Origin of the sequence: Nocardioides faecalis, assembly GCF_018388425.1 — a bacterium.
GTDB classification, from domain to species: domain Bacteria; phylum Actinomycetota; class Actinomycetes; order Propionibacteriales; family Nocardioidaceae; genus Nocardioides; species Nocardioides faecalis.
In genome coordinates this window covers 3,351,621-3,407,823 of sequence record NZ_CP074406.1, presented here as the reverse complement: position 1 = coordinate 3,407,823, position 56,203 = coordinate 3,351,621, and the positions used below count along the sequence as shown (strand labels likewise).

Annotated in this window: 56 protein-coding genes and 5 tRNA genes (2 of these 61 only partly in view); 39 read left to right on the top strand and 22 right to left on the bottom strand. The window is 70.6% G+C overall.

From position 1 onward, the window contains the following. Positions 1-23, top strand: partial view of a sterol carrier family protein gene (locus tag KG111_RS16075; RefSeq protein WP_205289770.1) — the final stretch only. The gene continues 352 nt to the left of window position 1, outside the view; 23 of the gene's 375 nt are visible here — the last part of the coding sequence; its start codon lies off the left edge, out of view; it ends in the stop codon at positions 21-23. 52 nt (positions 24-75) lie between these two features. Here KG111_RS16075 and KG111_RS16070 read toward each other — a convergent pair whose 3' ends face one another. Beyond that, a complete protein-coding gene (locus tag KG111_RS16070) occupies positions 76-726 on the bottom strand; it encodes a SecDF P1 head subdomain-containing protein (RefSeq protein ID WP_205289769.1) in 651 nt (216 codons plus the stop codon). 89 nt (positions 727-815) lie between these two features. Between KG111_RS16070 and KG111_RS16065 the strand changes: the two genes are divergently transcribed. From KG111_RS16065 to KG111_RS16045, 5 genes are all read left to right on the top strand, one after another. Further along, positions 816-2,171: a dipeptidase gene (locus KG111_RS16065; protein ID WP_205289768.1), complete on the top strand. Its 1,356-nt coding sequence runs from the start codon at positions 816-818 to the stop codon at positions 2,169-2,171. 143 nt (positions 2,172-2,314) lie between these two features. After that, a complete protein-coding gene (locus KG111_RS16060; RefSeq protein WP_205289767.1) occupies positions 2,315-3,703 on the top strand; it encodes an FAD/NAD(P)-binding protein in 1,389 nt (462 codons plus the stop codon). Between the two features lie 33 nt (positions 3,704-3,736). After that, complete coding sequence (gene purF, locus KG111_RS16055; RefSeq protein ID WP_249666176.1) at positions 3,737-5,197, top strand: amidophosphoribosyltransferase; 1,461 nt, start codon at positions 3,737-3,739, stop codon at positions 5,195-5,197. Between the two features lie 83 nt (positions 5,198-5,280). Beyond that, positions 5,281-6,345, top strand: a complete 1,065-nt coding sequence (gene purM, locus KG111_RS16050; protein WP_205289766.1) for a phosphoribosylformylglycinamidine cyclo-ligase — start codon at positions 5,281-5,283, stop codon at positions 6,343-6,345. A 168-nt stretch (positions 6,346-6,513) separates the two neighbouring features. Further along, positions 6,514-6,693, top strand: a complete 180-nt coding sequence (locus KG111_RS16045; protein ID WP_205289765.1) for a DUF3073 domain-containing protein — start codon at positions 6,514-6,516, stop codon at positions 6,691-6,693. A 37-nt stretch (positions 6,694-6,730) separates the two neighbouring features. On the opposite strand, the gene KG111_RS16040 is transcribed toward KG111_RS16045, so the two are convergent. After that, the gene (locus tag KG111_RS16040; RefSeq protein ID WP_205289764.1) at positions 6,731-8,272 is read right to left on the bottom strand and encodes a hypothetical protein; all 1,542 of its coding nucleotides are present in this window, start codon (positions 8,270-8,272) and stop codon (positions 6,731-6,733) included. A gap of 63 nt (positions 8,273-8,335) precedes the next feature. On the opposite strand from KG111_RS16040, the gene KG111_RS16035 reads away from it, so the two are divergent. Continuing rightward, positions 8,336-9,652 carry an alpha/beta hydrolase domain-containing protein gene (locus KG111_RS16035; protein ID WP_205289763.1) on the top strand — a complete coding sequence of 439 codons (1,317 nt, stop codon included), beginning with the start codon at positions 8,336-8,338 and terminating at the stop codon, positions 9,650-9,652. Positions 9,653-9,712: 60 nt separating this feature from the next. Here the strand turns inward: KG111_RS16035 and KG111_RS16030 are convergent, their stop codons facing one another. Further along, complete coding sequence (locus KG111_RS16030) at positions 9,713-10,789, bottom strand: NADH:flavin oxidoreductase (RefSeq protein WP_205289762.1); 1,077 nt, start codon at positions 10,787-10,789, stop codon at positions 9,713-9,715. Positions 10,790-10,906: 117 nt separating this feature from the next. Continuing rightward, positions 10,907-10,983, bottom strand: a tRNA-Phe gene (locus KG111_RS16025). Positions 10,984-11,136: 153 nt separating this feature from the next. Between KG111_RS16025 and KG111_RS16020 the strand changes: the two genes are divergently transcribed. The 3 genes from KG111_RS16020 to KG111_RS16010 all read left to right on the top strand — a co-directional run bounded on the left by KG111_RS16020 (position 11,137) and on the right by KG111_RS16010 (position 11,805). After that, a tRNA-Glu gene (locus tag KG111_RS16020) sits at positions 11,137-11,209 on the top strand. Between the two features lie 84 nt (positions 11,210-11,293). Next, a tRNA-Asp gene (locus KG111_RS16015) sits at positions 11,294-11,370 on the top strand. Between the two features lie 78 nt (positions 11,371-11,448). After that, positions 11,449-11,805 carry a metallopeptidase family protein gene (locus KG111_RS16010; protein ID WP_205289761.1) on the top strand — a complete coding sequence of 119 codons (357 nt, stop codon included), beginning with the start codon at positions 11,449-11,451 and terminating at the stop codon, positions 11,803-11,805. 69 nt (positions 11,806-11,874) lie between these two features. Here KG111_RS16010 and KG111_RS16005 read toward each other — a convergent pair whose 3' ends face one another. Further along, entirely contained in the window at positions 11,875-12,855 is a 981-nt protein-coding gene (locus tag KG111_RS16005) for an ATP-binding protein (protein WP_249666175.1), read from the bottom strand. A gap of 261 nt (positions 12,856-13,116) precedes the next feature. Between KG111_RS16005 and KG111_RS16000 the strand changes: the two genes are divergently transcribed. Next, on the top strand, positions 13,117-14,613 hold the full coding sequence (locus KG111_RS16000; RefSeq protein ID WP_205289759.1) for an NAD(P)/FAD-dependent oxidoreductase: 1,497 nt from the start codon (positions 13,117-13,119) through the stop codon (positions 14,611-14,613). Between the two features lie 66 nt (positions 14,614-14,679). Here KG111_RS16000 and KG111_RS15995 read toward each other — a convergent pair whose 3' ends face one another. Together KG111_RS15995 and KG111_RS15990 are read right to left on the bottom strand one after the other, a co-directional pair. Then, positions 14,680-15,354 (bottom strand): PaaI family thioesterase, encoded by a 675-nt coding sequence (locus tag KG111_RS15995; RefSeq protein WP_205289758.1) that lies wholly within the window; start codon positions 15,352-15,354, stop codon positions 14,680-14,682. A gap of 75 nt (positions 15,355-15,429) precedes the next feature. Then, a complete protein-coding gene (locus KG111_RS15990; RefSeq protein ID WP_205289757.1) occupies positions 15,430-16,485 on the bottom strand; it encodes a hypothetical protein in 1,056 nt (351 codons plus the stop codon). 135 nt (positions 16,486-16,620) lie between these two features. On the opposite strand from KG111_RS15990, the gene KG111_RS15985 reads away from it, so the two are divergent. Then, the gene (locus KG111_RS15985) at positions 16,621-17,034 is read left to right on the top strand and encodes a Fur family transcriptional regulator (RefSeq protein WP_249666174.1); all 414 of its coding nucleotides are present in this window, start codon (positions 16,621-16,623) and stop codon (positions 17,032-17,034) included. A gap of 17 nt (positions 17,035-17,051) precedes the next feature. Here KG111_RS15985 and KG111_RS15980 read toward each other — a convergent pair. Beyond that, positions 17,052-17,124: transfer RNA gene (locus KG111_RS15980), tRNA-Lys, on the bottom strand. A 639-nt stretch (positions 17,125-17,763) separates the two neighbouring features. Here KG111_RS15980 and KG111_RS15975 point away from each other — a divergent pair. The 5 genes from KG111_RS15975 (at position 17,764) to KG111_RS15955 (ending at position 22,974) form a co-directional block, all read left to right on the top strand. Further along, positions 17,764-18,540, top strand: a complete 777-nt coding sequence (locus tag KG111_RS15975; RefSeq protein WP_205289756.1) for a hypothetical protein — start codon at positions 17,764-17,766, stop codon at positions 18,538-18,540. Positions 18,541-18,657: 117 nt separating this feature from the next. Next, a protein-coding gene (locus tag KG111_RS15970) for an IS3 family transposase (protein ID WP_249666173.1) occupies positions 18,658-19,847 on the top strand; the annotation gives its coding sequence in 2 pieces (ribosomal slippage) (positions 18,658-18,936 and positions 18,939-19,847; 1,188 coding nt in all). Positions 19,848-19,901: 54 nt separating this feature from the next. Beyond that, positions 19,902-20,996, top strand: a complete 1,095-nt coding sequence (locus KG111_RS15965; RefSeq protein WP_205289755.1) for a hypothetical protein — start codon at positions 19,902-19,904, stop codon at positions 20,994-20,996. 312 nt (positions 20,997-21,308) lie between these two features. Beyond that, complete coding sequence (locus KG111_RS15960; protein ID WP_205289754.1) at positions 21,309-22,343, top strand: alpha/beta fold hydrolase; 1,035 nt, start codon at positions 21,309-21,311, stop codon at positions 22,341-22,343. Positions 22,344-22,446: 103 nt separating this feature from the next. After that, positions 22,447-22,974 (top strand): hypothetical protein, encoded by a 528-nt coding sequence (locus KG111_RS15955; RefSeq protein WP_205289753.1) that lies wholly within the window; start codon positions 22,447-22,449, stop codon positions 22,972-22,974. Between the two features lie 220 nt (positions 22,975-23,194). Here KG111_RS15955 and KG111_RS15950 read toward each other — a convergent pair whose 3' ends face one another. Further along, on the bottom strand, positions 23,195-23,386 hold the full coding sequence (locus KG111_RS15950) for a hypothetical protein (RefSeq protein WP_205289752.1): 192 nt from the start codon (positions 23,384-23,386) through the stop codon (positions 23,195-23,197). Between the two features lie 157 nt (positions 23,387-23,543). Beyond that, positions 23,544-24,347 carry a hypothetical protein gene (locus KG111_RS15945; protein WP_205289751.1) on the bottom strand — a complete coding sequence of 268 codons (804 nt, stop codon included), beginning with the start codon at positions 24,345-24,347 and terminating at the stop codon, positions 23,544-23,546. Between the two features lie 456 nt (positions 24,348-24,803). On the opposite strand from KG111_RS15945, the gene KG111_RS15940 reads away from it, so the two are divergent. Then, entirely contained in the window at positions 24,804-25,619 is an 816-nt protein-coding gene (locus KG111_RS15940) for a hypothetical protein (RefSeq protein WP_205289750.1), read from the top strand. 953 nt (positions 25,620-26,572) lie between these two features. Here the strand turns inward: KG111_RS15940 and KG111_RS15935 are convergent. Together KG111_RS15935 and KG111_RS18360 are read right to left on the bottom strand one after the other, a co-directional pair. Then, entirely contained in the window at positions 26,573-26,860 is a 288-nt protein-coding gene (locus tag KG111_RS15935; protein ID WP_205289749.1) for a hypothetical protein, read from the bottom strand. Between the two features lie 203 nt (positions 26,861-27,063). Then, entirely contained in the window at positions 27,064-27,444 is a 381-nt protein-coding gene (locus KG111_RS18360; RefSeq protein ID WP_240195252.1) for an amidase domain-containing protein, read from the bottom strand. 219 nt (positions 27,445-27,663) lie between these two features. Here KG111_RS18360 and istA point away from each other — a divergent pair, with 219 nt between their 5' ends. The 3 genes from istA to KG111_RS15915 all read left to right on the top strand — a co-directional run bounded on the left by istA (position 27,664) and on the right by KG111_RS15915 (position 29,910). Further along, positions 27,664-28,929 carry an IS21 family transposase gene (gene istA, locus KG111_RS15925; RefSeq protein WP_205290072.1) on the top strand — a complete coding sequence of 422 codons (1,266 nt, stop codon included), beginning with the start codon at positions 27,664-27,666 and terminating at the stop codon, positions 28,927-28,929. After that, positions 28,929-29,735: an IS21-like element helper ATPase IstB gene (gene istB, locus KG111_RS15920; RefSeq protein WP_205290071.1), complete on the top strand. Its 807-nt coding sequence runs from the start codon at positions 28,929-28,931 to the stop codon at positions 29,733-29,735. Before istA ends, istB begins: the two co-directional genes overlap by 1 nt. Positions 29,736-29,837: 102 nt before the next feature. After that, positions 29,838-29,910 (top strand) — tRNA-Gly (locus KG111_RS15915). A 205-nt stretch (positions 29,911-30,115) separates the two neighbouring features. Here the strand turns inward: KG111_RS15915 and KG111_RS15910 are convergent. Together KG111_RS15910 and KG111_RS15905 are read right to left on the bottom strand one after the other, a co-directional pair. Beyond that, positions 30,116-31,633: a serine hydrolase domain-containing protein gene (locus KG111_RS15910; RefSeq protein WP_205289748.1), complete on the bottom strand. Its 1,518-nt coding sequence runs from the start codon at positions 31,631-31,633 to the stop codon at positions 30,116-30,118. 179 nt (positions 31,634-31,812) lie between these two features. Further along, complete coding sequence (locus tag KG111_RS15905) at positions 31,813-32,703, bottom strand: class II glutamine amidotransferase (protein ID WP_205289747.1); 891 nt, start codon at positions 32,701-32,703, stop codon at positions 31,813-31,815. Positions 32,704-32,888: 185 nt separating this feature from the next. Here KG111_RS15905 and KG111_RS15900 point away from each other — a divergent pair, with 185 nt between their 5' ends. Then, positions 32,889-33,542, top strand: a complete 654-nt coding sequence (locus KG111_RS15900; RefSeq protein ID WP_213450003.1) for a PASTA domain-containing protein — start codon at positions 32,889-32,891, stop codon at positions 33,540-33,542. Here the strand turns inward: KG111_RS15900 and KG111_RS15895 are convergent. Next, positions 33,525-33,833: a hypothetical protein gene (locus KG111_RS15895; protein ID WP_205289745.1), complete on the bottom strand. Its 309-nt coding sequence runs from the start codon at positions 33,831-33,833 to the stop codon at positions 33,525-33,527. The two genes, KG111_RS15900 and KG111_RS15895, sit on opposite strands and share 18 nt — an antisense overlap. Positions 33,834-34,373: 540 nt before the next feature. Here KG111_RS15895 and KG111_RS15890 point away from each other — a divergent pair. From KG111_RS15890 to KG111_RS15880, 3 genes are all read left to right on the top strand, one after another. Next, entirely contained in the window at positions 34,374-34,844 is a 471-nt protein-coding gene (locus tag KG111_RS15890; RefSeq protein ID WP_205289744.1) for a hypothetical protein, read from the top strand. Between the two features lie 361 nt (positions 34,845-35,205). Continuing rightward, positions 35,206-36,783, top strand: coding sequence for an MDR family MFS transporter (locus KG111_RS15885; protein WP_205289743.1), 1,578 nt, complete (start codon positions 35,206-35,208; stop codon positions 36,781-36,783). Between the two features lie 86 nt (positions 36,784-36,869). Then, a complete protein-coding gene (locus KG111_RS15880) occupies positions 36,870-37,337 on the top strand; it encodes a hypothetical protein (protein ID WP_205289742.1) in 468 nt (155 codons plus the stop codon). A 17-nt stretch (positions 37,338-37,354) separates the two neighbouring features. Here the strand turns inward: KG111_RS15880 and KG111_RS15875 are convergent, their stop codons facing one another. Next, positions 37,355-38,980, bottom strand: a complete 1,626-nt coding sequence (locus KG111_RS15875; RefSeq protein ID WP_205289741.1) for an APC family permease — start codon at positions 38,978-38,980, stop codon at positions 37,355-37,357. A gap of 123 nt (positions 38,981-39,103) precedes the next feature. Between KG111_RS15875 and KG111_RS15870 the strand changes: the two genes are divergently transcribed. Beyond that, positions 39,104-40,027, top strand: a complete 924-nt coding sequence (locus KG111_RS15870; RefSeq protein WP_249666172.1) for an HNH endonuclease family protein — start codon at positions 39,104-39,106, stop codon at positions 40,025-40,027. Here KG111_RS15870 and KG111_RS15865 read toward each other — a convergent pair. The 3 genes from KG111_RS15865 to KG111_RS15855 are packed head-to-tail and all read right to left on the bottom strand — an operon-like array spanning position 39,984 to position 42,523. Next, a complete protein-coding gene (locus tag KG111_RS15865; protein ID WP_205289740.1) occupies positions 39,984-40,694 on the bottom strand; it encodes a response regulator in 711 nt (236 codons plus the stop codon). The genes KG111_RS15870 and KG111_RS15865 overlap by 44 nt on opposite strands. Continuing rightward, on the bottom strand, positions 40,691-41,812 hold the full coding sequence (locus KG111_RS15860) for a sensor histidine kinase (protein ID WP_205289739.1): 1,122 nt from the start codon (positions 41,810-41,812) through the stop codon (positions 40,691-40,693). Before KG111_RS15860 ends, KG111_RS15865 begins: the two co-directional genes overlap by 4 nt. A 9-nt stretch (positions 41,813-41,821) precedes the next feature. Next, entirely contained in the window at positions 41,822-42,523 is a 702-nt protein-coding gene (locus KG111_RS15855) for a class F sortase (RefSeq protein WP_205289738.1), read from the bottom strand. A gap of 216 nt (positions 42,524-42,739) precedes the next feature. Between KG111_RS15855 and KG111_RS15850 the strand changes: the two genes are divergently transcribed. Next, entirely contained in the window at positions 42,740-43,828 is a 1,089-nt protein-coding gene (locus KG111_RS15850) for a glycosyltransferase family 2 protein (RefSeq protein WP_205289737.1), read from the top strand. Positions 43,829-43,830: 2 nt separating this feature from the next. Then, entirely contained in the window at positions 43,831-44,001 is a 171-nt protein-coding gene (locus tag KG111_RS15845) for a hypothetical protein (protein WP_205289736.1), read from the top strand. A gap of 63 nt (positions 44,002-44,064) precedes the next feature. Here the strand turns inward: KG111_RS15845 and KG111_RS15840 are convergent, their stop codons facing one another. After that, complete coding sequence (locus KG111_RS15840) at positions 44,065-44,559, bottom strand: TspO/MBR family protein (RefSeq protein ID WP_205289735.1); 495 nt, start codon at positions 44,557-44,559, stop codon at positions 44,065-44,067. A gap of 332 nt (positions 44,560-44,891) precedes the next feature. Between KG111_RS15840 and KG111_RS15835 the strand changes: the two genes are divergently transcribed. The 6 genes from KG111_RS15835 (at position 44,892) to KG111_RS15810 (ending at position 49,290) form a co-directional block, all read left to right on the top strand. Then, positions 44,892-45,095 carry a cold-shock protein gene (locus KG111_RS15835; protein ID WP_056749414.1) on the top strand — a complete coding sequence of 68 codons (204 nt, stop codon included), beginning with the start codon at positions 44,892-44,894 and terminating at the stop codon, positions 45,093-45,095. A gap of 170 nt (positions 45,096-45,265) precedes the next feature. Beyond that, a complete protein-coding gene (locus tag KG111_RS15830) occupies positions 45,266-45,418 on the top strand; it encodes a hypothetical protein (RefSeq protein ID WP_205289734.1) in 153 nt (50 codons plus the stop codon). Between the two features lie 107 nt (positions 45,419-45,525). Further along, positions 45,526-45,834, top strand: coding sequence for a metal-sensitive transcriptional regulator (locus KG111_RS15825; RefSeq protein WP_205289733.1), 309 nt, complete (start codon positions 45,526-45,528; stop codon positions 45,832-45,834). Positions 45,835-45,900: 66 nt separating this feature from the next. Continuing rightward, positions 45,901-46,140: a heavy-metal-associated domain-containing protein gene (locus tag KG111_RS15820; protein ID WP_205289732.1), complete on the top strand. Its 240-nt coding sequence runs from the start codon at positions 45,901-45,903 to the stop codon at positions 46,138-46,140. Then, complete coding sequence (locus tag KG111_RS15815) at positions 46,137-47,024, top strand: DUF8832 domain-containing protein (RefSeq protein ID WP_205289731.1); 888 nt, start codon at positions 46,137-46,139, stop codon at positions 47,022-47,024. Before KG111_RS15820 ends, KG111_RS15815 begins: the two co-directional genes overlap by 4 nt. Then, the gene (locus KG111_RS15810; protein ID WP_205289730.1) at positions 47,008-49,290 is read left to right on the top strand and encodes a heavy metal translocating P-type ATPase; all 2,283 of its coding nucleotides are present in this window, start codon (positions 47,008-47,010) and stop codon (positions 49,288-49,290) included. The genes KG111_RS15815 and KG111_RS15810 overlap by 17 nt, the downstream gene beginning before the upstream one ends. A 27-nt stretch (positions 49,291-49,317) precedes the next feature. Here the strand turns inward: KG111_RS15810 and KG111_RS15805 are convergent, their stop codons facing one another. Beyond that, positions 49,318-50,397, bottom strand: a complete 1,080-nt coding sequence (locus KG111_RS15805) for a hypothetical protein (protein WP_205289729.1) — start codon at positions 50,395-50,397, stop codon at positions 49,318-49,320. A 47-nt stretch (positions 50,398-50,444) separates the two neighbouring features. Between KG111_RS15805 and KG111_RS15800 the strand changes: the two genes are divergently transcribed. From KG111_RS15800 to pstB, 5 genes are all read left to right on the top strand, one after another. Continuing rightward, on the top strand, positions 50,445-51,317 hold the full coding sequence (locus tag KG111_RS15800; RefSeq protein ID WP_205289728.1) for an NUDIX hydrolase: 873 nt from the start codon (positions 50,445-50,447) through the stop codon (positions 51,315-51,317). 155 nt (positions 51,318-51,472) lie between these two features. Further along, positions 51,473-52,561: a phosphate ABC transporter substrate-binding protein PstS gene (locus KG111_RS15795; protein ID WP_205289727.1), complete on the top strand. Its 1,089-nt coding sequence runs from the start codon at positions 51,473-51,475 to the stop codon at positions 52,559-52,561. 108 nt (positions 52,562-52,669) lie between these two features. Next, entirely contained in the window at positions 52,670-53,650 is a 981-nt protein-coding gene (pstC, locus tag KG111_RS15790; RefSeq protein ID WP_205289726.1) for a phosphate ABC transporter permease subunit PstC, read from the top strand. Then, positions 53,647-54,705 carry a phosphate ABC transporter permease PstA gene (gene pstA, locus KG111_RS15785; RefSeq protein WP_205289725.1) on the top strand — a complete coding sequence of 353 codons (1,059 nt, stop codon included), beginning with the start codon at positions 53,647-53,649 and terminating at the stop codon, positions 54,703-54,705. The genes pstC and pstA overlap by 4 nt, the downstream gene beginning before the upstream one ends. A 28-nt stretch (positions 54,706-54,733) precedes the next feature. Continuing rightward, complete coding sequence (gene pstB, locus KG111_RS15780) at positions 54,734-55,513, top strand: phosphate ABC transporter ATP-binding protein PstB (protein ID WP_205289724.1); 780 nt, start codon at positions 54,734-54,736, stop codon at positions 55,511-55,513. A gap of 101 nt (positions 55,514-55,614) precedes the next feature. Here pstB and KG111_RS15775 read toward each other — a convergent pair whose 3' ends face one another. Beyond that, positions 55,615-56,203, bottom strand: the 3' portion of a protein-coding gene (locus KG111_RS15775; protein ID WP_240195246.1) for an inorganic phosphate transporter. Its footprint extends 425 nt past the window's final position; the window shows 589 of its 1,014 coding nt (coding positions 426-1,014); its start codon lies beyond the right edge, outside the window — the gene reads right to left on this strand; the stop codon is at positions 55,615-55,617.

Sequence of the window (56,203 nt, the reverse complement as noted above, 5' to 3'; positions counted from 1 at the left end):
CGCCGTACCTGCCGTTGGACTGAGGCCGGCCCAGCCGGTCCAGCCCGCTCAGGCGGCTCAGTCGCCCCGGGCAGCTCAGTCGGACAGTGCCTCGGCCAGCTCGTGTGCCCGGGCGCGGTCGAAGCCGCCGGCCACCTGCAGCCGGCCGTCGGGGATGACGGTGGCGACGGTCGTGGCACTGAGCACCGCCCCGTCCGCCAGGATCGCCAGCAGCTCGTCGGTGCCGACGAGCTCCTCGCTCAGCGCGGCCAGTGTCGTGGCCTGTTCCTCGGCCAGCTCCAGCTGCACCACCCAGCCGGGTACGCCGGGTTCCTGCACCGCCTCCGCGGACCGTACGCCGCCGACGACGTCGGCGGGCGCGAGCCGGTAGACCGCGGCAGCGGCGTCGCAGGCGATCGCCTCCTCCTCGGCCGCGGGCTGGCCCGGGGGCACGTCCGCGCAGTCGGGCGGCAGGGTGGAGGTGGACGACATCGTCGGGCCGGCGGTGCTGGACTCCAGCACCCGGCGCACCTGCACCGCGCCGTCGAGGATCCGGGCGGTGCCGTCACCCACGGCGATCCCGCCGCCACCGCCGCTGCCGTCGCCGCCGCCACCGGTGCTTCCGGCGTCGGAGCAGCCGGACAGGCCACCGGCCAGTGCGGCTGCCAGCGCCACGACGAGCACGGCGGACGCCGTACGACGACCGGGGGAGCGGTCCCGGAGGCGGGTGCGGGACGGGAGGCTCATGGGCGCATTGTGACCCACGACCCGCGAGCGGTCGGGGCTCGGCTGTGACGCCTGCGGCGCCGGTGGGAGCGGGGTCTAGGTTGGCTCCCATGACCGGACCCGTGCCCACCGAAGACCTGCGTACCCGCATCACCGAACTCCTGCCCGGAGTCCGTGCCGACCTCGAGGCGCTGGTCCGCATCCCGTCCGTCTCCGCCGACCCCGCCCGCCGCGACCAGGTCGAGGCCAGCGCCCGCGCCACGGCCGAGCTGTTCGCCGCCGAGGGTGTCGACGTGGAGATCGTCCGCGCCTACGACGGCGCCCCGCCGGCGGTCATCGGCCACCGCGCCGGGCCCGAGGGCGCGCCGACGGTGCTGCTGTACGCCCACCACGACGTGCAGCCCGAGAACGACCACGCCGAGTGGGACAGCCCGCCGTGGGAGCCCACCGAGCGCGACGGCCGGCTCTACGCCCGCGGCGCCGCCGACGACAAGGCCGGCGTCCTGGCCCACGTCGCCGCGCTGCGCGCCTTCGGTGAGGACCTGCCGGTGTCGGTGAAGCTGTTCATCGAGGGTGAGGAGGAGGTCGGCTCCGACACGCTGCCGGAGCTGCTGGCGACGTACCGCGACCGGCTCGCCGCCGACGTCATCGTCATCGCCGACTCCGGCAACTGGGACATCGGCGTACCCGCGCTGACCACCTCGCTGCGCGGCCTGGTGCGTGTCGACGTCGAGGTCCGCACCCTGACCCACGCTGTGCACTCGGGCATGTGGGGCGGCCTGGTGCCGGACGCGCTGATCACCCTGTCCCGGCTGATCGCGACCCTGCACGACGACCGCGGAGACGTCGCGGTCGAGGGCCTGGTCTCCAGCCCGGCCGCCGACGTGGACTACCCCGAGGAGCGGCTGCGGGCCGAGTCCGGCGCGGTGCCCGGCATCGAGTGGATCGGCACCGGCTCGGCCGTCGAGCGGCTGTGGACCAAGCCGGCGCTGAGCATCACCGGCCTGGACGCCCCCAAGGTCGAGGGCGCCTCTAACACCCTGGTGCCCGCGGCCCGCGCCAAGATCTCCCTGCGCGTCGCCCCCGGCGACACCACCGCCAACGCCCTGGCCTGCCTGCAGCGCCACCTCGAGGCCCACGTGCCGTGGGGTGCGGAGCTGACCGTGACGGTCGTCGACACCGGCGAGGCCACCCGGATCGAGGCCTCCGGTCCGGCGTACGACGCCGCCCGCTCCGCGTTCGCCGAGGCCTGGGACGGCACGGCGCCGGTCGACATGGGGGTCGGCGGGTCGATCCCGTTCATCGCCGAGTTCCTCGAGACCTTCCCCGAGGCCTCCGTGCTGGTCACCGGCGTCGAGGACCCCGACACCCGCGCCCACGGCGCCAACGAGGGCCTGCACCTGGCCGAGTTCGAGCGCGTCCTGCTCGCCGAGGCGCTGCTGCTGCGCAACCTCGGCGCCTCCTGACGCGGCCGGTCGCGGGCTTGTAACTACGAGTTATGGCTACTACCCGGGTGCTCTACCACCCTGGTAGTAGCCATAACTCGTAGTTACAAGCGGATCGGCACCCACGATCCCCCGAAAGTCTAGTGATCCACTAGACTCACCCCATGACAGTGATCGAGGAGGCCGCGCCGGTGGCTGAGCGCACCCGGGTCGCAGTGATCGGTGGGGGCGCCAGCGGCGTGCTGACGGCGATCAACCTGCTCGCCCGCTCCGACGACCCCCGCCTCGAGGTGGTCATCCACGAGGCCAGCGGCATCGTCGGTCGCGGCATCGCGTACGGCACGAACGACCAGCGGCACCTGCTCAACGTCCGGGCGCGGCACATGAGCGCGTTCCCGGACTCGCCGTCGGACCTGTTGGACTGGGCGCTGCGCACGGGCCGCAGCAGCGACCCGCAGGGGTTCCTGCCCCGCGCGGACTACGCGATCTACCTGCAGGACCGCCTCGCCGACGTCGCCGACGACCGGCTCCGGGTCCAGGCCGGCGCGGTGCTCGACGTGGTCCCGGTCGCCGAGGGCTTCGAGGTGGTCACCGAGCACACCCGCTCGCACGCCGCGGCCGTGGTGCTGGCCCACGGCAACCAGCCTCCCCGACCGCTCGTGGCCGGCGGCGAACCGCTGCCCGAGGCCGACTGGCACATCGACAACCCGTGGCAGCTGGCCCGGCTGCGTGGCCTGCCGGCGGACGCACAGGTGCTGGTCGTCGGCACCGGGCTGACCGCGGTCGACACCGTGATCACGCTGCTGGAGGACGGACCCGAGCGCAGCGTGACGATGCTCAGCCGCTCCGGGCTGCTGCCCAAGCCGCACCGCGGCCAGCAGCACACCGCCTGGGTGACCAAGGTGCCCGCGGGCCCGCTCACCGCCGACCAGCTCGCCGAGGCCGTCGCCGAGGAGTGCCGCGCCGCCGCCGAGCGGGGCGTGGACTGGCGTGCGGTGATCGACGGCCTGCGCCCGGCCTCCCAGGACGTGTGGAACCGGCTGCCGCACGACGAACGGGTCCGGTTCCTCGCCGTGCACGCCCGCGCGTGGGAGATCCGTCGGCACCGGATGGCCCCCGAGGTCGCGCTGCGCCTGCAGCGCTACCGCTACGAGGGTCGCCTGAACGTGCGCGCCGGCACGCTGGCGGAGGTCGCCGACCACGGCGAGCGGTGCACCGTGCGCACCGCCGACGCCACGTCGTACGACGTCGACGCGGTGGTGAACTGCACCGGGCCCCTCGGCGACGTGCGCCGCAGCACCTCGCCGCTGCTGCAGGCGCTGCTCGCCCGGGGCACCGCCGCCCCGGACCCGCTCGCGCTCGGCCTGGATGCCACCGACGACGGCCGGGTGGTCGGGGCCGACGGCCGCGTGGTGGAGAACCTGTTCCTGGTCGGCCCGCCGCGCAAGGGCCGGCTGTGGGAGACGACCGCGATCCCGGAGATCCGGGCGCAGGCGGCGCAGGTGGCCGCGGCAGTGGCGCAGCGCACGTCTCGCAGCAGCCACGCGAACTGAGACGGGGAGTCCCCGGCCGCTAGTCTGGGAGTCGTGTGCGGAGTCTTCGGCGTGTGGGCCCCAGGTGAGGACGTCGCGAAGCTGACCTACTTCGGTCTCTATGCGCTGCAACACCGCGGCCAGGAGTCGGCCGGTATCTCGGTGAGCAACGGCCGGCAGATCCTCGTCTACAAGGACATGGGCCTCGTCTCCCAGGTCTTCGACGAGAACACCCTGGAGTCGTTCCGCGGCCACCTCGCGGTCGGCCACTGCCGCTACTCCACCACCGGTGCGAGCACCTGGCAGAACGCGCAGCCGACCTTCCGGCCCACCGTCCACGGCTCGATCGCGCTGGGCCACAACGGCAACCTGATCAACACCGCCGAGCTGGCGAAGCTGGTCGCGGACCTGCCCAGCGACGAGGGCGAGCTGGACATCAACGTCCGCGACCTCGAGGCCGCCACCAACGACACCAGCCTGGTCACCGCGCTGCTCGCGCACCACCCCGACGTCTCGCTGGAGGCCCGGGCGCTGGAGCTGCTGCCGAAGGTGCGGGGCGCCTTCTCGTTCGTGTTCATGAACGAGAACACCCTGTACGCCGCCCGCGACCCCGAGGGCATCCGGCCGCTCGTGCTCGGTCGCCTCGAGCGTGGCTGGGTCGTGGCCAGCGAGGACTCCGCGCTGGCCACCATCGGCGCGAGCATGGTCCGCGAGGTGGAGCCCGGCGAGCTGCTCGTCATCGACGAGAACGGGCTGCGCTCGCACAAGTTCGCCGAGCCGCAGCGCAAGGGCTGCGTCTTCGAGTACGTCTACCTCGCCCGCCCCGACGCCACCATCGCCAACCGCAGCGTGCACGAGGCGCGCGTGGAGATGGGCCGGCAGCTGGCCCGGGAGTTCCCGGTCGAGGCGGACCTGGTGATCCCGGTCCCCGAGTCCGGCACCCCCGCCGCGTCCGGCTACGCGCTGGAGTCCGGCATCCCGTTCGGCCAGGGCTTCGTCAAGAACGCCTACGTCGGGCGCACCTTCATCCAGCCCAGCCAGACGCTGCGCCAGCTGGGCATCCGGCTCAAGCTGAACGCGCTGGAGCACATGATCCGCGGCAAGCGGATCGTCGTGGTCGACGACTCGATCGTGCGCGGCAACACCCAGCGCGCCCAGGTCCGGATGCTGCGCGAGGCCGGTGCGGCCGAGGTGCACGTGCGGATCTCCTCCCCGCCGGTGAAGTGGCCCTGCTTCTACGGCATCGACTTCGCCACCCGCGCCGAGCTCATCGCCAACGGCCTGAGCCCGGACGAGATCGCGCACAGCGTCGGCGCCGACAGCCTCGGCTACATCTCCCTGGAGGGGATGATCGAGGCGACCGGGCAGCCGCAGACGGCGCTGTGCACCGCCTGCTTCACCGGCGACTACCCGATCGAGCTGCCCGACGAGAGCCTGCTCGGCAAGCACCTGCTCGAGGCCACCCTCGAGTCGACCACGCACGGCGAGGCGCTCCCCGTGTTCAACAACCCGTGACCGGCCGCCAGCGCCCCTGACGGCCATCCCGTGCCGGCCACCCCGGTGGCCGCGCCTGTCGAGACCCAGCTGACCGGAGAACCATGAGCAACGACAACGCCTACGCCCGCGCCGGTGTCGACATCGAGGCCGCGGACCGCGCCGTCGACCTGATGAAGGAGTGGGTGGAGAAGGCCCGCCGCCCCGAGATGCTCGGTGGCCTCGGCGGCTTCGCCGGCCTCTTCGACGCCTCCGCGCTGCTGGCGTACAAGCGCCCGCTGCTGGCGACCTCCACCGACGGCGTCGGTACCAAGGTCGCGGTGGCGCAGATGATGGACAAGCACGACACCATCGGCTTCGACCTCGTCGGCATGGTTGTCGACGACCTCGTCGTGTGCGGCGCCGAGCCGCTGTTCATGACCGACTACATCGCCACCGGCAAGGTCGTGCCGGAGCGGATCGCCGCGATCGTCAAGGGCATCGCGGAGGCCTGCACCGAGGCCGGCTGCGCCCTGGTCGGCGGCGAGACCGCCGAGCACCCCGGCCTGCTTGCGCCCGACGAGTACGACGTCGCCGGCGCCACCACCGGCGTGGTGGAGGCCGACGACCTGCTCGGCCCCGGCCGGGTCCGCCCCGGCGACGTGGTGGTGGCGATGGCCGCCAGCGGCCTGCACTCCAACGGCTACTCCCTGGCCCGCCACGTGTTCTTCACGCAGGCAGGCTGGACCGTGGACCGGCACGTCGAGGAGTTCGGCCGCACCCTCGGCGAGGAGCTGCTGGTGCCGACCCGGCTCTACACCAAGCCCTGCCTGGCGATCGCCCGCGAGCACGAGGTGCACGCGATGGCCCACGTCACCGGCGGCGGCCTGGCCAACAACCTGGCACGCGTGATGCCGCCGGAGCTCAAGGCCACCCTGGACCGCGGCACCTGGACGCCCGGCGCCGTCTTCGACGTCGTACGACGCCTGGGGGAGGTCTCCCAGCCGGACCTGGAGGCCACGCTGAACTGCGGCGTGGGCATGGTCGCGATCGTGGCGCCCGAGGCCGTGGACGGCGTCGTGACGCGCCTGGCGGACTTCGGTGTGGACGCCTGGGTCGCCGGCGAGGTCGCCGTCGACCCGGAGCAGCAGGGCACCGTCGAGCTGGTGGGTCAGCACCCCGGCTGGTGACCCGGCTGGTGACCCGGCTGGTGACATCGGACTCACCACGGCCCCGGTGTTCGCCCTGGCGTGCGGGAACACCGGGGCGGCATGTACCGTTGACCCCACGAAGACTACGTATTCAGCAGTCCGGAGCCCGGAGGGCTTCCGGCCAAGTGTGCGAGGGGGCTGGACCCTATGGGCCGCGGCCGTGCGAAAGCCAAGCAGACCAAGGTCGCCCGCGACCTGAAGTACCGCACTCACGAGACCGACCTGTCGGCCCTGGCTGCCGAGCTCCATGGTGAGCCCGCGCGCAAGCCGGTGGTCGAAGAGGTCGACGAGAGCGACGAGTGGTCGGACTACCGCCCGCGCGATTGACCACGCGGGCGCGAGGCTCCGTCAAGGCCTCCTGACCTCACCTCGTCGTCACCGTCGTCGTCACCGTCGTCGTCACCTCTGTCGACGCCTGTGCCGGCCCTGAGCCGCTCGCGGCTTCCCGCATGACCACCAGGTCGCCGTGGGTGCCGTAGCCGGCGAGCCGGCCGCCGCTGGGCGTGCCGTCGAACGTCAGCAGTGACCACGGCCGCCCCGCGTGACCCGGATCGGGCGCGACGACGCTCGGCCAGGGGATGTTCGTCGGGTACGGCGCATCCAGCACGCCGACGTCCGCCAGCGCGAGGTCGAGCACCGGCATCCGGGCTCGTCGTCCTCGGGGGTTGTCCCGGCCGTCGCTGGCCAGCACCCGCCACTCGCCGTCGATGCGGGTGATCGTCGTGCCCTCGGTGGCCCGGCGGTCCCCGGCGGCGCCGCGCAGCATGAGGTCGTCGAGCGAGGGACCGCTCGCCAGCACGGGGTGGAAGTCGAAGAACCGGCGGGCGCTGACGTAGCCGACGAGCCACTCGCCCGTCTCGGTGCGCACCAGGTGCGGGTCCCACATGCCGACGCTCGGCCCCGAGCCGGTCAGCGGCGCCGGGTCCGGCAGCGCCAGCTCCTGGGCGGGCAGCACGTGACGTCCTCGGGTGAGGTCCGCGCCGGTACGGGCCAGCGCGACCGCCACCCGCGCCGTGCGCCGCGCCGCCCGGTCGTCGGGGAAGTCCGACCAGGTGCTGGTCGCGACCAGCCACTCGTCGCCGTCGCGGAGCAGGTGCGTGGCGTGGTCGCCGTACACCTGCGGCTGCTGGTTGCGGGTGAAGAACAGGTCGGCACAGTGCACCGGGGGCTGCTCGCCCACCGGCTCCGGCATCCGCCACACCGACGTGTGCGCGGTGCCGAAGAAGCCCGGCCCGGCGCTGGTGGCGGTGAACAGCAGGTCCTCGCCCACCCGGTACGGCGTGCCGTCCGCGTGCGTGACCAGCCGGACGTCGCGCAGCCCCAGCTGGCCGAACCCGCCGGCGGACCAGCCGGCCACCGTGCCGCGGCGGCTGGTCTCCCACCCGCCCCGCAGGCCCGCGAGCCAGCCGGGGTCGCGCACGTCCACCCGGCCGGTCAGGTCGACGCGGGCGCGCACCACCCAGGCGCCGTCCTCGCAGGTCAGGGCAGCCAGCTGGGTGCCGGTGAGGGTCAGTGCGAGGCCGGTCGGCACCTGCCGCACCCGTCCGCGGCGTCGACTGCGGTGCCGCGTGGCGGTGCCGTCGGAGTCCACGGTGAGCGCGACGTCACCGTCCACCAGCCGGACCTCGAACAGGCTGCCGTCGGGTCCGGAGAGCCGCAGGACTGCGGTCGGCCCGCCCGGCTCGCCGACAGCCGGCACGCTGACGGCCGGCACGCCGACAGCCGGCGGGGCGTCGGCGCCGGTCGGCGGCAGCATCACCTCGATCGCGACGCTGGGTGCCGGCTGCGGCAGCGGCGCGGAGGCACCGTCCGGGGCGTCGCCGTCCGCCCACGCCGCCCCGGCCTGCGGCGTGCCGACGATGGTGACGGGCCGGTGGCGGGCGACGATCTCGAACCGGGGCAGCACACAGGTGACTCTGGCGGCTGCCGCGCCGCGACTCAACTCGGCACGGCACGGCATGATCCCCCCATGTCGACGACACCTGTGTCCTTCCTCACCCTGTCCGGCGGCGCCGGGGTGGCGCTCACCGCCGTCCACCCGGGTCCGGATCTCGCGGCCGCCGGGTGGGCGGAGACCGAGCACGCCGCCTCCGGCACGGTGCAGGCACTGCCGGGGGAGGCGGAGGCGCCGTTCGCCACCCGCGTCGTCGTACGGCGCCCGGTGGACGCGTCGTTCAGCGGCACGCTGGTGGTGGAGTGGCTCAACGTCTCCTCCGGCTCCGACGCCGCCCCGGACTGGACCTACCTGGGCGAGGAGCTGGTGCGCCGCGGCCACGCCTGGGCGGGCGTCTCGGCGCAGCACGTCGGGGTGGAGGGTGGCGGCGCCCTGGTCGCCGTCGCGGGCGCCGGGGTCCAGGGGCTCAAGGGCAGCGACCCGGAGCGCTACGGCGACCTGCACCACCCCGGCGACGCCTGGGCGCACGGCATCTTCACCGCGGTCGCCCGAGCGTTGGCCGACGCCCGCCCCGGCGACCCGCTCGAGGGCCTGGAGGTCGACAAGGTGCTGGCGATCGGGGAGTCGCAGTCGGCGTACCTGCTCACCACCTACGTCAACCAGGTGCAGCCGCGGACCCGGGCCTTCGACGGGTTCCTGATCCACAGCCGCGGCGACATCGCCGCGCCGCTGGGCCCGGTGGGTGCCGGCATCGACCTCACCGCCGCCCGCGCGGCAGGCGGGGCGAGCGGGGGAGCGGAGCCGATCACCGACGACCTGGAGGTGCCGGTGCTGGTGGTGCAGGCGGAGGGCGACCTGCTCGGCCGCCTCAACTACCTGCCCGCCCGCCAGCCCGACGGCCCGCTGCTGCGGGTCTGGGAGGTCGCCGGCTCCGCGCACGCCGACCTCGTCCAGATCGGGGAGTTCGAGTCCTTCCTCGGCTGCCCGGATCCGGTCAACCGCGGACAGCAGACGTACGTCGTCCGCGCCGCCCTGCGCCACCTGGAGGCCTGGGCGCGTGGCGGCGCGGCCGCGCCGTCGGCGGAGCCGATCGAGGTCGCTGAGGGCGCCTTCGTGCTCGACGAGGTCGGCAACGCCCGCGGCGGGGTCCGCACGCCGGTCGTCGACGCCCCGGTCGAGGTGCTCTCCGGGGTGGCCTCCCCGGGGGCGTCGGTCATCTGCGAGCTGTTCGGCCGCACGGTGGCGCTGCCGCCCGAGGTCCGCGACCGGCTCTGGCCCACCCACGAGGACTACCTGGCCGCCTACACCGCCGCCACGGACGCCGCCATCGCCGCCGGCTTCGTCCTGCCGGAGGACCGGGACGCCGTCCTCGCCGAGGCCCGCACCTTCTGACCCGCCGAATCCCCTCTTGGTGCTCCGCCGAGTCACCCGTTGTGGTCGGTCGAGTCGCCCTCAGGCGACGAGGTCGTCCCAGCCCGCAGCGAGGTAGTCCACGAACGCCGGGCCCACGAACTCGGCACGCAGCACGTCGCGCGGCACCGGCCGCGCCCGTACGACGAAGTCGGGGTCGGCCAGCGCGCGGGCAGCGAAGTCGTGGTGCAGGATCGCGCCGGTGCCGACCGTGACGAGGTCGGCGCCGCGCTCAAGGCACCACCGGGCGTCGGCCGCGGACTGCACCGAGCCGGCGACGCCGAGGGCGGCACCCTGCCGGGGCAGGTCGACGAAGTGGTCGATGAGCAGCCCCTCGTGGCCCTCGCCGCGCGGGCGCATGAAGACGTCCCACAGTGACATGTCCAGGTAGTCCAGCAGCTCCGAGGCCAGCGCCCGGCGGGCGATCTCGCGGCCCTCGGGCAGCGTGATGCCGTTGCCCTCGGGGGTCAGCCGCAGCCCGAGCTGGAAGTTGGGGCCGGTGGCCTCCCGGATGCCGCGCAGCACCTCGTCCAGGACCCGGTAGCGCCCGTCGAGCGAGCCGCCGTACCCGTCGTCGCGGTGGTTGTGCCGGGCGTCGAGGAACTGGCCGAGCAGGTAGCCGTGGGCGCCGTGCACCTCCACGCCGTCGAACCCGGCCCGCTCGGCGCGGACCGCGGCGGCCACGAAGTCCTCGACCACGCCGGTGACCTCGGCGGTGCTCAGGGCGGCGGTGTCCCGCTCGGCCTCCGCCCACGGTGCGACGTTGGGCCGGCCGGTGACGGCCGGGTCGGCGCGGCGGCCGGCGTGATGCAGCTGCACCGAGGAGCGGGTGCCGGTGGCGCGGAGGCTGTCGGCGAGCCGGGTGAGCCCGGGCAGGTGACGGTCGTCGCTGATGCCGAGCTGGCCGGCCCACGCCTGGCCGCCGGGGGAGACGTACGCCGCACACGTCATCGTCAGCCCGAACCCGCCGCGCCCGCGGGCGACCAGCCAGTCGTGCTCGTCGTCGGACAGGGTGCCGTCGGGGTTGCTCTGGGTGTTGGTCAACGGGGCCAGGGCGAACCGGTTCGCGAGGGCGGGGCCGTGGGGGAGCGGGACGGGATCGGCGAGGTGCTTCGTCACGCCCCCATCCTGCCGGGGCGCCGAAGCCCGGCCGGCGAAGACGGCGAAGACGGCGATGCCGGGGAGCGCCGAGAAACAGCGAAGCCCCCGCCGTCTCCGGAGGGGGCTTCACCGTGCTGGTGGGCAGGGGCGGGGTCGAACCGCCGACCTATCACTTTTCAGGCGATCGCTCGTACCAACTGAGCTACCTGCCCAAGCAGTGCCGAAGTTTACCCGAGACCGTGCCGTCGTACGAAAGCGGCGCCCCCATCTCGCTCCGCGGGCGCACGGCGCGCCGTCGATGGGCGCCGTCGATGTGCGCCGCACTATGCTGTCCCGGCCTCCTCCGACCTGGTCGGTGGCGGCGGGCCCCCATCGTCTAGCGGCCTAGGACACCGCCCTTTCACGGCGGGTACGCCGGTTCGAATCCGGTTGGGGGTGCGGATCCGGTCCGAGAAGCCGACGATTTGGGGATCGTGGGTGGTCATGGGTTAGAGTTCCACCGCTTCACCAGTGAAGCAGCAAGGCCCTGTAGCGCAGTTGGTTAGCGCGCCGCCCTGTCACGGCGGAGGTCGCGAGTTCGAGTCTCGTCAGGGTCGCCAGTCAGGCGGCAGGATCCACCGGATCCCGCCGCCTGTGGTGTTTTTCGTCCACCTCGCACCGCCCGTCACAATGGGCGCATGCCGGTCGAGGTGAGCCCCGAGGAGTTCGACGCCCTGGTCGACGCCGCCCTCGACGAGATCCCCGACGAGCTGGCTCGGCTGGTGCGCAACGTGGTGGTGCTGGTGGAGGACGAGCCGCCGCCGGGCGAGCCGGACGACCTGCTCGGCCTGTACGACGGCGTCGCGCTCACCGAGCGCGGCGGCGACCTGTTGCCGCAGCTGCCGGACCGGATCTTCTTGTTCCGTGGCCCGCTGCAGGACATGTGCGACGACGTGGACGACCTGACGGCCGAGATCCGGATCACCGTGGTGCACGAGGTGGCGCACCACTTCGGCATCGACGACGCGCGGCTGCACGACCTCGGCTACGCCTGAGCTGGCCTGGGCCGGCTCCCGGGGCCTCCGTGAGCCTCTAGGGGGGCGTGCGGGGGCGTGCGGGGAGCCTCAGAGCGCCCGGGAGGGCGCGCCGCTGCCCGAGCCGTCCTGCCAGGCCACCGGCGGCGCGCCGGCGGACTGGCGGCGGAACTCGCCGAGGAACCAGATCTGGAAGGCGCGCTGCTCCGGGGTCCGCGGTGCGGTGAGCAGCCGCTGGGCGCGGCTGAAGTCGTCGGCGGCGTCGAGCAGGTCGACGAGGCCGCCGATCTGTCGGGCGACCTCGCGGGTCATCCGCAGCCGCAGGTTGGTCGAGGAGCGACCAGCGGCGGCTGCGTCGTCGACCTGCTCGCGGCCCATGTTGGCGCGCAGGGGGCGCTCGAGGGCGTCGAAGTGCTCCGAGAGCACCTTGGCCAACGGGTAGTCGTCCTCGTGGGCCAGGGCCAGCAGCCGGATCTCGCGGCGCAGGTCGCGGTAGTGCCGCTGGAACGCTCGGAACTCCCGCGTCGGCACGCCGTTGATCTGCACGGCCACCTCACCCACCCGGGTGTGGTCCTCGGTGAGCGGCGGGAAGCTGTGGGTGAGCTGGTACGGCGCCCCGCCCTCCGAGGCCAGCTCGGCGGCCGGCTCGAACCACACCGCCTTGCCGTCCTCCTCGATCTCCGCGCCCCAGGCCGCGGAGGCGCGGGCGACGATCTCGAGGCCGCGGCCGACCGTGGCCAGCGCGGCGAGGTGCTCCTCGTCCAACGCGTCGAAGGAGTCCAGGTCGAAGGCGTCGAGGTCGAACCCGCGGCCCCGGTTCGGCGGCTGCGGGGGGATGGTCGAGGAGTCGTGCACCTCGAAGCGCGGGTGCTCGGCGGTCCCGCGCAGCTGGGTGCGCAGCGGGCCCTCTCCGTGCAGCACGGCGTTGGTGACCAGCTCGGAGATGGCGAGCTCGGCGCACTCGCAGAGGTCCTCGCGACCGATGTCACGGCAGGTCTGGACCGCCCAGCGGCGTGCGTCGTGCACGCTGCGGGGCCCGGGGGCCAGTTCCAGGGTCTGCCGGTGGTGCACGGGTGAACCTTCCAGTGCGGTGCTCACTGCCCGAGTCATGTCTTCTGATCGGTCCCGTGGGTACTGATCCCGAGTGGGATACCCCCGGTATCGCCAAGCCAAACCAACGAGGTCGGGCGACCGCGAACGATGCTCGACCAAGTGTGACTGCCCCGGTCGCGGCACCCGACGGGCACCCGGCTGGGAACCGCGGCGGCAGAGCGGGACAATGCAATGCAAGGTTCGGATATAAGCGGCGACTCGAGCGCCCAGGAGGAAACCATGGCAGCAGGCGACAACACGCCCGAGACGGCTGAGCGCAGCGTGGCCCGTCGGTCCGACCGACACCAGGTCGTGGTGATCGGCTCCGGGTTCGGCGGCCTGTTCGGGACGAAGGCGCTGCGCCGCTCCGACGTCGACGTGACGATGATCGCGAAGACGACGCACCACCTCTTCCAGCCGCTGCTGTACCAGGTGGCCACCGGCATCCTGTCCGAGGGCGAGATCGCTCCGCCGACCCGCGAGGTGCTCGCCGGACAGGACAACGCGCACGTGCTGCTGGGCGAGGTCACCGGCATCGACCTCGACAAGCGGGTGGTCACCTCCCAGGTGCTCGGCCGCGAGCTCGTCACGTCGTACGACTCGCTGATCGTCGCTGCCGGGGCCGGCCAGTCCTACTTCGGCAACGACCACTTCGCCGAGTTCGCGCCCGGCATGAAGAGCATCGACGACGCCCTCGAGCTGCGGGGCCGGATCTTCGGCGCGTTCGAGCTCGCCGAGCTCGCCGCCGCCCGCGGTGAGCCGACCGACCACCTGCTCACGTTCGTCGTGGTGGGCGCCGGCCCGACCGGCGTGGAGATGGCCGGCCAGATCGCCGAGCTCGCGCACCGCACGCTCAAGGACGACTTCCGGCTGATCAGCACCCGCCACGCGCGGGTGATCCTGGTCGACGCGGCGCCGCAGGTGCTGCCCCCCTTCGGCGCCAAGCTCGGTGCGTGGACCAAGGAGAAGCTGGAGGGCCTGGGCGTCGAGGTGCTCCTGGGTGCCCTGGTCTCCGAGGTGGACGAGCGCGGCCTGGTGGTGAAGTACAAGGACGGCAGCTCGCAGCGCATCGACGCCATCGCCAAGGTGTGGGCCGCCGGTGTGCAGGCCAGCCCGCTCGGCAGGATCCTCTCCGAGCAGACCGGCGCCCCGCTGGACCGGGCCGGACGGATCGCGGTGAACCCCGACCTGACGCTGCCGGGCTATCCCGAGGTGTTCGTGGTCGGCGACATGATCTCGCTGGACAACCTCCCCGGCGTCGCGCAGGTGGCGATCCAGGGCGCGAAGTACGCCGCCAACGAGATCGACGGCCGGCTCAAGGGCAAGCCGTCCCAGGGCCCGTTCAAGTACTTCGACAAGGGCTCCATGGCGATCATCAGCCGCTTCCGGGCGGTGGCGATGGTCGGCAAGATGCGCCTCACCGGCGTCCTCGCCTGGCTGATGTGGCTGGTGGTGCACCTCTTCTACCTCACCGGCTTCAAGAACCGGGTCACCGCCGTCCTGCGGTGGGCGGTCTCCTTCCTCGGTCGCGGGCGCTCCGAGCGCACCTCAACCGAGCAGCAGATCTTCGCCCGACAGGCGCTGTCCAGGCTCAGTCGCGGGGCTACGGACCTGGTCTCCGAGCCCGGCGAGTACGACGACGCGGCCGAACGCCGTCGCGCCGAGCTGGAGCAGCAGGCCGCCGAGGAGGCCCGGCTCAGCGACGAGAACAAGCGCGGCGTGAAGATCGAGTCCTAGCCCGCCCGCTTCACGAGCCTCACCCGAGAGCCGGACGCCCCGACGGGGCGTCCGGCTCTCGTGCGCTCAGCCCTGCGTGGAGCCTTGGTCGGCGGCGCCGATGCCGTCCGAGAGCTGGTCGCGGAAGCGCCGGGGCACGATGAACACGGCCTCGGCGACGGCCGTGGGGCCGTCGGGGCCGAGGACGTGGGCGCCGGCGTGGATCTTCACGCCCTCGCGGCGCTCGACCCAGGCCTCGACCCGCAGGTCGCCCAGCGGGGTGCCGCGCTCGTAGCGAATGGTGAGGGTGCCGGTCATCGCCGGCTGCCGGCCCGCGCCGACGGCGTGCCCGAGCACCTGGTCGATGATCAGCGACACGACGCCGCCGTGCACCAGGCCCGGGGGACCTTCGTACGCCGGTCCCAGGTGGAAGTCCGACCACGCCCGCCCCGCCGGATCGCTGTCGACGTGCAGCGGGGGCGCGATGGGGTTGCGTACGCCGATCACCGGGTTGCCCCACGCCCGCCGTCGGCTGCCGACGGTGCCGCTCTGCCCGAGCGTGGTGCTCAGCCGCGCCTTGCCGAGCCGGGCGAGCGCGGCCTCGACGTCCGCCTGCGCAGCGCGGACGTCGTCGGCGTCGACGTCGCTCTGCACACAGGCGTCGACCAGCTCGCGCACCGCGTCGGTGAAGGGCTGCCAGACCTCGGCGTCGGCGGCGAGCAGCGGGTCGGAGGTGTCGTCGGCGACGTAGGGCCAGGCCATGGCGCCAGACTAGAACACGTTCTCCCTGTGGCTCGCGGCCCGACGAGGGTGCCGGCCCGCGCGCGGCCGAGGGGGTCAGCCGCGCTCGGCGGGGTGGGGTTGTGCGTCCGGTCGCAGCTCTGGGCGGATCCGGTAGAGCAGGCCGGTGAACCAGTAGGGGTCGACCATCGCGGAGCTGATCACGATCAGCGGCTGGCCGGCCCGTTCGATGAGCACGGTCCAGCGCCGGTGGCCGGGCTCGCCGACGATGGCGACGGCGTGGTACGGGTTGGCGATGTCCACGACCTCGGTGTGCCCGCCGCGCTCGATGGAGAGCTGGCCGCGGCGCAGCGTGAGCTTGGTCGTCGTGCACCCGGTGCGCACCGCCCACACCACCAGGGACAGGAACCCCAGGGTGCCGGCCAGGCCGATCGCGGCGACCGTGCGGTCCTGGTAGGCGACGTAGCCCGCCACGGCGGTGCCCGCCAGGGCGGCCAGCAGGATCAGCGACAGCACCAGCCGGGCCCGGCCGCGGGCAGGGAAGTCCGCGTCGGTGCCGGCGTCCTCGGAGTAGCGGTGCTCGTCGGGCTCGGTCCATCGGCTGCCGCTGCCTACGGGTGCCTGCGGCGGCGCTCCGCGGCCACCGGGTGCGGCGGGGGACGTGGAGGCGGTGGAGGCGGTGTATCGCGACGGCGGCGGTGTGCTGGTCCGTGCCTGAGGTGCGCGTGAGGAGCGCTCCCGGCGCGCACGCTCACGCGGTGCCGGTGCCGGTGCCGGTGCTGGAGCCGGGGGCGCCGGGGCAGGTGGGTCGGGGGTGGGGGAGGTGTCGCGCAGCGCGTCGACGACGGACCGGCCGGCCGTCGTACTGTCGACCTGGCCGGGCTGGACCGGGCCGGGGTCGGCCTGCTCGTCGTGGCCGAGGGCGGCCAGGACCGAGCGCCCGACGTCGGTGCCGTCGACGGCACCGGCGGGCAGCGTCGGCGGGGTGACGGTCTCCGCGGAGCTGCGCTCGGGGCGGTCGGACGAGGTCGGTCTCGGGGCCGAGCGGTGGCCGCCACCGATGACCCGGGCGTCCTTGGCATAGCTGGCGCGCTTGTTCAGCCAGGCACGGATGGCCTCCGTGTCCGGTCCGAACTCGTCATCGCTCCCCATGACCCGTCCTCTTCCCTCTCCCCGGCCAGAGGGTACCGGTGCCCTCCGGAGGCGGATGCCCTCGTACGAGGCGCGCGCGGCGGCGCTGGGTAGATTGGCGTCGTCAGTCGTCTCGCAGGTGCAGGAGGTCAATCGGTGGCGGAGACCGACGAGCGTCCGCTCGCCTTGCGGCCGACTCGCCAGCGGATCGCGATCACCGAGGCACTGCGTGAGGCGGCCGACTTCCAGAGTGCTCAGGAGATCCACGACAGCCTGCGCCAGAGCGGGGAGAAGGTCGGTCTCGCGACCGTCTACCGCACGCTCCAGGCGATGGCCGACGCCGGCGACGTCGACGTACGGCACAACCCGGCCGGCGAGGCGACGTACCGCCGGTGCAGTGCCTCGCACCACCACCACCTGGTCTGCCGGTCCTGCGGCCGCACGGTAGAGGTCACCAGCACCGCGGTGGAGCGGTGGGCGAACGCGGTGGCCGAGGAGCACGGCTTCAGCGACGTCGACCACACCGTCGAGCTGGTCGGGCTCTGCGCGGAGTGCGCCCGCCGCAGCTGAGCGGCTCCGGCGCGCGGTAGGCCCCGTGGGACTCGAACCCACAACCAAGAGATTAAAAGTCTCCTGCTCTGCCAATTGAGCTAGGGGCCCGGGGGATCAGGACTTTAGTCGGGAGAACCCTCAGGAGAACATCGCTGTAGTTCAGGTGACCGCAGCGTGGTCTGGAGGCAGACTACGGCCTGCCCTACGGCGAGCCCTATGCGGGCATGTACGCGGCTACAGCGATGCCGCGTCACGCAGCGGACGCTGCGATCTCCACCGTGGGCTCGCGTCTTGCTTGCTTCGGATGCAGGATCGGCCACCAGGAGGATCGCAGCGCGTTGCGTGCCGTATGGCGCACCACGTGACCTGGCACTTTGACCGCTGTTGCCCTCGCCTCTTCGCGCACGATGCACTCGGCGTCGGTCTGAGTGAGTCTGCGGCGGTCGCGGCGGATGCGCCGTCAAGCATTCAGCATGGCCTCGGCGTAAGCCCTTGGGGCGAAGGGAGGGTCAGGTCGGTGACCGCCTGTCCCTACGCCTGCTCTGGCCATGCCCGCCACTCCTACGACGTCTGCTCGGCGTCAGCATGCCAGTGGGGAGGCATGCTCATCGGAAGATCGTGTGTCTGGGCGTCGAGAGCCATATAAAGCGCAACACCCAGCACCAGAGGTGGTCCCGGGGAGCGGAGGACCGACAAACTCCGGTCGCGCATAGAGTGAGCCGTGCATTAGCCGTGCATTATGGGCGGGTGGAGGCGCTTGAGCTCATCGTGGACGAGGGGCGGCCCGCTAGCGCGGGACGTTTCTTCAGCCTAGGCGTCGATCTGCTCGATCTCCTGGACGAGTTGTCCGACGACGTAACTGTTTCCTGGCAGGTCCGGGACCTACGGGTCGGCTCAGCTCTAGCCACGATCGCCCCACCAGAGGACAAGCCACATACAGGTGGCGTTCTGCGGCTGCTGGTTAGTTCGCTGGGCGTTGTTGGCGATAGCGGCCCGCTGCCCGACGGCTGGACCCCTGACGCGGTCAAGGTCGCGCACCGGTTCGTGGACCACGGGCAGGCTGCCGAGAACGAGGCCGACTGGGTTCCGCCCCGGCTGCGACTTCTGACCGACGGTGCCCAGGCAGGCGATGACGTCAGTCTCACGCCTGCGCTGGTCGAGCGTCTTGCCACGCTGCAGCCGTTCGAGCGCAAGATGCCAGGTTCAGTGCGTGGCATTCTGGTCGGGCTGAACGTGTCGCGCGGCAATAGGGCGTCGCTGAAGGTACCTAGCGGACGAGTCGTGCGAGTCGGCTTCGACATCGGCATGCGCGAGGCGCTGAAGGAAGCCCTTTACAGCGCTGTCGAGTTGCGCGGCGAGGTTCGGCAGGACGGGGACGGCCAGATCTTTCATATCAGGGCCGACGACATCGAGCCGTTGGCTGAGCCGCGCATCGGGTGGGCAGAGATGTTTGGCACGGCCCCCAACTACACCGGCGGAGTGCCAGTCGACGAGTGGTTGGAGGCGAATCGTGGCGAGGCCTGAGAAGATCGGCAGTGCGCTGCTTGATGCTTCTGCGATCCTGGGACTGATCAGGGTCTGCCCCCAGTTGAGTTGACACCTGACCTCTGAGGTTTCGGCCTCAGGCGGAAGGATGTCCCCGTGGCAAAGCCCTACCCCAAGGAGTTCCGCGACGACGTCGTGGCCGTGGCCCGCCAGGGCCAGGCTCCGCTGTCGCAGATCGCGAAGGACTTCGGCATCTCCGAAGGCTCGCTGGCGAACTGGATGAAGCAGGCCGATATCGAGGACGGCAAGCGTCCGGGCCTGACTGAGGACGAGCGCAAGCAACTGCGTGAGGCGAACAAGCGCATCCGGCTCCTGGAGCAGGAGAACGAGGTCCTCCGCCGGGCTGCTGCCTACCTGTCACAGGCCAACCTGCCGGGAAAATAGTCTTCCCGCTCGTCCGAGAGATGGCCGCGGCCGGCGCCCCGATCAGGGTGCCGGTCGCGGTGGCGTTGCGGGTCCTGGGCCTGTCCAGACAGGGGTACTACCAATGGCTCAACGACCCGGTATGCCAGCGCGACTGGGACGACGCCCACCTCCTCAACGTCATCTACGAGATCCATGCCGATGACGCGACCCTGGGCTACAGGTTCATCACCGACGAGCTCGACGTCGAGCACGGCATCCAGGTGGGTGAGAACCGCGTCCATCGCCTGTGCAGGATCGCTGGGATCACCGCCAGCCACCACAAGAAGCGCAGCAAGCCAGGATCGACCGGACCGGCACCGCACGACGACCTCCTCGCGGTCGTCGACGAGCACGGCGTGGTGCGACACGAGTTCGTCGCCGACGGCCCGAACAAGGTCTGGCTATGGGACATCTCCGAACACCCCACGCGGACCGGGAAGCTGTACATCTGCGCGATCAAGGACGTGTGGTCGAACAAGATCGTCGGTTACTCCATCGATTCGCGGATGAAGTCGTCGCTAGCGCGGGCGGCGATGCGCAACGCCATCGCGTTGCGCTCGCCGGTCGGCACGATCTGCCATTCCGACAGGGGCGGTCAATTTCGTGCCAAACGGACACAGCGGCTGCTGGCGAACAACGGGCTGATCGGCTCGATGGGCCGCTCCTACGGCGCCGGCGACAACGCCAGCATGGAGAGCTTCTTCTCCCTGTTGCAGAAGAACGTGCTCGACACACAGCGCTGGGACTCCCGCGAGGAGCTCCGTCTCGCGATCGTCACCTGGATCGAAACCAAGTACAACCGCCGCCGACGCCAACGCGCCCTCGGCAAGCTCACGCCGGTCGAGTTTGAGATGATCTACGCGGCCGCAGAAGCGGCCTGATCACTGCAAACCCCGAGTGTCAACCAGACCGGGGGCAGCCCCACCATCATGGGAATGCGTCACAAGTTTGTCACCGCGCTTGCCGTCTTGCTGGTCCAAGCGCTCGGGGTCAGTGCTGCTGAAGCTGACAGTTCGACAGATGGCAGCGACCTGGTCGAAGACTCCGCCGTCGTCACGATCGACCAGGAAGACTTCGCTGCTGCCGCCACAGAGGGCGACGCCGCTTCCAACACAGCGACTGAGGACCGAGCGGTTGAGGAGTACCTCGAGCAGTTGCCTGACGACGCAGGGGCTTACATGGCACCTGACGACGTCTTGGTTGGGACGGTGGAGGCGACGGACGACATCAGCGCTGTGGTTGTAGCGCCGCAGGACGGCGCCGACGTCGAGCAGGTCGACGTTTTGGCTGACGCTTCTGCTGAGGAGGTCACCGCCGGCGCCGCCATCTCTGACGCTGACTCGGGCGACACCACGACTGGTCCGGGCATGGCCGGCTCGTGGCCGACGTGGTCCTCGACCACGAGCTACGTCGTCGAGATCAAGGTTTACTGGAAGAAGTTCCTGAACAAGCCGGCGAACCTGATCGGCACGGCACGCTTCCAGACGCAGCGTCGCCAGTACGCCAACGACGGCACTGCAGCTTGGGACCGGTGGCACGTCTTCCGTAAGGCGGTAGCGACTCCTGACGAGTACGAGATTCAGGCCGCTCCCGACCACCAGGCGTACGTCAAGAAGCTCTGGATCTCCTCCCAGTTGACCGCAGCGGCGCAGAAGAACGCGCAGCAGTGGCTGGATTCGCAGAATGAGCCGAGCGGCGGGTTCTCTGAGTGCCGAAGCAACGGAGAATTCAACGCGGGGCCGTTCACGATGCCCCTTGGGGACTGCGCGGACTACGACGTGTGGACGGGCGCGGTCGGGCACTACCGGTTCGACTACGACCAGGGCACCATCGCCAGCGGCACGTCGAAGGCCATCGCCTACCGCAGCGCCTTCCAGATGGACAACGCCAAGTACCCGCACATGACCTTCTATCAGTTCGCGACGTTCCGCATGGGTCGCACTGCGCTCGACGGCCCTTCCATCAAGTGCGCTGAAGACGGCATGGGTTCCTCTGGCACGGCGCCGTTGACCAAGTGCACGCTTCAGTAGCGCCCAACGTGTTCCGGCGACGCCCTTCCCTGCGACGGGAGGGGCGCCGCCGGCGCGTGCGTGGGGCGAGTGTTGTGGCTTTGGCTCTGCCGGTCGTGCTGGTCGGCTGTTCCGCTGCCGATAAGGGCACGCAGCAGGATTCCTCCGCGGGCACGTCTGAGCTGGCTTCTGCGTCCGCGCAGGAGGCTGTTGGGGTCGGCTGGTGCGAGAACCGTGCTGAGCACCTCGCGTGCACGGTCCTGGAGGGCAGGTTGCGAGCAGTGACCATATGGGGCTCCGATCGCTCAGAGGACTTGGTTATCTGGGATCCGGGTGGCCCGGGCCTCGAGCCTGCCGGACAACACTGTGCGGCTGAGGGATCTGGTGCCTCGCTCTCTGCGGGAGCGGAACGTCACGTTGATTGTGGAGCCTTTCGCAACCGTCGCGCCGACGCCGGCTTGTCTGCGGGCCTCCTTCGACGCCGGCGTTTCGCAAGCTTGTGCCGACGTGGACGTCCTCACTCGGCCCGGTGCGTTGCGTGCGGTTGCTGCGCAGGTGGAGAAGGACACGGGACTTCAGGTCTCGGGCGCGTATCTCCAGTCCTTCGGCGCCACCCGGACGCTGTCGGCCCTCGCCGGTGTTCTCCGGGATCGGTGGGTTGTTCTGGAGTCCCCGGCGCCTGTGCCGGGGGCGAGCGCGGTCGAGTTGATGCGGGATCGCCGGGAGGCGATCCTTCGTCGGGTCGTGAGCGGATGCGAGGGTGCTTCGTGCGCGTCGACGGTGTCAGGGAACCTCCTGGACATCCTAGAGGACGGTTCAGGGCGGGTTTCCGGTCGCGAGTTGGCTGTGGGTCTTATCGCCGCCACGACTATCCCGGGCGTGAACGAGGAGCTTGTTGCTGAGGTTCGCGAGGATGTCCTCGACTCCACGTTGACGAAGGAGCACGCTCGTCGGTTGCGCGCGTTGGGACGTTCCTATGAAGGGAAGCGGCCGTCGAAGCAGGTCTCGGCGTCCATGGTCGCCTTGTGGGCTGACACGTGTCCGCGCCTCCGAGGGTGGGACGAGCTGGCGAAGGAGCAGGATCCCATCCTCGCTGCCTTCGCCTGGGTCTTCCGTGGCTGCAGTCTGTTCGCGTCTGTGGATGACGTCGAGGTTTCTGAGCCACTCGGCGAACGGGTCGACGCTCTGATTCTGACCGGGACGGAAGATCCGATCGTTCCAGCGTCCCTGCAGGAACGTTGGGGGCAGGCAGTCAAGGCGCAGGGCGGGACTACCCGAACCCTGGTAGGGGCGGGTCACTTCTGGGAGGATGACGCAGTGACGGCAACCGTTCAACGGTTCGTTTCAGACAGGCTCAACAGACCATGAGTGCATGCGTCCAACGCAGAGCACGGAGTTCCAAGTGCCATGCCAGTGCATTGGAAGATCACTTCGCGATACCCGAAGGTGAGCAAACATGGGGACGTCCAATATGAACCAGCGCGTCCGGACTGCGTTAGCCGTTGCCGCCGCCGGCGCTGCTTCAGTCGCTTGCACAGCAGCTGTCACCGCAGCAGTTGACGGCGACGGCGAGCAGCAGATCTACAGCACCTACAGTGCGCGCCAGATCGAAGACTTGTGGGACAACGCCGACCAGAAGTTGTTTGTCCCCACTGCCATGCCCGCGGGGGCCGCGGACACGGACGAGCCCGGATTCCAGCTCAACAGCATCAATATCGACGAGGTGCGGAAAAAGGAGCCCGGGCGCCGCGTCGCTGTCTCTTACTACTACTCCCACGTGCTCAGCGGCAATGACGAGTTCCGCATCTATCAGAGGCCCGAGAACGCTGTTCCCGACCCCGGTCCCTGTGGCCCGGACGACGTCCCGCACATTACTCGGACCGTTGACGCGACCACCTTGACGATCTGCGGCGCCGGCCTGGTTGACACCAAAGCGAAGAACTACTGGACCACGGTCGACTTCACCGTCGACTACGACAAAGCCAGTTGGCTCGACTGATTGCGTGGGAGTTGTGTCCGCTGAAGTCTGATTCCAAGGCTAAAACGGATCCACGACGTCTCTGGCGTGTACGGTCGCCGCGTGAAGTTCGTGACGGACGTCTGCACGAACAGGGGGCGGTTCGCTGCGGCGGCGGATGACACGATCGGTGCAGCCAGAACCGTTTGGGAGGGAGAGATGGGTGGTGGGTTGGTCAGTCGTTCGTAGCGTTCGAACAACTTCACGCGCGCATCACGCATGGCCGCGTCAGGAATCCGCGCGAGTCGTGCAGCGACGCGGCGTGAGTCCGTAGTTCGTGGTGGTGTGTTGCCGCGAGTCGCATGAACTGCAGGACAGGCTCGGCGCCGGGCTCTAGGGCGGGGCGCAGGGGATCGCTCGCGATAGCGATATTGCTGTCGATCAGGAACAGCACGCAGACAGGGTGCATGCATCGACGCCATCGCGCTGGCGAATGGCTATATGCGGCAGCACGGCGTCGTGGCGCTGCTGAGCGATCTACTGCACGAACAGAGAAGACTGATCCATGCACCAGACCCGCGGTTGTCGAGAAGCAGGGGCGGGAACGGGCCCTATTCGTCCACGATGGCCTCACCAGGAACGGTGTTCTCAGTGGCGAAGCCAGGGTGCGTCTCCATGTATAGGTCGTCGTCGAACTCGCCGTCGATGCTGCGAGCAAGGATGTCAGCGAGACGCCTGCACATGGGGCGGAAGGTGACGTAGGTGATCCCTCCCGACACTGCTCCGCCGATGATCGGGACTGTCTTGGTAATCGTCTTCTCGACGGTCTTCTTGGTGATCTGCCTACCGACGAGGGCGCCGACCTTCTTCACGACCGGGTACCAGGCCGTCTTTGTCAGCGCCTGGGTCGCGACGTTCTTCCCGAGCTTCGCGCCCGCTGCCTTCGACGTGCTGAGGACCAGCCCGGAGGCACCGGCTGCGCCGAACATCGCGCCCAAATATGCGATCACACGAACCTGGGCCGCCTCCGTCAAATCGCTCCCACCTTCGAAGAGGTCGTCCTCACCGAACAGATAGGCGATCTGCTGTGCGACGTTGATGGCAAAGCCGAAGTACTGGGCGACATCGGCTCCGCCAACGGCGACCATGAGGGCCGGGTTGCCAGGCAGGCCGGCCGCGAATGAGGCGGCCGACGACTTCACGGCGCTGTTGTTGATGATCGAGTCGGCCTTCTTGCGAAGAGCCGCCGTCGTGTAGACCGCCTGTGGGCCCTGTTCGAGGATGACGTCGAGGTGGGGTGACTTGCCGAAGTGCTTGCGGAGGAATGCTTCGCGGTCCACCCGTACGACCGGTAGCTTCGAGACTGCGCCGATGGTCTGCAGGGTCGTCGAGTACCGCTTGTCTTGTTCCTCCACCCGCGGGACTGTAATCGGCCATCGGCGCGAGCAGGAGCGGATCGCGTTCTGCGAGGTCCGGTGCATTGGAATGGACGGCTTCTGCTCGGCTTGCTGAGACTGCAGTGGGTCCGCTGCACGCATTTGTGACATCGATCCACGCGGCAGTCGCCGTGGCCCGCTGCACAGCCAGGGCGACACCGATCGGTGCAGCAGACCCGACTGTGAACTTTTCCTCGAGGGTCGCGTGAAGAAGGTCGTGTGGCACTTCATGCCCGGCCTGACCGACAGCGGTCGGTACACTTACGGCGCTTCTGGGCCGCTGCTCGACGCGATCACAGAAGCTCGAGCCGGGGGCTGCGACATCAGTGTCGTCTACCACCTACCGCAGTGATTCATCGAAGTCGAGCGACCACTGAGCGGATATGAGGTGACACGAAGTTGGGCTCGGACACGTCTCCCCAGTTGATCTTGTGGATGGAACTGAGCTGGGAGCAGGTGTGGGAGCTGCGACGGCGGTGGGACGAGACCACTGAAGCCCGCCGGCGATGGCTCTCTACCCAGTCCGGTATCGAGCTGGAGGACTCCGAGGAGTGCGCTGCCGCGTTGTGGGGCTGGTTCCTGGAGTGGGCGGACGAACCGACGGGCCTCGACGCCTGCCCGCCGCCGGTGTGGTGGGCGCCGCCGGCGACCGACACCCTGGCCTACGCCCGCCAGTACGGGATCGAGGCGTTCACCGCCTACCTGGAGCTCGTCTGCTGGCAACGTCATCCCGAGCTCGTTCCCGCCGTAACGCCCCGTCCCGCGCGCCTCGGACGGGGAACGACGTTCCATGATGTCGGCCTCGGGTTCACCGATGCTCCCGAGTACGGGGTTGCGTGGCCGGCGGCTCTCGTCAACGACGACAGCATGCGGATCGTCGCGCTACCGTCCGGGGACTTGCGACGGGACAGGCGAGGCGTCCGGGCATACAGCGCAGTCTCTCGATGGGTGGCTACCAACCGCGAGGAGCGGGAGAAGGTGCGGACGGGGCCGACGATGCACATCGAACGCATCACGGACCCGGTTCTTGTCGAGCACGGCGGGTTCACGTGGGACATCGGCTTTGATGAGGACGTCAGCCACGAACGGAGTGACCTCGTTGCCGGCTACGCGCGCGCTTTGAACGACCTCGACGGGGTGAGGGAGGTCGATCACTACGACCGGGGCGCCATCCGTGTAGCGGGTTCCGTCACGAAGCGGAGCCTGCAGGCCTGGTCGAAGAAGTGGCTGAAGGACAACTCGACGCCCTGATCGCCGACGGAGCCACCGCTACTCGTCATGGCGATCCGAAAGAGATCCGTGCAGCAGGCCCTGACGTCCTGTCCGTGAAGTCCAGCCGCGCACGAGCGGCTGTCGCTGCTGCTTCGATCTCCGTCGATGAGGACCGGTGCAGCGGTTGCGGACGCCTAAGCAGACAGGACAGTGCACGCTCGCCTCACGGAAGGGAGGCGGACGGCCACAGCCCAACGGGCGCCGCTCCATACAAGTCAACAGAGGGAACTGCCAAGCCAGGAGGCGTGCAACCACCCCCCGGGTCCAGTGCACGCAACGTCGCGTTCCGGATCTCGACGGTTCGCATTCCCGGACCGGCCCGCACTGGGGTTGAGGACAGCCGGGAACTGCAGGTCAGAGCTAATGTCCAGATCCCCCAGGGGCCCGGGGGATCTGGGCATTAGTCGGGAGAACCCTCGGGATAACACCCGTGTGGTTCGACGACCCCCGGAGTGGCCATCCTATGCGGGCCTCTGCGACGGGTCTGCGCGGCATACGACTGTGCCGCACGCCGTGGGTGTTCCCATCGGCGTGCGGCACGTGCGTATCGGCGATCATTACGCCGAGGCGGTCTCGTTGTGTGTCTGTTCGCACAGCTCGCGGAGACTGTCGGGGAGGTCCTCATCGAGGACGAGCAGTTGGGCGGTTCCCGGACCTAGGGCCCGGTCACCGACCTGCTGCAGAGCGCAGGCGCGACACATGAACGCGGCCATGCCGCCGATCGCCTTCGGCGAGGGTCTGCTGCACGAAGGGCTGATACCGATCCGTAGCAGCAGGCCCAACGTCGTGAGGCGGTGATGTCGTCAAAGTCCTGAAGCCTCACGCCTAGCCCGCCAACTCCTGAGGGTCTTCCAGCAGGCGCGCCGCTGCTTTCTGGAACGTCCGTAGTCGGTCCCCTGGCCGCTGGGGGCTTGGCAATGCAGCCCACAGCATCAGGCCCCAGCGGGCTCGCTCGAGGTGGGTTCATCCGGGCTAGGTGCCGTCGTGGGTTCGTCAGTCGACGTATCGGAGCTGGGCACGTCGACCAGGAATCGCCCCGCTTCGTCGACGACCATGAACTGGACTGTGCGCAAAGAGTCGGCTGCCCCGACCTCTACGAAGTGTCCGCGGCCCATTTTCTTGTCGGGGAGTTCCTTCGATGAAACGACATCGAGGCCACCGACTTCTTTGACGAAGGATGCGATCTCGGCGAGGTTGGACTCCAGGTCTTCGTCCGACATCTTCGCAGTGACCTCGCAAGCCAGGGCGACGTCTCTGGCCACGGCTGCCTGCAGGAGTGCGTTGACTGCTTCGACCGCCGTGTCCCGTCCACTCTGGCACGCCGCCGCGGCGGGTCCTTCCTCTTCGGAGGAGCATGAGGCCAGGGACAATGCGAGGGCCGAAAATCAGGGTGAGGCAGGTACTACGCTTCACAGAATTCCTTTCAGACGTGGTGGCCGAACCACGTCACGTTCAGGCCGACCATCTTGCTGAACGGCTTGTTCAGCGTGTTTGTGGAGTGGTAACTCAGGTAGACGCCCGAGGTGGTGTTCGAAGTTTTCTTGGTGACGACCATGCTGTGCGTCATCGTGCTTGAGGACTTCGACTTGTACTGCAGAAGGTCCCCCCTGCGAAGGTCTGTCACATATTTTGCTGAGGTGCTCCTCCTCAGTGCCTTCGTCATCTTGTAGAAGTTCTCGGCAGCCGACCACGTCCACGACGCGGCTGGGATGCCGCCGTACCACCCGCCGCGTGAAGTTCGTGACGGACGTCTGCGCGAACAGGGGGCGGTTTGCTGCGGCGGCGGATGACACGATCGGTGCAGCAGACCCGTTGGGACTGCTGCAGGGGCAAGGTGACATCTGATCTGTGGTTCCTCGAGCCGCTTGTCGTGCAGACCTGGTGTCCGACCGGGCCGGCGCCGTCCGCTATGGTTCCGGTCGCCCCTGTCGGCGGCGCCTGAAAACTGACCCCCTATCGACGGTCGAAAACTGACCCCCTCCGAGACCCTGTCCTCACCAGTCGTGAGGCAGGGGGACGAGGAGTGTTGTCAGTGGAGGATTGGGCTGAGATCCGTCGGCTGCACAAGACCGAGGGGTTGCCGATAAAGATGATCGCCAGGACGTTGGGCGTCTCGCGGAACACGGTGCGTGCCGCGCTGGCGTCCGAGGGGCCACCGAGGTACGTGCGGAAGCCGGCGGGGTCGGCGGTGGATGCGTTCGAGCCCCGGATCCGGGAGCAACTGCAGGCGTTCCCGACGATGCCGGCCACGGTGATCGCCGAGCGGGTCGGCTGGGACCGCGGGATGACGGTCTTCAAGGAACGTGTCCGGGAGTTGCGGCCGGCCTACCTGCCGCCGGACCCGGCGTCGCGCACGACCTATGAGGCTGGGGAGCTGGCGCAGTTCGACTTCTGGTTCCCCGACATCGAGATCCCGGTCGGCTACGGCCAGACCAGGACCGCGAGGCGGCTGCCGGTGATGACCACGGTGACCGGCTACTCCCGCTGGTCCGGTGGTCTGTTGATCCCCTCACGCGACGCGCGGGACCTGTATGCAGGCTGGTGGCGGCTGCTGTCCGAGCAGCTGCTCGGTGTGCCCAAGACGCTGGTCTGGGACGGCGAAGCCGCGGTCGGCCGGTGGCGTGCCCGCCAACCTGAGCTCACCGTCGACTGCCAGGCGTTCCGCGGGGTGCTGGGTGCGAAGGTGGTGATCTGCAAGCCCGCCGACCCCGAAGCCAAGGGCATGCTCGAGCGGATCCACGACTACCTCGAGAAGTCCTTCCTGCCCGGCCGCACCTTCGAGTCCCCGGCCGACTTCAACACCCAGCTCGCCGGGTTCTTCGTGAAGGCCAACGCCCGGAAGATGCGGGTCCTCGGCTGCACGCCCGGTGACCGGGTCGCCGCGGACCGGGCCGCGATGCTGCCCCTTCCACCGGTGGTGCCCGAGGTCGGTTGGCGCCAGACGCTGCGGCTTCCACGCGACCACTACGTGCGCTTGGATTCTAACGACTACTCCGTCCACCCCGCGGTCGTCGGGCGGCGGATCGAGGTCCACGCCGACCTGGACCGGGTGTGGGTGACCTGCGAAGGCGCGATCGTTGCCGACCACACCCGGGTGTGGGCTCAGCACCAGACGATCACCGACTTCGAGCACACCATCGCGGCCAAGCATCTGCGCCACGGCCGTGCCGATCTGCTGCGCCCGGTCGCCGACGCCGCGACCGGTGAGGAGGTCGAGATCCGTTCACTCGGCTTCTACGACCGAGCACTCGGCCTGGTCGACGAGCCGGCTGAGCAGGAGGTGTCTTGATGGCCGCTAGGTCGACCACGAAGCCGAAGACCGGCCGCGACGTCACCAGCGAACTGGAGTACCTGACCCGGGCGTTGAAGGCACCCACCCTGCGCGAAGCGGTCGAGCGCCTCGCTGAACGAGCCCGGGAAGAGTCCTGGACCCATGAGGAGTTCCTCGCCGCATGCCTGCAACGCGAGGTCGCTGCACGCGAGACCCACGGCGGCGAGGGACGGATCCGCGCCGCCCGGTTCCCCGCCCGCAAGTCCCTGGAGGACTTCGACTACGACCATGCCCGCGGTCTGAAGCGAGAGACCATCGCCCACCTGGGCACCCTGGACTTCGTCGCCGGCAAGGAGAACGTGGTCCTGCTGGGCCCGCCCGGCACCGGTAAGACCCACCTGGCCACCGGGTTGGCGATCCGGGCCTGCCAGGCCGGGCACCGGGTCCTGTTCGCCACGGCGTCGCAGTGGGTCGACCGGCTGGCTGAGGCCCACCACGCCGGACGGCTGCAAGACGAGCTGCGCAAGCTGGTGCGCTACCCGGTGCTGGTGATCGACGAGGTCGGCTACATCCCGTTCGAGCCCGAGGCCGCCAACCTGTTCTTCCAGCTCGTCTCGTCCCGCTACGAACGAGCCAGCCTGATCGTCACGTCCAACAAGAACTTCGCCCGCTGGGGCGAAGTCTTCGGCGACGACACCGTCGCCGCAGCCATGATCGACCGGCTCGTCCACCACGCCGAGGTCATCGCCCTGAAAGGCGACTCCTACCGGCTGAAGAACCGAGAACTCGGCCGTGTCCCCGCGGCCACCAACGAAGAGAACTAGAGACCGAGGGGGTCAGTTTTCAACCGACGGAAAGGGGTCAGTTTTCGACCGCCGTTGACAGCCCCGAAGGCGGACCCGGATGGGAAGCCGAGCGGAGCAAGTGCGGACATAGCTCAGTTGGTAGAGCGCAACCTTGCCAAGGTTGAGGTCGCGAGTTCGAGTCTCGTTGTCCGCTCGCAAGGTCAGGCCCGCCGACGGACAGACGCGTGCGCACGCGCTCCGCGGGCCGCGGGGAGGGCGCGATCCAGGCGGGTCGCGGAGTGCCTCGCGATGACCCCGCGATCAGAGCTGTCGCAGCGCCCCAGCGCCCCAGCGCCCCAGCGCCCCAGCGCCCGGTCCCGGTGAGCCGGGACCGGGCGCTGGGGGCGTAGATCAGCCGATCAGCCGACCCAGGTCAGCGCGTGGAACTGCTGCGCGCCGAGGAAGGTCGACAGGATCTGGCCCGCGGAGGCCTGGCCGTTGGCGCTGTTCCAGAAGATCGCGACGCTCTCGTCGCGGTCTGGGAAGGCCAGGAAGAACGCCTTGCGGGTGGTGTTGTCACCCCAGTGCCACAGGGCCTTGCCCTTGCTGCTCTCCTGCAGCCCGACGCCGAGGCCCCAGCTGATGAAGGGGTTGGCCGGGTTGTCGGCGTCGCGGTCGGCGTCGGCGGAGTACTCGGTCCACAGGGTGTGGGTCTCGGGCTCCAGGCCCTCGCCGTCGATGAGCGCGTGCTGGATGAAGCGGGTGTAGTCCTCGGCCGTGGTCTGCAGGGTGTACGCCGAGTTGCCGCGCTGCCAGTTGCTCATCGCGACCGGGACGCCGGCCGCGTCGTGACCGACGATCGTCCGGTCGGCGTTCTCCGCCAGCGTGACGAGGGTGGAGTCGTTCATGCCGAACGGCTCGAACACCTCCTCCTTGAGGGTCTCGTGGAAGAGCTGGCCGTCGAGGTGCTCGATGGTCTGCTGCAGCAGGAAGAAGCCGTCGCCGGAATAGCCCCAGTCGGTGCCGGGCGTGAACGCCGGGGTCAGCAGGCTGGACTCGTTGCCGGCGCCGTTGGCCCAGTTCGGCAGTCCGGTGGTGTGGTTGAGGACCATGCGGGCCGTGATCGTCTTGGCGTCGTCGCTGTGGGCGGTCCGGGGCGACTCGTAGTACTCCCACAGCGGGGTGTCGAGGTCGATGACGCCCTCGTCGACGCGCTTGAGGAACACGTAGGAGCTGACGACCTTGCTCAGCGACGCACCCTGGAAGATCGAGTGGTTGGTGACGGGGACGTTGGTCGCGGTGCTCTGGACACCGAAGGAGTAGCTGTCCGTCACGCCGTTCTTGGAGTAGACGATCTGCGCACCGGGGATGTTCCAGCCCTCGAGGATCTCCGCGAGGGACTCCTCGCGGTCCGCCCGCAGGGCGAGCAGGTCGGCCTCGGTCGCCTTGGTCTGGGCCTGGGCGGCGTAGGCGTCGGCGCGCTCGGTGCTGCGGGCGGCGGCGGCCTTCGCAGAGCGGACGGCGGCCCGCTGCTTCGCGGCGGCCTGGGAGCGGCTCTTGGCGATCTTGCGCTGTGAGGCGACCTTGGCGCGCAGGGCCTTGACCTTCGCCTTGAGCCCCTTCTTCTTCGCCCTCTTCACGGCCGCGGAGGTCTTCTTCGCCGACTTCGCGGCCTTCTTGGCCTGGGCGGTGAAGACCTCGGCCTTGGCCTCGGCGCGGTCGGCGGTGCGGGTGGACGCGGCGGCGACCTTCTTCTGGGTCTCGGACTTGACGGTCAGGGCCTTCGCCTCGGCGCGCAGGGCGGCCACGTCGTCGCGGACGCCGGCCGCGGCCTGCGGGCCGGTGCCGAGGCCGGCGATCAGTGCGACCGCGGCGGTGACGCCGACGAGCGCGCGGCTCGCACGGCGAGCTCGGGTGGGGGAGGGGGAGCGGTGCATCGTGGGGGACTCCTTCGGGTGATTCGGCCCTTGAGGGCGCGATCACTAAAGCAAAATCGGATCCCCGCATGCGGCCGTCGAAATGCTCCCGTCACGCCCAGTGAGACTGTTTTCGCTGCCGCAACCTGAGAGCCATGGCGTTCACGCGCCGGTTACGGAAATCCGTCCCCGGCTGAGGCCTAGTGGCGGGCGGCCAGACCCTCGTGACCACCGGGATGCTGGGCGAGCGCGGTGTCGCGCTCGAGGTCGCCGATGTCTTGGAGGTGGGCGGGGCGCGCCGGCAGCGGGCGGGAGCTGTGCACCTCCAGGTCGGGGCCGACGTGGAGCACCTCTCCGGAGTCCAGCAACCGCCAGCCCGGGTCGTCGGTCATCGGCTCGCTGGCGATCACGACGCTGCGCTGCTCGGCGAGCTCCTCACTGCGCATGCTGATCCGGTCGGTGCCGTGGGAGAGGGCGTCGAGACCGTCGCGGCCGGGGACCTCGAGCACGTGGAGCTCGTGGGTGTCGGGGTAGCGCACCGCCCACAGGTCCGTGGGAGTGACGAGGATGAGGTTGACCGCGTACAGCGTCAGGTTCTCCGCGATCCAGGTCAGCGCGGCGGTGATCGCGGCGCCGACGTCCCCGCCGTTGCGCCGCGCCTCCGCACTGATCAGGGCGAACACCCGCTCGGAGTCCGTCTGCCCCTGGACCAGGCTCATCGCGTCGAGGTCGCGCAGGCGCTCCTCGAGCCGGTCCAGGTCGCCCACCACGCCGTTGTGGGCGAGCAGGCGTCCGTCCTGCTCGAAGGGGTGGGTGTTCTCCGGTCGGACCGGGCCGGTGGTCGCGTAGCGCACGTGCGCCACGAAGGTGGTGCTGGCGAGGTCCCTGGCCTCGGTGGCGAACGCACGGTCCTCGTACGCCGCCAGCGGCTGCTTGTCCAGGACGGGGTGGCCGTCGGAGGCGAAGACCCCCAGCCCGGTGCCGTCGGGCATCCGATGGCTCTGCTCGGCCAGGCTGTCCGGTGCGCTCAGCAGCCAGAACGTCGCTCGTCGCGGCGTACGCCCCGCGTGCATCCCGAACAACCGGCACATGGATCCTCCCGAGGTCACCAGCCGTGTGATCCAGTGAACACCCGCGCGCCAGCGGGACGTGTGGCGGGCCTCGGCGAGGTCGGTCGCGGTCAAGCAGGTGGCTGCGTTGATTTGTTCATCTGTCTGCGGTGCCTGAAGCGCTTACCTACGCTGAGACTGCTGACCGCTACAGCTCGAGGAGACCCGTGAGCACCAACCCTCCTGATGGCTACCCGCCGCCTCCGGAGCAGCAGAACAACCCGAGCTGGGATCCGTATGCAGGTTCGGGTTCCGGCCCTGAGCCGACCCGGCAGCTCAACTTCGGTCCACCGCCCCCGGAGCAGCCCTGGTGGATGCAGCGGTGGTTCGGCATCGCCTCCCTCGCCGTGGGAGCCGTCATCATCTTGGCGCTCATCGGGGCGCTCTTCGGTGAGGACGACAGCGAACCGGCCGCAAGTACGACGACCACCGATCCGTCCCCGACGGCCACGGTCACGGTCACCGCGACGCCGACACCCTCCCCAGGGCCGGCCGAGGAGACAGGTGCGCCGGCGGAGGCTGAAGCGGAGAACGAGGCTTCGAAGAAGGCAGGCGAGAAGGCCGCGGACGAGCCCGCTGACGCCTGGACGATGCCGGATGAGGTCGGGAAGAACCTCCAGGCAGCCCAAGACCACATCCAGGGCGTCACCGACGACCCGTTCTTCGTCACGCTGTCCGAGGACGCCACGGGCGAAGGCCGGTTCCAGGTGCTCGACTCCAACTGGCAGGTCTGCAGCCAGTCCGTGGCCCCCGGGGAGAAGTTCAGTGCAAACACGGAGATCACCTTCTACACCGTGAAGCTCTCAGAGACCTGTCCCTGACGCCGCCGGCGCTTCGTCGGTGACCAGCGAACAGGTCAGGAGGCAGTACTGATTCACGCTGCCGACGAGCTCCATCGCTGCTTCCTCGATGTCGTCGCCGCCCTCGGAACCATCCGTGAACCGAACGATCCGGGACACCGGCCAACGGTGGTCGGTCTGGAACCTCTCGTTCGCGGTCACCGCCCAGGGGGCGCCGTCCCAAGCGTTGAGGGTCAGGAGCAGTCGCAACGTCAGGGTCGCGCCGGTCCGGTAGGCGCTGACGTCACTGCCGGGCTGAGCCCACGTGAGCACCCGGAGAGCGCCGAGGTCGAGAACGATCGCGTCTGCGTTCTGCAGGACCCGCGCAACGCTCTTCTCGACGTGCCTGAGGCCGGGGGAGCGTCCGCGGCGACCACCTGCGGGGGAGTCTGTGCTGTGAACTCGACCGGCGCCCGGAACTCCTTCCCGACCCGGATCGGCTGGTACTGGCCGTCCCACACCTGCCACCCGGAGTACAGCAGCACCACGCCCGTGGGACGCCTGTGGACGTCGCCGATCATCGAGCGATGCTGGCAGCACGCGTCCGGCGAAGCAACCGGTCAAGGCGGCCCGGCCCGGCGCGTCCCTTCCCTAATACAGGGGCACTTCGGTGCGGTCTTGGCGCACACCGCGTCGGCGGTCTTCGCGCTCACATAGCCTGCAACGGACCGCATGGCGGTCGCCCCGCGGATGCTGAGCGCTGGTCTCAGCCCGGCGGGCAACGGCTCGAGACGAGGGCCATCTGCCTCTCTGCCACAGCCCCGCGGCCGCGCACTTCCCGCGCAGCAACCACGACCACCTAGGACTGCTCCCATGAAGAAGCTCATCGCGACTCTGCTCACCGCCGGGGCGCTCTCGCTCGGCCTCCAGGCCACTCCCGCCATCACCGCGTCAGCGGAGGCTGCGGCAGTAGCGAAGCCGAGCACGAAGAAGTGCGTGAACAAGGCGCGCTTCCGCAAGATCAAGAAAGGCATGTCGGTCGCCAAGGTCCGGCGCATCGCCAAGCACCGCGGCCGCATCGAGTCCGACGCGACCTACTCCGACGGCGACCGCAACCTGACCCTGCGCTTCCGGCAGTGCGGCACGTCCTGGCGGTACTCCTCGATCTACGTGTCCTTCGAGTCCACCGAGTACCGGCGGTACGTGCGCAACGACGTCTGCTACTGGGAGGACACCAACTGGGACGGGTCCGATGACACCTACGTCTGCGACGACTACGGCTACTGGGAGACCGTGTACGGCGGCCCGCTGAAGGTCACCGGCAAGTCGGCGTACTGGTTCTGACCGGCTCGGTCCGGTGCCCCTGCGCGCTTCCGTCCGCAGGGGTGCCGGATGTTCACGTCACCCCTCAGTTCGCCGGCCGCACTAGCCTGGGTAGCGAGTCGAGCCCAGGTCAGGAGCGGTTCATGCGCATGATCACCGCCTCGAGCTTCATAGACGGCTTCATCGACGGCTTCATAGACGGTAGGCCTGCCCGCGCAGGTGTAGTCCACGGGCGAGCCGGAACGTGCCGGCGAGCTCCTCGCGCAGCCCTCCACGGCAGGCTCACGGCCGCCGCTGGGATCGGGCTACGTCTCCAGCGTCGAGGTCACCTGTCAGGCAGGACCACCCCGGCGAGCTGACTTCACATCCATCGGAGTGAACCGTGAACTCACCCGAAGCGACACCCGCGAACGCCTCCGAGAGGCTGGATCGCAGCGTCATCATCACCGGGCTGGTCATCGTCTCCGGCCTCGTCATGGTCGTCCTCGACAGCACCATCGTGAACGTCGCCCTCGACACCCTGAGCAAGGACCTGAAGTCGAGCCTGTCCACGACGCAGTGGCTCGTGACCGGCTACCTCCTCGCGGTCGCCATGGTCATCCCGCTCACCGGGTGGGCCATGGACCGCTTCGGCGCGAAACCCACCTGGCTGACCGCGCTGAGCCTGTTCATCATCGGCTCCGCACTCTGCGCGACAGCCTGGAACATCGAGTCGCTGATCACCTTCCGCATCCTGCAGGGCCTCGGCGGCGGAATGCTGATGCCTGCCGGGCAGGCGATGATCGCCCGGGCGGCCGGTCCGGAGCGGATGGGACGCGCCATGGCCATCCTCGGCGTCCCGATGCTGCTGGGGCCGGTGTTCGGGCCCGTGGTCGGCGGCGCGCTGGTCGAGTACTCCAGCTGGCACTGGATCTTCCTCGTCAACGTCCCCATCGGCATCCTGGCCATCGCGCTCGCCGTGTGGAGGCTGCCGAACGAGGAGGTCGACGCCGACGTCCACCTGCTCGACTGGCTCGGCCTCGTCCTGCTCTCGGGCAGCCTCGCCGCCCTCCTCTACGGCCTCTCCGAAGCCTCCTCCAAAGGCGGGTTCGACCACTCCAGCGTGCTGGGCTGGCTCATCGGCGGAGCCATCGGCCTCGCCCTGTACGTCGCGCACAGCGTCCGCAAGGGCGAAGAATCCATCCTCGACGTCCGCCTGCTGACGAACCGGCTGTTCACGATGGCCAACATCGCGGTGTTCCTGGTCGCCGTCGGCCTCTTCGGCGGCATGCTCCTGCTGCCGTTGTACTACCAGACGGTGCGCGGCGAAGGCGCCCTGGACGCCGGGCTGCTCCTCGCCCCGCAGGGGCTGGGCGCCGTCGCCTCCATGGTCATCGCCGGCCGGCTCACCGACCGCTTCGGTGCCGGCTACGTCGTACCCGTCGGCGTCACCCTCGCCCTCCTCGGAACGTTCCCGTTCACCCAGGTCGGCATCGACACCTCCTACTGGTTGCTCACCGTCGCGCTGTTCGTCCGCGGCATGGGTCTGGGGGCGGTGATGATGCCGACCATCTCCTCGGCCTACCTCAAGCTCAGCCAGGACAAGGTCACCCGTGCCACCCCGGCGCTGTCGGCCGTCCAGCAGATCGGTGCGTCGCTGGGGTCCGCCATCCTCGTCACCGTGCTGTCCGCGCACCTCACCGGCCTGCTCGCCGACCGGGGGATGCGCCAGCAGGACCCCGGCGGCGGCTCGGACTCCCTGGCCGCTTCGTTGTCGCCACAGGCGAGGTCGGTGGTCGGGCCGCTGATGGCCGACTCGTTCGGTTTCGCGTTCTGGATCGCGCTCGGCCTCACCGCCCTCATCTACATCCCGGCGCTGTTCATGCCTCGCTTCGGCAGGCATGACCGCGCCTCCGATGTCCGCGACGCTCCCGATGCGGACTCCGCCGACGCCACTGCAGCCGAACCGCCAGGCCACTGACGCCGGGGTCGCGCCGCAGGCCCTGGTGCTCCCTGGTCCGGTGGTTAGTGTCGAGAGAGGACCTGACCTCGACCCAGGGAGACGCCATGCACCCCACCCACATCCCGCTGCGCGTCGCCACCGGCGCGTACATCCTCAACTCCGGGCTCAGCAAGCTCGGCGCCGACGAAGGGACCGCCCAGTACCTCCACGGCTCCGCGGCGGGCGCCTACCCGGTGTTCAAGGACATGCAGCCGCAGAAGTTCGCCCAGCTCCTCGCCTGCAGCGAGATCGCGGTCGGCGCGGCGCTCCTGGCGCCCGTCGTGCCCGCGACCGTCGCGGGGGCGGCGCTCACCGGCTTCGGCGCCAGCCTGGTGGGCATGTACCTGCGGACCCCCTCGATGACCCTGGACGACGGCATCCGCCCGAGCCCGGACGGCATCGGCCTGGCGAAGGACGCCTGGTTGGTGGGCGGCGGCCTGACCCTGCTCGCCCAGGGGCTGTGGGGCGCCGCGAAGTCCGGCGCGAAGTCGTCGAAGAAGGCGGTACGCCGGGCCACCCCCGGCGTCGGCTGAGCAGCGCTGAAGCCGCCTCAGGCCTCCGGAGCGGTCCCCTCGCTGCGCTCCAGCCGAACGTCGGCGGCAGCGATGGCTGCCTCCTCGTCGGCCAGCCGTGAGCTCACCGCCCACTCGAACATCACCAGCGAGAACGCCGCGACGACGAGCATGTCGATCCCCAGCGGCATCCAGTCCTGGCCGCCGCCGAAGCGGCCGGCGAACGTCAGCGCCAGCAGCCCGACGTAGTACGGGCCGAGCCAGACCAGCGAGCGCAGCGCCAGCGACCTGACCAGCCCGCGGTCGCGGGCCACCCGCCAGCCGAGCACCACGAAGCCGACGGCGATCGGGATCGTCAGCTTGCTCATCGTCTCCCAGCCGGTCCAGTAGATGATCAGCCCCACCACCACGAACGCGACCCGGGCGAGCACCCCCAGAGCCGGGATCCGGAACGGCCGGGGGCGATCGGGGAGCTGGCGGCGCAGCGCCACGACGGTGATCGGACCCATGCACATCGAGAGCACGATGGCGCCGGAGTTGAAGGAGAGCAGCTCCGACCATCCGTCCCGGAACGCCAGCAGCAGTGCCATCCCGACGACGAAGTTCAGCACCATCGCCCGCAGCGGGACACCGCGCCGGGAGAACGTCGAGATCACGCGGGGGAAGAGCCCGTTCTCCGAGACCGCGACCGCGAGCCGGCCGGTGGAGGCGGTGGAGACCAGTCCCGCCCCGAACGGCCCGAGGATGGCATCCGCCACCACCAGCTTGGCCAGGGCGGTCATGCCCAGGCCGGTGAGGATGGCGGCCAGCGGCCCGTTCGCGCCTCCCTTGTCCAGCTCGGCCCAGCCGAGGTCGAGCTCCGAGGGGTCGACCGCGCCGACGAAGGCGAGCTGGAGCAGCGTGAAGAGCACGGCGCAGATGAGGATCCCGCCGACCAGCGCCACCGGGATGGTCCGCTGCGGGCGTCGAGCCTCGCCGGCGAGGTCCAGGGCGTGGCGGAAGCCCAGGAACGCGAAGACCACCCCGCCGGTGGTGATCGCGCTCAGGACGCCGGTGGTCCCCGCGGGGGCGAACCCCGTCTCACGGATCGGCTCGGTGGAGAAGTGGGTCAGCAGCGCGATCGTGATGACCACCGGGATGATGAGCTTCACCCAGGTCAGCGCCGTGTTGATCCGGGCGAAGAGGGCCACGCCGTACGCGTTGATCGCGGTGAAGACGACCATCACCACGGCCGCGGCGCCGACTCCTGGCAGGCTCAGCGCGCTCGAGCCGTTCGCGGAGGCGTCCTCGGTGAAGAGCCAGCGGAAGGCGGCGTCGTTGCTGGCGTACTCCAGCATCGCCTGGGTCTCGATCGGAGCGGCGGTCACGTAGCCCACCCACGCCACCCAGCCGATCGCCACACCCACCCCGGGGCCGTGGCTGAAGGTCGGCAGCCGGCCCAGGCCGCCGACCACGGGCAGCATCGCGGAGACCTCGGCGAAGACCAGCGCGACCGTGACCAGCATCAGGGCGGCGATCGGCCACGCGAGGATGGCGGCCGGGCCTGCCTGTTGCGCCGCGAACAGCGGTGCGAAGAGCAGACCGGAGCCGACCACGCCGCCGACGGCGACGAAGGTCAACCCGATCGTGCCCACCGAACGACGAGGGGCCTGCGGCTCGTCCATCACGCTGCTCGGTACCCGAGGCGTTCAGGCCGCACCCGGGCGCCGGCGCAGGATACCCAATCCGAGACCTCCAGGTCCGCGCCCGAATCGGAGCGCGCGGGGTGAGGGCCCTACGGTTCAGTCGTGCCTGATCCGCTCCACCCCGGCCGCCCCCACGCGCGCAGCCTGAAGGCCGCGCTGGCCGCCCTGGCCACCGGCGCGGTCCTCCTCGCAGGCGCCTGCGCCCCGTTCGTCACGGAGGCGCCCACACCCGAGCGGGTGGCCGAGGGGGCGGGCTCACCGGGCTCACCGGGCGCGGGGCAGGAGCCGGGCGCGGTCGCTTCCGGGACGGCGCTGGCGCAGCTGGAGACGCTGACGGTCAAGGGACGGGCGCCGAAGACCGGATACGACCGGGACCACTTCGGCCCGTCCTGGACCGACGACGTCGACGTGACCTACGGGCACAACGGCTGCGACACCCGCAACGACATCCTCCGCCGAGACCTGGTCGGCATCGTCCTCAAGCCCGGCACCCGCGACTGCGTGGTCGCCGCGGGTGTCCTCCCCGACCCCTACACCGGCCGGGCGATCCGGTTCCTCCGCGGCCAGCGCACGTCGGCGGCCGTCCAGATCGACCACGTGGTGAGCCTCTCGGACGCCTGGCAGACCGGCGCGCAGCGCTGGGGCGCCGCCACCCGTACGGCGTTCGCCGGCGATCCGCTGAACCTGCTCGCCGCCGACGGTCGGTCCAACGCCGCCAAGTCCGACTCCGACACCGCCACCTGGCTCCCGCCGTACAAGGCCTTCCGGTGCGAGTACGTCGCGCGCCAGGTCGCGGTGAAGGCCCGCTACGGGTTGTGGGTCAAGCCGGCCGAGAAGGACGCCATGGCGCGGGTCCTGTCCGGCTGCCCGACCCAGCCGGCTCCCACCGCCGCCGACGCGACCCGGCCGACCCGCACCGCCGTCCGGATCGACACCCAAGGGATCGCCGCGCCGACACCGAGCCCGACGCCGCGCCCGGCGCTCACGACCAGTCGTCCGGCAGCAGGCCCGCCCGGTAGGCCATGATCGCGGCCTGCACCCTGTTGGACGCGTCGAGCTTGCCCAGGATGTGCGTGACGTGGGCCTTCACCGTGGCCTCGCTCAGGTAGAGCTCGTGGGCGATCTCGGCGTTGGACGACCCCTGGGCGATCAGCGTCAGCACCCGTAGCTCCCGGTCCGACAGCGTCGAGATCCGCGTCTGCAGCTCCGGGGGCGCCTCGTGCCCGAAGGAGCGGGACAGCCGGCCGGTCAGTGTGGGGGAGAGGATCGCGTTGCCCGAGGCCACGGTCCGGATCGCCTGGATCAGCGCCGCCGGCGGCGTGTCCTTGAGCAGGAAGCCCGCGGCGCCCTTCTCGAGCGCCTCCGCAAGGTGCTCGTCGAGGTCGAACGTGGTCAGGATGACGACGCTCGGTGGTTCGGGCAGCGCGCGGACCAGGGCCAGGGCGCGCAGGCCGTCGACCTTCGGCATCCGGATGTCCATCAGCACGATGTCGGGCGACAGCGACCGGACCTGGTCGACCACCTCGACGCCGTCGGAGGCCTCGCCGACGACCTCCACGTCCGGGGCGCTGGACAGCAGCATCCGTAGCCCGGCTCGGACGAGTGCCTCGTCGTCGACGAGCAGGATCCGGATCCGTCGCTGCTCCTGTCCCTGCTCCTGCCCCTGCTCCTGCTCGTCCCCGGCGGTGCTCATATGAGGTCTCCGATCATGGGCAGCAGTGCGCGGACGCAGTACCCGCCATCGGGCTCCGAACCCGCGTGGAAGGTGCCGCCGAGCAGGGCCACGCGTTCCCGCATCCCGTAGAGCCCGACGCCGGCGCCGGTGGCCGCACGGGAGGACGTACGGGTGCCGACGCCGTTGCGCACCACCAGGCACAGCCGTCCCTCGTCCTCACTCAGCTCGACCGTGGCCGTGGCGCCCGCGGCGTGCTTGCTGACGTTGGTCAGCGCTTCGCGCACGACCCGGTACGACGTCCGGGCCACCCGCGGGGGACAGGCGTCGAGGAAGCCCGGCGGCGTGCGGTCCTGCAGCGTCACGTCCATGCCGGCCTCGCGCCACTCGTCCACGAGTGCGCGGACCTCGGCCAGGGTGGTCCGCGGGGCCCGCTCCTCGTGCGCGGACTCGGTGGTGCGCAGCAGGCCGACGACGGTGCGCAGCTCCTCGAGCGCCTGACGAGCGGTGCGCCGGATCATCTGCGCGGACTCCACCGTCTGCGGATTGTCCGCCGACACCTCCAGGGCGCCGGCCTGCAGCGCGATCAGGCTGACCTGGTGGGCCACCACGTCGTGCATCTCGCGGGCGATGCGCGTGCGTTCGTCGCGGCGCGCGACGTCGGCGGCGCGGCGCGCACGCTCCTCGGCCAGTGAGGCCGCGGTCGCCCTGTTCCCCGCGACGGTGATGCCCACGGCGGTCGGGAACGCCACCAGCGCCCCCCAGGCCAGCACGGTGGCCAGCGGGCCGATGCGCGTGGCGAGCTCCACCAGGGTCGGCACCGAGACGAGGGCGAGCACGATCCAGGTGCGCCGGCTCGCGCCGTGGACCTCCGCCACGGTCCCGACCGCGAGGATGATCGGGCCCGGCTGCTGGGCGAGCACCAGGCCCAGCACGGCGATCCCCAGCACCAGCTCGGGCTGGCGACGTCGCCAGAAGATGGCGACGCAGCACAGCAGCGAGACGCCCAGACGCAGCGGGGTCGGTTCGTGGGGGCGGCCCTGCACCATCTCCGAGGCGGCGATGGCCAGGGTGACCGCGACGACGACCACGTCGAGCGTCCAGCCCGACGCGAGGGGCCGAGCCCACCCTGACGCCACCTCGTCACCCTAGGTGAGGGTCGGCACGAATGTCGCCACGAGGTTGGAGTCCCATCCGCGAGCGGAGGAGTAGCTGCCACCGCAGGTCACGATCACGAGCCGCTCGGGCCCGTCCTGGCCGAACACCTTCTGGGCCGGCAGCTCGCTCTTCGCGTAGGTGTCCAGCGACTCCAGCCGGTAGGTCTGTCCGCCCAGCGTCACCTCCGACCCCATGGGCAGCTCCTCCAGGTGGGCGAAGGGCCCCCTGCCCTGCTTCGCGCTGTCGCGGTGCACCACCAGCACGACCGTCCCGGACCCGTCCCCGGGCAAGGCGCCCTGGTCCCAGCGGCCCAGGGTCTTCACGTCGTCCGGGGGCACGAGCGCGCCCTGGTCGCCGCGGGCCACGTCGACGACGCGGAACGTGCGGTCCCACGCCGAGACGGCCAGCGAGAGGGGTCCGTGCTCCGCCTCCGCCTCCTGGCTCGGCTCCGCGGCCTGCTGGCCCGCCGCCGTGTCGGCGGCGGGGTCGCCGGCGACGCGGGCGGCCTCCTCGTCGTACGTCTCGGTGCTCCGGCCGAGCAGGAAGGCCACCGTCTGCTCGAGCGTCGCCTGGTAGGTCGCGAGCGGGACCTGGGCGAGAGCGCCGACGGCGAGGAGCACGAGGACGACGGCGAGCACCACCCGGCCCGTGCGTCCGAGCCGGCCGGTGCGGTCGAGGTCCGAGGTTCTCACGTCTCCAGGATCGCCCTCACGCGCGCGCGCGACGTCGTCCGCGCGTAGCGGAACACGTGGCGAAGGTCGATCCGAAAGTCGATCCGGACCACCTCCGATCGGACCTCGGGAGTGGACCTATGGCCGAAGGCTCCGAGCGCCGATCGCGGGATGTTGGAAGTGCCCGAGGAGGACGGGCAGAGCGGCTGGAAGGCCCAGCCGGGAGCGAGGAAGGAGATGAGGACGGTGGTCTCGGACTCGGTCGCAGAGGTTCGCCAGGTCGTGGCCCTCGTCCCGGCACACAACGAGGCCGAGGTCATCACGGACGCGATCCAGGGACTGCAGGTCCAGGAGCACGCACCCGAGCGGATCATCGTCGTCGCCGACAACTGCACCGACGACACCGTCCGCATATCCCGCGAGGCGGGGGCCGAGGTCTTCGAGACCGTCGGGAACACCGACAAGAAGGCCGGGGCGCTCAACCAGGCGCTCGCGGTCCTGCTCCCACAGCTGGGCGACGACGCCGCGGTCCTGATCCAGGACGCCGACAGCGCGCTCGACCAGGGCTTCGTGCTCGCAGCGGTCCGCTACCTCAACAGCGACCCGAAGCTGGGCGCCGTGGGCGGCACGTTCCGCGGCCGCGACGACCACACCTTCGTCGGTCACCTGCAGCGCAACGAGTACGCGCGCTACGCCCGCGACGTGCGCCGGCTCAAGGGCAAGTGCCTGGTCGTCACCGGCACCGCAGCCGTCCTCCGGGTCCCCACGCTGCGCGAGGTCTCCCGGGCACGCCTCGACGGACGCATCCCCCGCGGCGACGGCCGCGGCGGGATCTACGACACGACCGTGCTGACCGAGGACAACGAGCTGACCTTCGCGCTCAAGCACCTGGGCTACAGCGTGCTCTCCCCCAAGGAGTGCACGTTGACCACCGAGGTCATGCCGACCTGGCGTGCACTGTGGAACCAGCGCCTGCGCTGGAAGAGGGGAGCCCTCGAGAACTGCGTGCAGTACGGCGTGACCCGGGTGACCTGGCGCTACTGGGGGCGGCAGATGTTCACCGCCCTCGGCATCATCGTCACGGCGATCTTCCTCGGCAGCATCGCGTGGTCGCTCTACGCCTACGGCGGCCTGTACATCCGGCCGTTCTGGCTGGCGATCACTGCGGTGTTCGTCGTCGAGCGGATCGTCACGGTCAAGGACCGCGGTCCCTGGCGGATGCTCCTGGCCGCCTCGATGTACGAGATCTTCTACGACATCTTCCTGCAAGTGGTGCACGCCAAGGCGTACACCGACGTCGTCCTGCGCCGTGAGAGGAGGTGGTGACCATGTATGACGCACCGACCAGCCTGCTGCCGGCGACGGTACCGGCCGGGCTCGCCGGGGGCGCGCTCGCGCTGACGGGAGCGGACCTCGTGTGGATCCTGCTCGCGGTGTTCGCGCTGATCGCAGCCGGGTCCGCCCTGTGGCGGGTGATCCCCCGTAACGGCGAGCTCTGAAGAGCGCCGGTGCTCCGCGAGGAGCACGAAAGGCGGGTGAGCTGCCGCCGCCCCTGACCGAGGTCAGTTCGCGAGAGCGATCGCCAGGTTCAGGGCGCCGGCGTAGCCCACCCACCCCAGGTAGGGCAGCAACAGCACGCCGGCCAGGCGGCGGCGCCTGACGAAGAGCACGATCGTCGCCACGATCGCCACCACCAGCGCGCACAGCTCGACGAACGCGATCCAGTACTTGTCGCCGCCGAAGAACAGCGGCGTCCACGCGGCGTTCAGCACCAGCTGCACCAGCCACGTCCCCAGCGCCACGTCGACCCGGCGCACCGCGAGCCAGGTCAGCCACGCGGAGAGGGCGATCAACAGGTAGAGCAGGCTCCACATCGGCCCGAACAGCCAGCCCGGGGGAGCGAACGGGGGCGTGTCGAGGTTGTCGTAGGTGCTGCGCGAGTCCTGCGCGGCCAGCGAGCCGAACCCGGCCGCGGCCACCACCAGGAGCACCACGACCGCCAGCGCGACGAGGTCGGCACGTCGTACGCGGGTGCCGAGCAGCGTGTCCGAGGCCATGGCGCAGTGCTACCCGAGCCGAGGCGCCGCCATACGGCCCAGGCGATGCGCCTGCGGGCGCACCCGCGTTTCCGCGACCGACACGGGTGCGTAGCAGAACCTTCATTGAAGCCGAACAAGAACTTGTTGCAGGACGGGTTACGAATCTGCACCAGATTGGTAGGGTCGATCACGCAGAGGATGCAGTTCGAAGGTGAACGCCTGCGGAGCATGTGGCCGACGGCGTATCTGGTTTGTGGTGTCCCATCACGGGTCGGAGCGACGTGTCATCGCATTCGCTGCGGGCCGTCGAGGTGGCGGCTCTCGCCCCGACACGAGGAGTGACGAGCAACATGGCTCAGGGCACCGTCAAGTGGTTCAGCGCCGAGAAGGGCTTCGGCTTCATCGAGCAGGAGGGTGGAGGCGACGACGTCTTCGTCCACTTCTCTGCGATCCAGAGCAACGGCTACAAGTCCCTCGAGGACAACCAGAAGGTCGAGTTCGACGTCACCCAGGGTCCCAAGGGCCCGCAGGCGGAGAACGTCCGTCCTCTCTGAGTGAGACCGAGCTGAGAGGGGCGGCGGACCGCGAGGCCCGCTGACCCCGACCCATGTGGCCCCACCCCGGTGGGGCCACATGCAATTTTCCTGAAGTCTCAGGTTTCTGCCTACGATCCGGGAGACGATGGGGCCGGGGGCACGCGCTCAGCAATGCCGGGGAGGGAAAGATGGGCGACCAGTTCGACATCTCCCTCGACGACGACGACCTCCTCGTGGAGGTCGAGCTCACCACGAACCTGATCATCGCCGCGACCGCCTCCGACGACCGGTTGCCGCAGTACGAGATCGACCGCATCCTCGGCGTCGCGCACTTCGCCTGAAGCCCAACCCGGCTCGGCCTGGTTCGACCCGTCTCGCGTCGGTGCCTCGGCCGACCGCTTCGCGCCGTCCCTTGAGGTACTTACCCTAGGGGGGTATGGTTACCGGCATGACCGAGGTCGACCAGACGCAGCACCACCACGGCTACATCAACCGCAAGGACGACTACCTCAAGCGGTTGCGCCGGATCGAGGGGCAGGCCCGCGGGCTGCAGCGGATGGTCGAGGAGGAGAAGTACTGCATCGACATCCTCACCCAGGTCGCCGCGATGACCAGGGCGCTGGAGTCGTTCTCCCTCGGCCTGCTCGAGGAGCACCTCAGCCACTGCGTGGTCGGTGCCGCCCGTGCCGGCGACGCCGAGGCCAGGGAGAAGGTCGACGAGGCGATGGCCGCCATCGCCCGGCTCGTCCGCTCCTGAGCCGCCCCCAACCACCAGCCACCCGCCACCACCAGCCCTGTTCGAGAGCGTCGAAGGAGACGACCGATGAGCACCACCACCTCCTGGACCGTCACCGGGATGACCTGCGGGCACTGCGCCGCCTCGGTCACCGAGGAGATCAGCGAGATCCCCGGCGTCGAGGACGTCCAGGCCAGCTTCGAGACCGGCGCCGTCGTGATCACCAGCGCCGCCCCGCTGGAGCGCTCCGCCGTCGCAGCGGCGGTCGCCGAGGCCGGCTACACCCTCGCCGACGGACCCGCTGCCGAGCAGACCGACCCGTCGTGAACGCCTGGCAGCGCGTCGTGGCCCTCCTCGTCGTGCTGGGCCTCGGCTTCGGCGCCGCCTTCGCGCTCGGCGGGGCCGTCGGCCCGATCGGCGCCGACGACGCCGACGACGACCGGCACGGCCACGGTGACCGCCTGGTCCTGAAGCCCGCCGACGGCGACCACGACCACGGTGGAGCCGCGGACCCGGCCGCGGCGAACGTGATGGACCTGGCCCGCACCGCCTACGACGCCGGGCGCCAGGAGCTCACCTTCGTGATCCGCGACGCGGCCGGCGAGCCCGTCACGTCGTACGACGTGCAGCACGAGAAGCTGCTCCACCTGGTCGCCGTGCGTCACGACCTCGGCGGCTACCGGCACGTGCACCCCGAGCTGGACCCGGCCACCGGTGAGTGGAGCCAGCGCCTCGACCTGGATGCGGGCAGCTGGCGGCTCTACGCCGACTACGTGCCCAGCGGCGGTTCCGCGACGCTGACCCAGGCCGACGTCGCGGTCGCGGGTGACTTCCGGCCCACCGAGCCGCCCGCCGACAGCGACACGGACACCGTCGACGGCTACGACGTGCACCTGGCCCGCGCCGGCTCCGAGCTCACCTTCCACGTCACCCGCGACGGCGAGCCCGTCACGGACCTGGAGCCCTACCTCGGCGCCTACGGCCACCTGGTGGCGATTCGCGCCGACGACCTCTCCTACCTGCACGTGCACCCGGAGGACGGCGCGAGCGGGGGATCGGTGGGCTTCCACGCCGCGCTCGCCGACTCCGCGCGCTACCGGCTGTTCTTCGAGTTCCAGCACGAGGGGAAGGTGCGTCGCGCCGAGCTCGCCGTCACCACGAGCGACTCCGACACCGACCACGAGGGGGCTGGTGATGAGCACCAGCACTGAGGTCGACCTCGACCTCACCGGGATGACCTGTGCCTCGTGCGCGAACCGCATCGAGCGCAAGCTGAACAAGATCGACGGGGTCTCGGCCTCGGTCAACTACGCCACCGAGCGCGCCCGGGTCCAGCACTCCGCCGACGTCGACGTGCTCACCCTGATCGAGACCGTCGAGGCCGCCGGGTACGGCGCCCGGGTGCACCGCGGCACGCACCCCCCGGCGAGCAACGGCGGCACCATCGGCGACCCGGGCAGCACGGGCGAGACCGTCGACGAGGCGACCGCCGACCCCGAGCTGCACGCCCTGCGCACCCGGCTGGTCGTCTCCGCGGTGCTCGCGGTCCCCGTGATCGTGCTGGCGATGGTGCCGCCGCTGCAGTTCGACCATTGGCAGTGGCTCTCCCTGACGCTCGCCGCGCCCGTGGCCACGTGGGGCGCGTGGCCCTTCCACCGCGCCGCCGCGATCAACCTGCGCCACGGCGCGGCCACGATGGACACCCTGGTCTCGCTCGGGGTGCTGGCCGCGTTCGGCTGGTCGCTGGTCGCGCTGTTCCTCGGCGACGCCGGCGCCGACGGCATGCGTCACCCGTTCCGGCTGCTGCCCGGGTGGGGCGACGCGCCGACCAGCGGGCTGGGCGACATCTACCTGGAAACCGCCGCGGGCGTCACCGTGTTCCTGCTGGCCGGCCGCTACTTCGAGAAGCGGTCCAAGCGCCGCGCCGGCGCCGCGCTGCGGGCGCTTGCCGATACCGGCCTGCGGGAGGTCGCGGTGCTGCGCCACGGCGTGGACGGCCCCGAGACGACGGTCCCGCCGGCCGAGCTGGCGGTCGGCGACCTCTTCCTGGTCCGCCCCGGCGAGAAGATCGCCACCGACGGCATCGTCGTCGACGGCCGCTCCGCGGTCGACGTCTCCCTGGTCACCGGCGAGTCCGTGCCCGTGGAGGTGGCGCCGGGGGATGCCGTCGTGGGCGCCACCCTCAACACCAGCGGCCGGCTCGTCGTGCGCGCCGGCCGGGTCGGCGCCGACACCCAGATCGCGCAGATGGCGCGGCTGGTCGAGGACGCCCAGGCCGGCAAGGCGGCCGTCCAGCGGCTCGCCGACCGGATCTCCGGCGTCTTCGTGCCGGTCGTGATCACCCTCGCCGTGGCCACCCTCGGCTTCTGGCTCGGCGCGGGCGCCGGCGCGCCGGTGGCGTTCACCGCGGCCGTGGCCGTGCTGATCATCGCCTGCCCGTGCGCGCTGGGCCTGGCCACACCGACGGCACTGATGGTCGGCACCGGCCGCGGCGCCCAGCTCGGCATCCTGGTCCGCGGACCGGAGGCGCTGGAGTCGGCCAGGGCCGTCGACACCGTGGTCCTCGACAAGACCGGCACCCTGACCACGGGCGCCATGCGCGTCACCGACGTGCACCCCGCCCCCGGCGAGTCCGCCGACGACGTACGACGGATCGCGGCCACGCTCGAGGCGGGCTCGGAGCACCCGATCGCCCGCGCCGTCGCCGCCCTGGTGCCCGCCGAGCAGCGCGGCACGCTGGGCGACTTCGCCAGCCACTCCGGGCTCGGGGTCACCGGCACCGTGGACGGCTGCGCCGCGGCGGTGGGCCGGCCCGCGTTCCTGGTCGAGCACGGCCTCGAGATGTCGGACGAGGTCGCCGCGCTGGTCGCGCAGGCCGAGGACGAGGGCGCGAGCGCGGTCGTGGTCGGCTGGGCCGGCCGGGCCCGCGGCGTGCTCGCCGTCGCCGACACCGTCAAGGAGGGGGCCGCGGAGGCCGTGGCCCGGCTGCGGGACCTGGGGCTGCACCCGGTGCTGCTGACCGGTGACAACGAGCGCGCCGCGCACGCGGTCGCCGCGGCCGTCGGGATCGAGGAGGTCGTCGCCGGCGTGCTGCCGGCCGACAAGCGCGACCTCGTCGCCGCCAAGCAGCAGGCCGGGCACGCGGTGGCCATGGTCGGCGACGGCGTCAACGACGCGGCCGCGCTCGCCCAGGCCGACCTCGGGATCGCGATGGGCACCGGCACCGACGTGGCCCGGGAGGCCAGCGACCTGACGATCGTCAGCGGCGACGTGCGCGTGGCCGCGGACGGGATCCGGCTGGCACGTCGTACGTTGCGCACGATCCGGGGCAACCTGTTCTGGGCGTTCGCCTACAACGTCGCAGCGTTGCCGCTGGCCGCCGCCGCCCTGCTCAGCCCGATGCTGGCCGGCGCCGCGATGGCGCTCTCCAGCGTGTTCGTGGTGAGCAACAGCCTGCGGCTGCGCTCCTTCCGCTGAGCCCTCTCATTGGGCCCTCCTGCTGACTCAGCAGGTGGCGAACAGCACCGGGCCCTGGTTGAGGTCCGAGAGCACCCAGGCGCCGGCGATGGGCGTCAGGTCCATGGTGACCACGGCGTCCCGGGCGGCCACCCGGCCCAGGTCGAACCGGTCGCCGAAGCTGCCGCCCTGACCGGGCGCCGGGCCGGCGGCGAGCACCGAACGGCTGTCGGCGTTCTTGCGGGCCTGCTCCGCGGACTCGAAACCCATCGCCACCCGGACCGCGCCGCCGGGCTGCGCGGCGATGGCGAACCCGGTCACCGGGTTGATGTCCCCGGCGGCCTCGATCAGCTCCGCGGCGCGGGTGCGGTCGACGGGGTCGGCCGCGCTCATCGACAGCTCCGCGCACGTGTAGTCGCCGGTGTAGACCGAGGCGGACACCGCGTCCCCGACGGCTGCGGCTGCGGCGGCCACACCGTCGTCGTCGCCGCGTGCGTCCTCGTCGACCTGGCCGAGGAACACCGCGTCGTCACCGCTGACCAGCAGGTCCGCGTCCTCGTCGAGCCGCAACGCTGCCAGCTGCGGGGTGACGGGACCGTCCAGCCCTTCGAGCAGGTCCACCCCGCCGTGCCACACGCCGTCGGCGGACTCCGGCTCCTCGAAACCCATCGCCCGAAGCCGCTCGCGCAGCGCCGCGAAGTCGAAGTCCTCACCGACGCCGAGGAACACCACCGCACCGTCCGCGCCCTGGGCGAACAGCTCCCAGTCCAGCGAGGCCGGCGAGAAGCCGAACTCGGTGTGCAGGGTGGGCGCCGACTCCACCAGCGCGCTCACCGAGGCCAGGTCACGGTCGAAGGCCGCGGCGAGGAGGGCGTCCAGCTCCTCGGTCGACGACGACGCGGAGACCTCCGAGCCCAGCTCGGCGCGCACCGCCGACCAGTCGGTCCAGCCGAACCGCTGCGTGGAGGCCGGCGCCAGCGCCACCGCGGCGGCCAACCGGGTCGGCTCCTCGCGGGTCAGCCGCCAGGCGAGCAGCCCGCCGCCGGCGACGACGGCCACGAGCACGAGGACCAGCAGCACGACACGCCGGCGGGGCCGGCGCATGAGGGCACCCAGACGGCGGAGCACCGGCGAACCTCCTGGACGTCGAACGGTCGCCTGCGAGACTAGGCCACGTGCCCGAGATCCTCGCTGCCGGCGTGGTCGCGACCCGCCGCGGGCGCGAGGTGCTGCTCGTGCACCGCCCGAAGTACGACGACTGGTCCTTCCCCAAGGGCAAGCTCGACCCCGGCGAGCACCCCGTCGTCGCCGCCGTGCGCGAGACGCGGGAGGAGACCGGGCTGCGGGTGCGGCTCGGTGTGCCGCTGACCACCCAGCGCTACCCGCTCGCCGACGGGCGCACCAAGCAGGTGCGGTACTGGACCGGCCGGGTCCGCGGCGACGACGACGTGGCCGGCTACCGCGCCGGCGACGAGATCGACGAGGTCCGCTGGGTGCCGACCGACGCCGCGGCGAGCCTGCTCAGCTACGACCGGGACCGGTCCACCCTCACCGAGGCGCTCGGTGTGCGGCGCCGCACCCGCGCCCACGTCGTGCTCCGGCACGGCCACGCGCTCGACCGCGCGAAGTGGCGCGGCCCGGACCCCGAGCGGCCGCTGACCGCGGCCGGGGAGCAGGAGGCCGCGGACCTCGCCGGCCTGCTCGAGGCGTACGGCGTGCGCCACCTCGTCTCCTCGCCCAGCCGCCGCTGCGTGCAGACCGTGCAGCCCTACGCCCACGCCGCCGGCCGCGACCTCGACCTGCGCCGTGAGCTCAGCGAGGAGCACGCCAACGCGCGGGGGGTCGCGAAGGTCGTCGGCGAGGTCGTCGAGGGGCGGGCGTCCGTGCTGTGCAGCCACCGCCCCGTCCTGGGGTGGGTGTACGACGCCTTCGGGATCGAGCTCGCGCCCGAGGCGCCGGGCCTGGCGCCCGCCGAGATGCTGGTGCTGCACCTGCACCGCGGGGACGTGGTCGCCGTCGAGCGGCACGCGCCGGGGCGTCGTACCTGAGCGGTCGTGCCTGAGGCGAGGCGACCGCCACTGTTCACCCTCCGTTCAGGTTCGTCGGGGAGTCGCGTTACCCCCGCTGCCTAACGTCCGTGGTGTCCAGTACGAGCGAGGGGCCATGGTGCGAGCTGCCCCTCACCTGTGGAGAGGCACGTCCCTTGAACACCACCACCATCCGCCGCGGCACTGTGCCCGGTATCGCCGCCCTCGCCCTGCTGATGAGCGCCTGCGGCGCGGCCAACGAGTCCGGCGCCGACCCGGCCGCGGACGGCCTGTCCGGCAACCTGAAGGGTGGCGGCGCCACCTCGCAGGAGAAGGCACAGGAGGCCTGGCGGACCGCGATACAGGGCAAGAACAGCGGCCTGGCCGTCGACTACGCGCTGCTCGGCTCCACCGACGGCCGCAGCCAGTTCGTCTCCGGCGCGCTGTCCTTCGCCGGCTCCGACTCCTACATCGCCGACGAGGACCTGGCCAAGGCCAAGGAGCGCTGCGACGGCAACGTCGTGGAGATCCCCGCCTACATCTCCTCCATCGGGATCGCCTTCAACGTCCCCGGCGTCACCGAGCTGAGGCTCACGCCCTCGACCATCGCGAAGATCTTCGACGGCAAGATCAAGAAGTGGGACGACAAGGAGATCGCCGCCACCAACGACGGCGTCGCGCTGCCCGACCTCGCGATCTCCCCGGTGCACCGCGCCGACGACTCCGGCACCACCAAGAACTTCACCGACTACCTGGCCAAGACCGCCCCCGAGGCCTGGGGCTACGAGGCGGCCGACGCCTTCCCGGTCTCCGGCGGTCTCTCCGCCGAGGGCACCTCCGGGGTGGTCAAGCAGATCGGCGACACCGCCGGCGCGATCGGCTACGCCGACGCCAGCCAGACCGGCGACCTCTCGACGGTCTCCGTGGCCGTCGGTGACACCTTCGTCCCGCCGTCGCCGGAGGGCGCGGCCAAGACCGTCGCCGTCTCCCCGGTGGTGGAGGGCCGCGACGAGACCGACATCGCCGTCGACGTGGACCGGGCCACCACCGAGGCCGGTGCCTACCCGGTCATCCTGCTGTCCTACCTCATCGCGTGCGAGACCTACGAGGACGAGACCGAGGCGGCCAACGTCAAGGGCTACCTCGAGTACATCGTCTCCGACGAGGGGCAGGCCGACGCGGCCGACTTCGCCGGCTCCGCCAAGCTCGCGCCCGAGACCGCCGAGCGGGCCCAGAAGATCGTCGCCGGCATCACCACCCGGTGACCTCGACGACGGGGTCGGGCGGCACGCCCGCCCGGCCCCGTCCGCCGCGCCGGCGCCGTACGCCGGCGGACGCGCCGCCGCACCACCCCATGAGCTCGAGGTGACGAAGTGACAGCCCCACCCACGCAGACCCCCGCGGGACTCGCCGAGGCCCCGTCGCCGTGGACGACCGTCCGCGGCGGCCTCGGCGACCGCGTCTTCAAGACGATCGCCCTCCTGGCCGGGCTGACGATCGTCGCCGCGCTGGCAGGGGTCTTCGTGTTCCTGGCGATCAAGGGCGCCAGCGGGTTCACCAAGCCCGCCGAGGTCTACGGACCGCACGCGGCGAGCTTCGCCGGATACGTCGGCCCGCTGCTCGTCGGCACGTTCACCGCCTCGATCATCGCGCTTGTCATCGCGGTGCCGTTGGCGTTCGGGATCGCGCTGGTGATCAGCCACTACGCACCGCGCTGGGTCGCCACCCCGATCGCCTTCGTCATCGACCTGCTCGCCGCGGTGCCCTCGGTGGTCTACGGCCTGTGGGGCGCGTTCTTCCTCGCCCAGAAGCTCGTGCCGCTGCACCGCTGGCTGCACGAGAACCTCGGCCCGATCCCGGTCGTCGGCGCATTGTTCGGCGAACCCAACCCGGCCGGGCGCTCCGTGCTCACCGCGGGCATCGTGCTGGCGATCATGATCCTGCCGATCATCACCGCGATCTCGCGTGAGGTCTTCTCCCGCACCCCGCGGCTCCACGAGGAGGCCGCCCTCGCGCTGGGCGCCACCCGCTGGGAGATGATCCGGATGACGGTCTTCCCCTATGCCCGCTCCGGCATGGTCTCCGCGGTGATGCTCGGCCTGGGCCGCGCGCTGGGCGAGACGATGGCGGTCACGATGGTGCTCTCCGTCGGCTTCGACCTGTCGTGGAACATCATCGCCACCTCCAGCCCGACCTCGATCGCCGCCAACATCGCGCTCAAGTACAAGGAGCGCAGCCCCGACCTGCTCAACGTGCTGGTCGCCACCGGCCTGGTGCTGTTCTTGATGACCTTCCTGGTGAACTTCGCCGCCCGCTGGATCGTGGGCCGCAGCGAGAGGCGGATGGCGCGATGACCGTGCTCGACCAGGCGCGCCCGAGCCGGGTGCAGCACCTGTCGCTGACCAGCCCCCGCCTGCCCTGGCAGGCGCCGTACGTCGTCGCCGTGGTCGTCGCCGCGTTCGCCGGCCTGCTCGCGGTGCTCGGCACCCCGGCGGTCGGCGCCGCGGTCGTCGGCGTGCTCGGCTTCCTGCTGGCGCTGCCGCTGTGGTCGCTGGCCGTGGAGGGCCGCCGCTCCGCCGTGGACCGGCTGATGACCGGGCTGATCTGGACCACCTTCGCCGTCGCGGTGGTCCCGCTGGTCTCGCTGGTCTGGCGGGTGGTGGCCCAGGGCGCCAGCCGCGTCGACGGCGTGTTCTTGAGCTACTCGTTCTTCAAGACGCAGATCGACCAGCCGATCGGCATCTACCACGCGGTGATCGGCACGCTGCTGGTCACGCTCGGCGCCGCGGTGATCTCCGTGCCGGTCGGCGTGATGGCCGCGATCTACCTGGTCGAGTACGGCCGCGGCAACCCGCTGGCCCGGGCGATCACCTTCCTCGTCGACGTGATGACCGGCATCCCCTCCATCGTCGCCGGCCTCTTCGCGTTCGCGCTGTTCACGCTGCTCTTCGGGCCCGCCTACGTCTCCGGCTTCGGCGGCTCGGTGGCACTGTCGCTGCTGATGATCCCGATCGTGGTGCGGGCGACCGAGGAGATGCTGATGCTCGTCCCGGACGACCTGCGCGAGGCGGCGTACGCCCTGGGCACGCCGAAGTGGCGCACCATCGTCAAGGTGGTGCTGCCCACCGCGCTGGGCGGCATCCTCACCGGCGTCACCCTGGCCACCTCCCGGGTGATCGGCGAGACCGCGCCGCTGCTGCTGATCGCCGGCGCCACCGACCGCACCAACATGAACCTGTTCGACGGCGCGATGACCACCCTGCCGGTGCTGATCTACGGACAGAACCTGCGCGGCGACGCCTCCGCCGAGGCGAACGCCTGGGGCGCCGCCTTCGTCCTCATCCTGATCGTGATGGTGCTCAACCTCGTGGCACGCATCGTCGGGCGGATCTTCGCCCCCAAGAAGTGACCTGCGGGTCGAGAAGGAACCACAGCAAATGGCCAAGAGCATCGACATCTCCGACGTCGACATCTACTACGGCGACTTCCTCGCCGTGCAGGGCGTCAACATGACCATCCGCGCCGGCGCGGTGACCGCGTTCATCGGTCCCTCCGGCTGCGGCAAGTCGACCTTCCTGCGCTCGCTGAACCGGATGCACGAGGTCATCCCCGGCGCGCGCGTCGAGGGCAAGATCGTGGTCGACGGGCAGGACCTGTACGACCCCGGTGTCGACCCGGTCGCCGTACGACGCCAGATCGGGATGGTCTTCCAGCGGCCCAACCCGTTCCCCACGATGTCGATCTTCGACAACGTGCTCGCCGGGCTGAAGCTCAACGCCGGCCGGATGTCGAAGTCCGAGGCCGAGGAGGTCGTGGAGCGCTCGTTGCGCGGCGCGAACCTGTGGAACGAGGTCAAGGACCGGCTCAACAAGCCCGGCATGGGCCTCTCGGGCGGTCAGCAGCAGCGGCTGTGCATCGCCCGAGCCATCGCGGTGCAGCCGCAGGTGCTGCTCATGGACGAGCCGTGCTCGGCGCTCGACCCGATCTCGACGTCGGCGATCGAGGACCTGATCCACGAGCTGAAGAGCGACTACACGATCGTCATCGTCACCCACAACATGCAGCAGGCGGCGCGGGTCTCCGACGACACCGGCTTCTTCAACCTCAAGGCCACGGGCGAGCCGGGCCACCTGGTCGAGTTCAACCCGACCAAGAAGATGTTCGCCAACCCCGACGACCCGTCCACCGAGGCCTACATCTCCGGTCGGTTCGGCTGAGCCGAGCGGCGCGGGGAGCCCGGGGTCACGCCCGGCTGGCCGTGCTCCAAAAATGCGTCAGCGCCCGAGCCGAACGGCTCGGGCGCTGACGACGAGAAGGCTCAGTTGCCGGGGATGACCGCGGCGAGACCGAAGTAGGTGAGGATCGAGACGAGCGCGGCGGCCGGGATCGTGACGATCCAGGCGACGACGATGCCGCGGGCCACACCCCAGCGCACCGCGCTGAACCGACGGGTCGCGCCGGAGCCCATGATCGCGGAGGTGATCGTGTGCGTGGTCGAGACCGGCGCGTGCAGGCCCATCGCCATCACATAGAGCACCGTGGCGGCCACACCCTCGGCGGCGAAGCCGCGCGGCGGGTCGAGATCGATGATCTTGCGGCCCAGGGTCCGCATGATCCGCCAGCCACCGGAGTAGGTGCCGGCCGCGATCGCGAGGGCGGCGGAGACGATCACCCAGAGCGGGACGTCCTCACCGTCGGAGTACCCGCCGGCGACCAGCGCGAGCACGATGACACCCATCGTCTTCTGCGCGTCCTGCAGGCCGTGGCCCAGCGACATGCCCGCCGCCGACACGGTCTGCGCGAGACGGAAGCCGCGGTTGACCTTGTGCTGGTTGGCCTTGCGGAACACCCACATGATCGCGGTCATGAACAGGAACGCACCGAGGAAGCCGATGAGCGGCGAGATG

Coding starts and splice junctions, on each gene's coding strand:
- KG111_RS15990 (WP_205289757.1), bottom strand. CDS start 16,485: ATGGGGAGCGATGACGAGTTCGGACCGGACACGGAGGCCATCCGTGCC.
- KG111_RS15810 (WP_205289730.1), top strand. CDS start 47,008: ATGAGCACCAGCACTGAGGTCGACCTCGACCTCACCGGGATGACCTGT.
- KG111_RS15955 (WP_205289753.1), top strand. CDS start 22,447: ATGAACCAGCGCGTCCGGACTGCGTTAGCCGTTGCCGCCGCCGGCGCT.
- KG111_RS15940 (WP_205289750.1), top strand. CDS start 24,804: ATGGAACTGAGCTGGGAGCAGGTGTGGGAGCTGCGACGGCGGTGGGAC.
- KG111_RS15890 (WP_205289744.1), top strand. CDS start 34,374: ATGAAGAAGCTCATCGCGACTCTGCTCACCGCCGGGGCGCTCTCGCTC.
- KG111_RS15880 (WP_205289742.1), top strand. CDS start 36,870: ATGCACCCCACCCACATCCCGCTGCGCGTCGCCACCGGCGCGTACATC.
- KG111_RS16065 (WP_205289768.1), top strand. CDS start 816: ATGACCGGACCCGTGCCCACCGAAGACCTGCGTACCCGCATCACCGAA.
- KG111_RS15825 (WP_205289733.1), top strand. CDS start 45,526: ATGACCGAGGTCGACCAGACGCAGCACCACCACGGCTACATCAACCGC.
- KG111_RS15845 (WP_205289736.1), top strand. CDS start 43,831: ATGTATGACGCACCGACCAGCCTGCTGCCGGCGACGGTACCGGCCGGG.
- KG111_RS15835 (WP_056749414.1), top strand. CDS start 44,892: ATGGCTCAGGGCACCGTCAAGTGGTTCAGCGCCGAGAAGGGCTTCGGC.
- KG111_RS15910 (WP_205289748.1), bottom strand. CDS start 31,633: ATGCACCGCTCCCCCTCCCCCACCCGAGCTCGCCGTGCGAGCCGCGCG.
- KG111_RS16010 (WP_205289761.1), top strand. CDS start 11,449: ATGCCGGTCGAGGTGAGCCCCGAGGAGTTCGACGCCCTGGTCGACGCC.
- KG111_RS15995 (WP_205289758.1), bottom strand. CDS start 15,354: ATGGCCTGGCCCTACGTCGCCGACGACACCTCCGACCCGCTGCTCGCC.
- pstA (WP_205289725.1), top strand. CDS start 53,647: ATGACCGTGCTCGACCAGGCGCGCCCGAGCCGGGTGCAGCACCTGTCG.
- KG111_RS15865 (WP_205289740.1), bottom strand. CDS start 40,694: ATGAGCACCGCCGGGGACGAGCAGGAGCAGGGGCAGGAGCAGGGACAG.
- KG111_RS15850 (WP_205289737.1), top strand. CDS start 42,740: ATGAGGACGGTGGTCTCGGACTCGGTCGCAGAGGTTCGCCAGGTCGTG.
- pstB (WP_205289724.1), top strand. CDS start 54,734: ATGGCCAAGAGCATCGACATCTCCGACGTCGACATCTACTACGGCGAC.
- KG111_RS15820 (WP_205289732.1), top strand. CDS start 45,901: ATGAGCACCACCACCTCCTGGACCGTCACCGGGATGACCTGCGGGCAC.
- KG111_RS16070 (WP_205289769.1), bottom strand. CDS start 726: ATGAGCCTCCCGTCCCGCACCCGCCTCCGGGACCGCTCCCCCGGTCGT.
- KG111_RS16035 (WP_205289763.1), top strand. CDS start 8,336: ATGTCGACGACACCTGTGTCCTTCCTCACCCTGTCCGGCGGCGCCGGG.
- purM (WP_205289766.1), top strand. CDS start 5,281: ATGAGCAACGACAACGCCTACGCCCGCGCCGGTGTCGACATCGAGGCC.
- KG111_RS15830 (WP_205289734.1), top strand. CDS start 45,266: ATGGGCGACCAGTTCGACATCTCCCTCGACGACGACGACCTCCTCGTG.
- istB (WP_205290071.1), top strand. CDS start 28,929: ATGGCCGCTAGGTCGACCACGAAGCCGAAGACCGGCCGCGACGTCACC.
- KG111_RS16000 (WP_205289759.1), top strand. CDS start 13,117: ATGGCAGCAGGCGACAACACGCCCGAGACGGCTGAGCGCAGCGTGGCC.
- KG111_RS15965 (WP_205289755.1), top strand. CDS start 19,902: ATGCGTCACAAGTTTGTCACCGCGCTTGCCGTCTTGCTGGTCCAAGCG.
- KG111_RS15840 (WP_205289735.1), bottom strand. CDS start 44,559: ATGGCCTCGGACACGCTGCTCGGCACCCGCGTACGACGTGCCGACCTC.
- KG111_RS15875 (WP_205289741.1), bottom strand. CDS start 38,980: ATGGACGAGCCGCAGGCCCCTCGTCGTTCGGTGGGCACGATCGGGTTG.
- KG111_RS16060 (WP_205289767.1), top strand. CDS start 2,315: ATGACAGTGATCGAGGAGGCCGCGCCGGTGGCTGAGCGCACCCGGGTC.
- KG111_RS16045 (WP_205289765.1), top strand. CDS start 6,514: ATGGGCCGCGGCCGTGCGAAAGCCAAGCAGACCAAGGTCGCCCGCGAC.
- KG111_RS15905 (WP_205289747.1), bottom strand. CDS start 32,703: ATGTGCCGGTTGTTCGGGATGCACGCGGGGCGTACGCCGCGACGAGCG.
- KG111_RS15935 (WP_205289749.1), bottom strand. CDS start 26,860: ATGTCGGACGAAGACCTGGAGTCCAACCTCGCCGAGATCGCATCCTTC.